The 57,671-nt window shown below is 62.9% G+C and carries 36 protein-coding genes and 1 pseudogene (1 of these 37 cut by a window edge); 26 read left to right on the top strand and 11 right to left on the bottom strand.

Annotation, left to right across the window (positions count from 1 at the left end; all coding sequences use genetic code 11):
• A protein-coding gene (locus KA354_05820; GenBank protein ID MBP7934150.1) for a VWA domain-containing protein crosses the window boundary here: on the top strand, positions 1–3,108 show its 3' portion. The gene continues 5,523 nt to the left of window position 1, outside the view; the window shows 3,108 of its 8,631 coding nt (coding positions 5,524–8,631); the start codon falls outside the window, past its left edge; its stop codon occupies positions 3,106–3,108.
• A gap of 193 nt (positions 3,109–3,301) precedes the next feature.
• Here the strand turns inward: KA354_05820 and KA354_05815 are convergent, their stop codons facing one another.
• On the bottom strand, positions 3,302–4,348 hold the full coding sequence (locus KA354_05815) for a PEP-CTERM sorting domain-containing protein (protein MBP7934149.1): 1,047 nt from the start codon (positions 4,346–4,348) through the stop codon (positions 3,302–3,304).
• A 455-nt stretch (positions 4,349–4,803) separates the two neighbouring features.
• On the opposite strand from KA354_05815, the gene KA354_05810 reads away from it, so the two are divergent.
• The 6 genes from KA354_05810 to KA354_05785 all read left to right on the top strand — a co-directional run bounded on the left by KA354_05810 (position 4,804) and on the right by KA354_05785 (position 12,112).
• Positions 4,804–5,721 (top strand): hypothetical protein, encoded by a 918-nt coding sequence (locus tag KA354_05810; GenBank protein MBP7934148.1) that lies wholly within the window; start codon positions 4,804–4,806, stop codon positions 5,719–5,721.
• Between the two features lie 106 nt (positions 5,722–5,827).
• Positions 5,828–7,036, top strand: coding sequence for a 4Fe-4S binding protein (locus tag KA354_05805; GenBank protein MBP7934147.1), 1,209 nt, complete (start codon positions 5,828–5,830; stop codon positions 7,034–7,036).
• A gap of 240 nt (positions 7,037–7,276) precedes the next feature.
• Positions 7,277–9,181: a hypothetical protein gene (locus KA354_05800; protein MBP7934146.1), complete on the top strand. Its 1,905-nt coding sequence runs from the start codon at positions 7,277–7,279 to the stop codon at positions 9,179–9,181.
• A gap of 88 nt (positions 9,182–9,269) precedes the next feature.
• Positions 9,270–10,058 (top strand): prepilin-type N-terminal cleavage/methylation domain-containing protein, encoded by a 789-nt coding sequence (locus KA354_05795; protein ID MBP7934145.1) that lies wholly within the window; start codon positions 9,270–9,272, stop codon positions 10,056–10,058.
• 463 nt (positions 10,059–10,521) lie between these two features.
• On the top strand, positions 10,522–10,752 hold the full coding sequence (locus KA354_05790; GenBank protein ID MBP7934144.1) for a hypothetical protein: 231 nt from the start codon (positions 10,522–10,524) through the stop codon (positions 10,750–10,752).
• 271 nt (positions 10,753–11,023) lie between these two features.
• Entirely contained in the window at positions 11,024–12,112 is a 1,089-nt protein-coding gene (locus KA354_05785; GenBank protein ID MBP7934143.1) for a GNAT family N-acetyltransferase, read from the top strand.
• A gap of 16 nt (positions 12,113–12,128) precedes the next feature.
• Here KA354_05785 and KA354_05780 read toward each other — a convergent pair whose 3' ends face one another.
• Positions 12,129–13,025: a GNAT family N-acetyltransferase gene (locus tag KA354_05780; protein ID MBP7934142.1), complete on the bottom strand. Its 897-nt coding sequence runs from the start codon at positions 13,023–13,025 to the stop codon at positions 12,129–12,131.
• Positions 13,026–13,230: 205 nt separating this feature from the next.
• Between KA354_05780 and KA354_05775 the strand changes: the two genes are divergently transcribed.
• From KA354_05775 to KA354_05760, 4 genes are read left to right on the top strand one after another with little or no spacing between them, the layout of a single operon-like run.
• Positions 13,231–14,064, top strand: a complete 834-nt coding sequence (locus KA354_05775) for a class I SAM-dependent methyltransferase (GenBank protein ID MBP7934141.1) — start codon at positions 13,231–13,233, stop codon at positions 14,062–14,064.
• 8 nt (positions 14,065–14,072) lie between these two features.
• Positions 14,073–16,328 carry a GreA/GreB family elongation factor gene (locus tag KA354_05770; GenBank protein ID MBP7934140.1) on the top strand — a complete coding sequence of 752 codons (2,256 nt, stop codon included), beginning with the start codon at positions 14,073–14,075 and terminating at the stop codon, positions 16,326–16,328.
• 6 nt (positions 16,329–16,334) lie between these two features.
• Positions 16,335–17,870: a hypothetical protein gene (locus KA354_05765; protein ID MBP7934139.1), complete on the top strand. Its 1,536-nt coding sequence runs from the start codon at positions 16,335–16,337 to the stop codon at positions 17,868–17,870.
• 2 nt (positions 17,871–17,872) lie between these two features.
• Complete coding sequence (locus KA354_05760) at positions 17,873–18,706, top strand: biotin--[acetyl-CoA-carboxylase] ligase (GenBank protein ID MBP7934138.1); 834 nt, start codon at positions 17,873–17,875, stop codon at positions 18,704–18,706.
• Here the strand turns inward: KA354_05760 and KA354_05755 are convergent.
• The 4 genes from KA354_05755 to KA354_05740 are packed head-to-tail and all read right to left on the bottom strand — an operon-like array spanning position 18,690 to position 27,485.
• Positions 18,690–24,137 carry a hypothetical protein gene (locus KA354_05755; GenBank protein ID MBP7934137.1) on the bottom strand — a complete coding sequence of 1,816 codons (5,448 nt, stop codon included), beginning with the start codon at positions 24,135–24,137 and terminating at the stop codon, positions 18,690–18,692. The two genes, KA354_05760 and KA354_05755, sit on opposite strands and share 17 nt — an antisense overlap.
• 22 nt (positions 24,138–24,159) lie before the next feature.
• Positions 24,160–24,978: a prepilin-type N-terminal cleavage/methylation domain-containing protein gene (locus tag KA354_05750; protein MBP7934136.1), complete on the bottom strand. Its 819-nt coding sequence runs from the start codon at positions 24,976–24,978 to the stop codon at positions 24,160–24,162.
• Positions 24,975–26,798 (bottom strand): serine/threonine protein kinase, encoded by a 1,824-nt coding sequence (locus tag KA354_05745; GenBank protein MBP7934135.1) that lies wholly within the window; start codon positions 26,796–26,798, stop codon positions 24,975–24,977. Before KA354_05745 ends, KA354_05750 begins: the two co-directional genes overlap by 4 nt.
• Before the next feature lie 42 nt (positions 26,799–26,840).
• A complete protein-coding gene (locus tag KA354_05740; protein MBP7934134.1) occupies positions 26,841–27,485 on the bottom strand; it encodes a sigma-70 family RNA polymerase sigma factor in 645 nt (214 codons plus the stop codon).
• 632 nt (positions 27,486–28,117) lie between these two features.
• On the opposite strand from KA354_05740, the gene KA354_05735 reads away from it, so the two are divergent.
• The gene (locus tag KA354_05735) at positions 28,118–28,318 is read left to right on the top strand and encodes a hypothetical protein (GenBank protein MBP7934133.1); all 201 of its coding nucleotides are present in this window, start codon (positions 28,118–28,120) and stop codon (positions 28,316–28,318) included.
• 53 nt (positions 28,319–28,371) lie between these two features.
• On the opposite strand, the gene KA354_05730 is transcribed toward KA354_05735, so the two are convergent.
• Positions 28,372–29,700, bottom strand: a complete 1,329-nt coding sequence (locus KA354_05730) for a DegT/DnrJ/EryC1/StrS family aminotransferase (GenBank protein ID MBP7934132.1) — start codon at positions 29,698–29,700, stop codon at positions 28,372–28,374.
• A 646-nt stretch (positions 29,701–30,346) separates the two neighbouring features.
• Here KA354_05730 and KA354_05725 point away from each other — a divergent pair.
• A complete protein-coding gene (locus KA354_05725) occupies positions 30,347–31,573 on the top strand; it encodes a DegT/DnrJ/EryC1/StrS family aminotransferase (protein MBP7934131.1) in 1,227 nt (408 codons plus the stop codon).
• 89 nt (positions 31,574–31,662) lie between these two features.
• A complete protein-coding gene (locus tag KA354_05720) occupies positions 31,663–32,604 on the top strand; it encodes a DUF1501 domain-containing protein (GenBank protein MBP7934130.1) in 942 nt (313 codons plus the stop codon).
• A 204-nt stretch (positions 32,605–32,808) separates the two neighbouring features.
• Here KA354_05720 and KA354_05715 read toward each other — a convergent pair whose 3' ends face one another.
• From KA354_05715 to KA354_05705, 3 genes are all read right to left on the bottom strand, one after another.
• Complete coding sequence (locus tag KA354_05715) at positions 32,809–32,949, bottom strand: hypothetical protein (protein ID MBP7934129.1); 141 nt, start codon at positions 32,947–32,949, stop codon at positions 32,809–32,811.
• A gap of 113 nt (positions 32,950–33,062) precedes the next feature.
• Positions 33,063–34,448 carry a hypothetical protein gene (locus KA354_05710; protein ID MBP7934128.1) on the bottom strand — a complete coding sequence of 462 codons (1,386 nt, stop codon included), beginning with the start codon at positions 34,446–34,448 and terminating at the stop codon, positions 33,063–33,065.
• Between the two features lie 79 nt (positions 34,449–34,527).
• Positions 34,528–34,995: a hypothetical protein gene (locus KA354_05705; GenBank protein MBP7934127.1), complete on the bottom strand. Its 468-nt coding sequence runs from the start codon at positions 34,993–34,995 to the stop codon at positions 34,528–34,530.
• Between KA354_05705 and KA354_05700 the strand changes: the two genes are divergently transcribed.
• The 7 genes and pseudogenes from KA354_05700 (at position 34,988) to KA354_05670 (ending at position 45,969) form a co-directional block, all read left to right on the top strand.
• A complete protein-coding gene (locus KA354_05700; protein ID MBP7934126.1) occupies positions 34,988–37,123 on the top strand; it encodes a M24 family metallopeptidase in 2,136 nt (711 codons plus the stop codon). The genes KA354_05705 and KA354_05700 overlap by 8 nt on opposite strands.
• Before the next feature lie 50 nt (positions 37,124–37,173).
• Positions 37,174–38,106: a polysaccharide deacetylase family protein gene (locus KA354_05695; GenBank protein ID MBP7934125.1), complete on the top strand. Its 933-nt coding sequence runs from the start codon at positions 37,174–37,176 to the stop codon at positions 38,104–38,106.
• A 155-nt stretch (positions 38,107–38,261) separates the two neighbouring features.
• Positions 38,262–39,341 (top strand): L-rhamnose/proton symporter RhaT, encoded by a 1,080-nt coding sequence (locus KA354_05690; protein ID MBP7934124.1) that lies wholly within the window; start codon positions 38,262–38,264, stop codon positions 39,339–39,341.
• Positions 39,342–39,641: 300 nt separating this feature from the next.
• Positions 39,642–41,657, top strand: a complete 2,016-nt coding sequence (locus tag KA354_05685) for a hypothetical protein (GenBank protein MBP7934123.1) — start codon at positions 39,642–39,644, stop codon at positions 41,655–41,657.
• A gap of 13 nt (positions 41,658–41,670) precedes the next feature.
• A complete protein-coding gene (locus KA354_05680; protein ID MBP7934122.1) occupies positions 41,671–44,487 on the top strand; it encodes a hypothetical protein in 2,817 nt (938 codons plus the stop codon).
• Positions 44,488–44,612: 125 nt separating this feature from the next.
• Positions 44,613–44,852 carry a hypothetical protein gene (locus tag KA354_05675; protein ID MBP7934121.1) on the top strand — a complete coding sequence of 80 codons (240 nt, stop codon included), beginning with the start codon at positions 44,613–44,615 and terminating at the stop codon, positions 44,850–44,852.
• A 211-nt stretch (positions 44,853–45,063) separates the two neighbouring features.
• Positions 45,064–45,969, top strand: a pseudogene (locus KA354_05670) (sulfatase-like hydrolase/transferase).
• A gap of 255 nt (positions 45,970–46,224) precedes the next feature.
• Here KA354_05670 and KA354_05665 read toward each other — a convergent pair.
• On the bottom strand, positions 46,225–46,848 hold the full coding sequence (locus KA354_05665) for a sigma-70 family RNA polymerase sigma factor (GenBank protein ID MBP7934120.1): 624 nt from the start codon (positions 46,846–46,848) through the stop codon (positions 46,225–46,227).
• A 327-nt stretch (positions 46,849–47,175) separates the two neighbouring features.
• Between KA354_05665 and KA354_05660 the strand changes: the two genes are divergently transcribed.
• From KA354_05660 to KA354_05640, 5 genes are all read left to right on the top strand, one after another.
• On the top strand, positions 47,176–47,412 hold the full coding sequence (locus KA354_05660; GenBank protein ID MBP7934119.1) for a hypothetical protein: 237 nt from the start codon (positions 47,176–47,178) through the stop codon (positions 47,410–47,412).
• Positions 47,409–51,332 carry a protein kinase gene (locus KA354_05655; protein ID MBP7934118.1) on the top strand — a complete coding sequence of 1,308 codons (3,924 nt, stop codon included), beginning with the start codon at positions 47,409–47,411 and terminating at the stop codon, positions 51,330–51,332. Before KA354_05660 ends, KA354_05655 begins: the two co-directional genes overlap by 4 nt.
• Positions 51,333–52,014: 682 nt before the next feature.
• On the top strand, positions 52,015–53,418 hold the full coding sequence (locus KA354_05650; GenBank protein MBP7934117.1) for a pentapeptide repeat-containing protein: 1,404 nt from the start codon (positions 52,015–52,017) through the stop codon (positions 53,416–53,418).
• Between the two features lie 26 nt (positions 53,419–53,444).
• On the top strand, positions 53,445–55,853 hold the full coding sequence (locus KA354_05645; GenBank protein ID MBP7934116.1) for a hypothetical protein: 2,409 nt from the start codon (positions 53,445–53,447) through the stop codon (positions 55,851–55,853).
• A gap of 49 nt (positions 55,854–55,902) precedes the next feature.
• A partial coding sequence (locus KA354_05640) for a M4 family metallopeptidase (GenBank protein MBP7934115.1) occupies positions 55,903–57,671 on the top strand: 1,769 nt, incomplete at its 3' end.

Raw genomic sequence — 57,671 nt, 5'->3', positions numbered from 1 at the left:
CTTACCCGGTTTCTGCGTCAGGTTGCCTTCTCGATCCATCGGCCGGAGTTGGCCGACGAGATCGATAGCCGCCTTTTGGAACGTTATCCCCAGGACGCCAACTTGCGGATGGCCATGATTCGGACTCGGCTTGATTGGGGTCTCTATTCCCGAGCGGCGGCGATGGCTATGCCTGGAACCGTGGCCGGCCGGCCTCCCGACGAACTGGCTTTGATGACCTATTTGACCGAACCCGGGTGTCTGGACGACGCAGTCGCCAGGGGTGAGGTTACTGCGGCCCTCGGCGTGCGGCTTGTGCCGGTGCTGATCATGCTCGGTCGCGATGATCAGGCTCGACTCTTGCTCGGTGAAGTGAGGCCGGCAGTGGCGGTCGAATCCGACAAGGAGAAGGTCGTCCCGATGATGGTGGCGGCCGCGATGGCCCTCGATGATGCGGTTCTGGTGCAACGCTGGCTGGCCATCTGGCTGGACGGATGCCGCAGGATCAAGAAAGGCAACACGCTCGCCCAAAGCCTGGAGGAATGCGTTCGGCTGGTCTGGAATCGCCTGACGGAGCAGGATCGCACCCGGTTGCTGGACGAGGTTGCCCAGATCGGTGCTGCGCTGGATGATAAGGAACGGGTCTACGTTGACCAGCTTCGCATGAAGATCGCCGAAGGACTGGGACAGCCCTTCCCGGAAATCGACGCCCTGGTGCAAAACGCGGCCCAGCAGGCATCGCTCGGCGCCGATGCGCTGGCTCAGCTGCTGGAGAAGGCCACCCCTGCCAAGCGGCCTGAACTGGTTCGGGCCATGGTTGCCGCAGCGAAGCCTGCGGAGCAGCGTATGCTGATCCTCGGTCTGGCGGGACGGTTGGCCTTTCAACCAGAGAAGGAACTCGCCGACACCCTAGTCGGCCTGTTTCGGTCGGCGCCGAAGGTGCGGGTTTCAGGCGAACGGGGCACGGCGACGTTGGCGCAGACTCGGTGGAACCACAATCCCGCCTGTCCCGATGTCGGTTTCCGGCTGGGCGAGATTCTGTTGAGTGAGAATCCCAACGAGACCGCTGTGCTCGCTTCTGTCGCCGTGGCCCGAGAGACAGCCGGCAAGCACGACGAGGCAGTCCCGCTGATCAAGGAGGCGCTGGAGAACTTGCTCGGCGGCAAGCAGATGGAGTACGACCAGAAGCGGACGCTCGATTCGCTGATCGGGATCATGCGGCCAGCGGACCTTGACGAGGCGATCACGGATCTGGCCGATCGCCAGGAAATCGAACCGCCCACGGCGACGGTGAAGTTCACGCACGGCTTGTTGCTGGAAGCCGCGGATCGTCACACCGAGGCTCTGGCCGCGTTCCGCGGGGCGTTCGAGCTGGCGCCGGGCAATCGAATCTTCAGCCGAAAAGTGATCACCTCGATGAAGGAGAGCCAGCGTTGTGCGGAGCTGGCGGCGCTTCTGTCCTCTCGGCTGACCAAGAGTACGATCATGGAATCCTACGAGTGGCGCACGCTCACCGAGCTCTACTATGACCTGTTCTGCCCGCTGGCCGCACTGGCTACGGTCCATCGTGACGAGACTCCGTTGGCACCCGTCGAACTGATGCGGATTCTGCGCCGGCTGGGACGCCCCGACGATGTCCGAACGACCTTCCGGCGATTCATGACCCACAACCGTGACGACGGCCGCTTCTACACTCCCTTCTGGCCGCCGGATTCCGCGGGCGGGGGCATGGTTGAGTTCTTCGACAGGCAGCGGACACCGATGTGGAAGCGGGCGCGTTTGTTCGAGGCCTTGGCCGACATGCCGTTCGCGGAAGAGGAATACGCGGGCATGCTGGTGGGTGCTCGCCCCGAACGCCGGGACGTGCCCGGTCTTATTGACGGCCTCTTGAAGGCGACAAGGATCAACGGCACTCGAGACCGACTGATCGGGGTTCTGCTCGACGCCCAGAAACGCGATGCCCTGACGGTCAAGGATCGACTCATGCTCCTGGCATTAGCCGTGGAAGGCCCTGCCGCTTTGCCGGCGCCACTGGCCGACGCCCTCGCGGGGATGGTCCCGTATCTCGAGCCGACCGACACGGTGAACCTGACCACGCTGGCCCGGGTATGCCTGTCCAAGGGGCAGGCCGAGCAGGCCCGGCACATCCTCCGATGGCTGCTCGCGGCCGATTCGCTCAAGGGACGGACCCTGTCGCGTACCGATGATCGATTCAGCCGAATCGATCAGTACTTGGCGACCTGGCCGGAGCGGCAACGGCCGGAGCAGAAGGCTCGCCTTGCGGCTCTGTTCAGCCCGACGCCGGTGGACGGTCTGTCCGAGGAGTTCGATTCGGCCTGGCTCGACCGCCTGACCGCCGAGGGCGACAGGGCCGAAGTCGATCGCCAAGTGGAGCGGCTGCGGAGACACCTGGGAGCAGGCACGGCCGCTGTCCGTCATCGCGAGCTTCGAGCCGCGATCGCTCGTCGCGATGCCGCCGCAGGCCGGTTCGACGCGTTTCGGGGCGAGGTGAAGCAACTGCTGGACATGATCGCCCAGGGTGACGAGATACTCGCCCAGCCATATGACTCGCGCGACCTATTGCCGCCGGCCGTTGAGATGGCCGATCCCGCACGGTTCCTGGGTGCGATCGTGTCTGACATTCAAGCGCGTCGCACGGCAGGTTCGCTTGGTGCCTCAGTGGCCACGCGACATCTCTGCCTGATGGCTTCGTGGGCTGCGGAGAACGGTCTGAGGAAGGAAGCCTCGGCCATCGTGCAGGCGTGCATGAAGGAACTGGGCAAGGAAGCCGACGACGATTGGCTCTGGATCGCGGACGCCACCCGGCTGTGTGGCGATCAAGCTTTTGCCATCGACCTGGAGACGCGGCTGGTTGGTGCCGACATGCTTCCTGTGGCGCGGGTGCCGGGTCTTCTGGACGCGGTCGAGAGGGCCCGTGGCCAGGCGATCGCGGATGAACTGGCCACCCGCGTGGCCGGCTACAGCGATCATCCCGTAGTGTTAGAGCGGGCGATTCGTCGCGCTCGGAAGGACGGTGATGCAGGCGCCGTGAAGCGATACCAGGCCCGCTTGGATGCCATCTCGCCGCCGAGACCTCCGACGAAGGTATCATCTCAACCGGTCAAGTAGCCACGCCGGCTGGGCAAGTTTGCCTTGACTCGACGTGGTCGTATTGGAGCGGCTGGAGAAAGGACCCCGAGAAGCACAGGTCGGGCCGCGCGGACCAGCCGGTGTCAGCCGCGATCGCGTGGCCCGACCTGCAGGGTGGTCAGGCTATCCTCCAGTCGCCAGGGCGACGCGATTTGGCCGCCCCGGCTTCTGGTCAGCGCGTTCGCCGACGCAAGAGGGCCAGACCGCCGAAGCCTAGCAGGGCAAGCGTGGCGGGCTCGGGAATCGCGTAGAAGCCTTTCCCTGCCGTACTGCTGTGGATATTGAACGCCAGCTTGCCTTCATACCAGGTCAGCTGGTAGACGTTGTTGGCCGTCGCGGGACCGGCCAGCAGGTCCGCGTCGGTCAGCACGTTCTTGAGCGTGCCTGCCGGGTTGGCCGGATCGAACTTCAGGATGTTCTTGGATGAGCTGTCCTGGAAGTACACCCAGCCGTCCGGGGCGCCGTAGATGTCCTTGAATCCGAGGCTGGTACCACCGGTGATCGCCGTGACATCGGCCAGACCGAGCACCTGGCTGATCGCGCCGTCGGTTGCCCGCTTGTACATGGCCTTGTTTCCGTTGTTGCCCCAGTAGAAGCTGCCGGCCAGGTCAAAGGTGAGCGAGCCGCTGACATCCGAGTTGCCGGTGGCCGTGGTCAGGTCAGAGGCGCTGAGGTAGGTACTGAGCCCGCCGGCGCCGGTGGTCATCAGGATGCTGTCCGACGCTCCGTCGTAGAACACGAATTCTCCTGTGGGTGCTGTTTCGGACGGGGTCAGCAGCTGGGCCTCACTCTGGCCGGTGTAGGCCATGATCTGGGCGGCGGTGACGTACTGGCTGACCTCGCCGGTGTTCTTGTTTACCCGCCAGATGGCGTCCGTCGACGAGTCGTTGAACTGGAGGTAGTCGCCGGAAATGCTGAATCCATAGAACGGTGTGAAGCCAGTGCCCTTGCCCCCGGCCGCGACCCAGGCTGGCGTCGACATCAGTTCGGTGACGGTTTGGGCACCATTGAGGTCGGTCACCTTGGTGATACGTGGCGAGCTACTGAGCGACAACGCGCTGTACAACGTCTCTCCTTCCGCCACAGCGGAGTAGTAGCCCGTCGACGTGCCACCGCCGTTGACCTTGGCCCAGGTGGCGACCACGCTGTACTTCTCAGCCGCCACGACTGGCGTTGCGACGAGGGCCACGATTCCGACTACCGCCATCAGTCTTGACATCTCTCTCCTCGCTTTCCTATGAGCGCGAACAGGCGAACCTGCGACACACAGATTCAGCGCATCGGGTGGGAGCGCCCAGGGGGATGACGCGAGAGTCTTGCGGGGGCCCGTGCGCACGATTGGACATGCTGCCCGTTGACGCACGTGGCTCTTCTTCTCCCCGTTCGATCCGCCCCTGCCAGCGGATACCCACACCAATTCAGTCGTCTATTGTCGCATATTGAGCGAGGAAGTCAAGAGCGTGGTCGACGATTCCGCCAGCTCGCGAGGGTGCTTTTACGGGACCCAAAGTGCATGGCTATTCCCGAACGGCCGATGTTCTGGTAGACTTAGCAGGCGGCAAACCCGGTTCCCGCTGTTTGCGGGTCGCCTGCCGGGTCCACGGGGTGAACTGGAAAGTGAGTTGAGGGCGTGGATCGGTTCGGTGCCGGCCAGCCGTGATCGAGGAGAATGGTATGCGTATCCGTCAAACCGTCCTGGCTCTTGTGGCCGTGTGTGTGCTGATCGCCTCCGGGCACGTGTGGGCCGTTGCCAGCGATGCCGCCGCGAGCTCTGCGGAGGGTCAAGCCTTGCTGCAGAAGGGGGACTTCGCCGGGGCGCTGCAGGCGTACGCCAAGGCCGCGAAGGCAGATTCCGAGAATCAGGGGTACCGCACCCAGTACATGGTTCTCAAGCGCGTGATCACACTTCGTGACGGTCTGGCCAAGGAGAAGAACCCCGAGAAGTGGGAGCTGACCGCCAGGAGCCTGCGCAACTTCTACCACATGCACAAGCTGTACGGCGAGGCTCTGCCCCTTGACCGTGAGATGCACGCCAAGGCCGATACCGCCGACTCTGCGATCGGCTTGGCCGAGACGTTGCTGGCCATGGACAAGAGTGCCGATGCCGAGAAGCTGCTCGGTGGACTTGGGGCCAAGCTGATCACCAACCACACTCGAATCCTGCAGGGTGTCGCCCTGGCCCGCCAGGAGAAGATGGACCAGGCCAAGGAGTTGCTCAAGGGCGTCAGGCTTGCCAAGGAAGAGGAGACGAATCCGAACGTCCTGTTTGACCTGGCCACCCTGAAGTCGATGACCGGCGACACTGCGGGCGGGCTTGCCGCGATCGCCGCATGCTTCGAGAACGTGCCCCCGAGCCAGTCGGATGCGGTCAAGAAGTACGCCAAGGACTGCAAGGATCTCAGTGCCGTGACCGCTAGCGCCGATTTTGCCAGCGCCCTCAAGGTCGAGTCCAAGGTCAAGGAATCCAAGTGCAGCGGCGGCGGCAACTGTGGCTCGTGCAAGAGCGCAGGGAGTTGCAGCATCGGGGCCAAGGGTGGTACTGCCTGCAAAGAGGAAGCCAAGACCGGAGACGCCGCCAAGGACAAGAAGTAGTCGCGCGCCTCAGACATCCAATAGGGTTGTCTCTGTTGGACGAGTCGCGGGCTCTATTGCCTGCGACTCGTTTTGTTCAGCAACCGTGTAGCGAGCCCAAGACAGTATGAGAACGCGGCGGCGCATTGTTCAGGTCGGGTTCCTGGTTCTGACCTTGGTGGCCGTGTTCGTCGTGAAGGGTAACGCGGAGAAGTGGTGCCCCTTCGGCGGCGTCGAGGCCCTGTACAACTACGCCACCGAAGGCAACCTGATCTGCTCGCTGGGGATCTCCAACTTCTACATCCTCGCGGGCGTGCTGGTCTGCACGCTGCTCATGCGACGGGTGTTCTGTGGCTACATGTGCCCGATCGGCACGATTTCCGAGGTGCTCGGTCGTCTGGCCACCCGGCTCGGCCTCCAGCCCAGACGGGTGCCCGGGCCGGTGGACAGTAGTCTGGCCCTGCTTAAGTATGTGGTTGTGGCCGTCGTGATCCTGATCACTTGGCGGGCCAGCGAGTTGGAGTTCAGGGCATTCGATCCCTGCTACGCCCTGATTGGTCGGCATGGCGAGGACATCACCTTCTGGGCCTACGTGGTTGCGGGGGCCATCGTGATTGGCTCGCTGCTGGCCACCATGCCGTTCTGCCGCTGGCTGTGCCCGCTGGCCGCGGTACTCAACCCGTTCTCCCGGTTCGGCCTTGCCCGCGTGAAGCGGAGCGAAGAGACCTGCACGCAGTGCGGCCAGTGCTCGCGCGTGTGCCCGATGGCCATTCCGGTGGCCAGTGTGAGGCAAGTCACCCACGCCCGGTGCCTGTCGTGCCTCAACTGTGTGGATGCATGCCCGGCAGTCGAAAAGGGGGCCATCAGTTGGGGACCGCCCGGACCGCCCCGCCGAGCGTGGCCGCAAGCCGTCCTGCTCGCCGTCCTGCTCGCCTGCATCGGAAGCGCGGTGGCGGCTGTTTACGCCTTCCCCATGCCGTCCTTCCAGCTAACCCGCGGCGTTATCCCGGCCCAAACGGCCACACTCGATTTGAGGGTCACCGAACTGACCTGCCGAGGCCGGGCGACCCTGTTCACCGAGCGATTTCTGTGGCGCGACGACATGCTGGCCGTCCCCGGCTATCTGAAGGTTGAGGCCTGGCCCGGCCCAGGGAAAGCTTATGTCCGGGTGATCTACGATCCCGAGGAGACGGACGCGGAGTCGATCAGGCAAGCGATTGTCGAGCCTTACTTTGATTCCGAAAGTAAAGTTTGGCAGGGGTCGCCGTTTACGATTGACGGCTACGATTCCCTTGGTCTGGATGACGTGGTTGGGGAGAGCCAACCGACCCGGTGAGCGGCCAAGTTCCGAAAAGCGCGAAGATTATATTGCCGCTCGACTTGCGGCGCGGTATGATGGTCGGCACGGCAGGGATGCCCTAGAATAGCGACTGATCTGGTAGTCGAAAGGTGGCAAGCTGCGGCCCGGGCTCTAGAGGTTCACACTTCGGGCCATGTCGGAGTCGGGGGTAGCCGGAGTCGGGTGTGAGGGAAGGGAGAGGGCAGAGCTATGCGCACTGGGTGGAGAACATCTCGGGTGTTGTTGGTATGTGGCACATTGCTTGGGATGCTGGCAAGCGCCGCCTGGGCTCAGGCCCCAGACAATATGACGGTGGTTGTCAACAAGGCCGGGGCAACCGGGGCGACCAGCGGCATCACGCTTGGAGCTTTTGTGTACGACCCGGGCCGTGACTGCTTCTGGATCGGCACATTTGGCACGGTCACCGGTTTCCGCCACTACGATTTGGCGACTTCCACGGGACGCCAGTGCACGTATGACAGTGATCTGAACCGGTTTGCCCGCGCGTCGGATGTGGCTGGCGGCGTGACCAGTGCCGACGACACCGGCAAGCAGAACCCGTCGGGTTTGCTCCTGAATCCCACGTCGCTGACGATCACCGTGCCGGCCCCAGGTGGCGGCACGCAAACGCTGGAGTATCCTCCCGGCAGCCTGGTCATTTCGAACGACAACAGCAGCGAGGTTTATGTCGGCGGTTCGAGCGTGCGATACGCCTGGTCCAAGAAGATGTACCGCTGGGATCTGAGGACGGTGGGTGATCCGACAACCGTTCAGCCTGATTACGACACGGCCGAGGACGGCCTGGGCCATATTTGGGGGGCGTTCGGGACGGTCGACTGGAACGATGCCTTCACCGTGTTGGTGACGTCGCAGGATCTCATCGACGTCGCCCACCCGGCCAAGGTCTCATTTAACCAGGGGCGTCAGCCGACTTGGTCCTCGGATGGAAAGTCGATCTACTTCGTCGATTCCGCTCCGTCTTTCGGTGGGGTGTGGAAAGTGAATGCCGAAACGGGAGCGGTGGCTTGGCTCTACGCGAACACGCTGGACTTGGAGGCGCCGGCGACGGAGCGCCGGGTTTGGACGGAGCCGGTGGCGGTATCTACCGGCGTGCGCGATTTCGACGCCGCGAACCCAACCACGGGCGACCAGATCTTCTTTGAAGGAAGCACGCTATCGGGCAACACCGGCGGACTCGACTACCTGCTGGATAGCGGTTCGGCCGTGGCCGGGCCGTTTGCCGCTCTACGCAGAACCGATTTCCTGAAATGGATGGAGTGGAACGGCAAATCCGTGTCGAGATCGCAGCTCGAGGACGGCTCGGATCCGGGCGTGAACACCTATCCAACGGCGGAGGGTAGCATCGTTCCCCATATCTGGACCATGACCGCCGATGCCCACGGAACGCTGTACTTCTGTGACAGCAGCGAGCAGGCCGGAGTCTGGCGATACGATCCGCAGGGACGGCTTGTCGGCGTTCGATCGAAACGCCAACACCTCAAGTTTATCGCGGGCCAAGGTTCGGCGAGTACCAGCGTTACGTTGCTGCGTATGCAGTTGCGGCAAGCCCAGTACGTCGGCGCCGCGGGGACCTTCGTTGTGCCGCAGATCCTCTTCAGGGATAACGGACTCGGTGGCATCAGCGGGATCTACGCTTTCAAGCCGGGCGATTTCAACCGCGACAATGTGGTCGATGCGGCCGATGTGGCCTTGTTCGAGGCGGCTTTGGCCACGCCGATTCGCACCTTCTCGACCGGCACGACCACCCTGGCATACTTCGAAGCCCCGTCGGATGGGGCCGAGGGCGAACTGGAGTCATCTGCCCCGGTCGCTTATGTCGACTACCTCAAGTACGATCTCAACTGCAACGCTCTCGTGACCGTCAAGGATAGACAGATCCTGGGCCGCTTCCTGGGCAAGTCGATCGTGGACTACGACTGGGACGGCGATGTGGATCAGGCCGACTTTGGTCACTTTCAGGCGTGCTACACGGGCGCCGCACAACAGGGGGCGCTGGCCCAGATTCAGTGTGGCGACGCCGACCTGAACGGTGATGGCGTGGTGAACGGCGGCGACCTGGATGTGTTCAAGGGTTGCTTCTCGGGGCCAGAGGTACCGGTGGACCCCACTTGCGGAACGTAGTCGGTTTCGGGCAGAGGCAAGCCGCTTCCGGCCCGACACCGTGTCCTGTAGCTGGCGTGACACGTTGAAAACGACTGGATCGAACGATATGAATGCGAGCCCGCACGGATTCACAGGCAGGACCACGCACCATCGTGGATTCACCTTGATTGAAGTCCTTGTGGTGGTTGCCATCATCGCCTTGCTGCTCTCGATTCTGTTGCCGTCGCTCGGCAATGCGCGTGGCCAAGCCAAGCGAGTCGTGTGCATGGCCAACCTGCACAACATCTACAACGCGATCCTGATGTATAAGGACAGCAACTCCGACCGGATACCCGAATGGACCGCGGTGGGTAACTGGTACTTCAGACGGCCGCCCGGCATGAAGGACCCCGATGATCCCCGCTCGTTACCCGAGACATACGGCCTGAATGCTCTGCTGGCCGGCGTCCGGCCGGCGGAGAGAGGAGAAATCAGAGACAGACGGCTCTACCTGAGTGCCTACTCGGACATTTGGCGGTGCCCGGGCGCGCATCCGCAGATGTGGGAGCGGTACAGGAACACCTACGCGTGGCTCAAGGTGACCATTGCGGCAGGCGAGGAAGTCGGCAATATACCCACCAACATCTACACCCAGCTGCTGTTGAAGGGCAAGCGGTATGCCAGTGGCAAGGTTTGGAACGCATCAAAAATGCCTATCGTCCAGGACAACACATCCTTCGGGCCAGGGGCGTGCGGTTTCCGCGGGGCCGCAAGTTGGAGCAACTCCTACAGATTGCCGGAAGCCATCGCCAAAGCCTACCCCCACGCTTACGGCGGCAGGAAAGGGAGCGACGCGACGGTCATCCTCTGGCTCGACGGGAATGCCGGCCGTCCGGGTGGCAAGGCGGGCCTGTAAGCCACGCGACGAGGGTGGACTCGCCATGCTGCCTCGCCCGAGCTGGCTGCCGAAGCACGGGGGGTGCGACTGCATCGTGATGCCTTGTGATGGCAGATGCCGGCCCGCACAAGATGTTCAGGGCGATTCAACCTCGTTCGATTCCTGATCTCGCGTTCTCCAGGCTACCCGCGGCCACCCTGCCGTTCAAGAGGAGCTCTATAGAGGTTTCTTGCTCAGTGTTCAAGTAACCTGGATGCCGCCACGAGGGACCGTCGCTTGAGCGGCCTCGACCGTATTCTCACATCCGCGCCGTCCGCTTCCCAGCGGGCACACCTTCGCAGCGACCCAACCGTGGCCTTGTGTAGCCGAGGTGGCCGTTGGAGATGGTGTGCTACTCACCTGGAACGTCCACCATGCAGACGAGCCGAAGTACCCTCAGTCTCCGAATCGGTTTGTCCGAACATCGGGTTGTACAGGCGACATGAACGAGCAGGAGCATCACGACTACTGCGTTGCCGCCGGACAGATTGCGGCCCAGATCGTTGCTCGGCAGCGGTGGAAGCTGGACAAGCCAACCGAGGCCGATATTGAACGGCTCGAAGATGCCTTGGCCGCGGGGCGAGAGCGAGCCAGGAGCCACACCCTTCCCAGAGCCCTGGCTCGGCATGGCCAGAAATCCGGTCCTGATGCGCGCCTTCCGCGCTTCTCGTGAAAAGCGCCCCAATGTGCCACATTGATGTTGCATATCAACGGGAGTTGATGTATATGTGAATATCGCCAGAAAACCGAAGAAAACGCAATGGTCTTCGGGTCGTCATCGGCTTCGGGGGAAGCCCTGCGGGCGGCTTGGTACGCTCCGTGCATCTGTAGACGATCGGCGCCGAAACGAATCCGTGGAAGAGCATCGAGCGATCATCGGGCCAGGCTTCGGGGGACGGTCGGTGCGACGGGTGTCGTTTTCTCCGAGGATTGATGGAGGATTGATGGGCTCGGAGCCGGCTTCCGGAATCACCCAGGCGGCGACCGTTCTGTCGTTCGCCGGCGAGGACGCGGACTACGCGGCGTGGGATGACTTCGTCGTCCACCATCCTCGTGGGCACTACTTCCAGCTTCATGGCTGGCTTTCGTCGTATCGGCCGATGGGTCTGGATTGTGAGGTTCTGACCCTCAAGCGGGGGGGGCAGATCGTCGCCGGGGCTGCATTCACCCACTTCAAGTTGCCGCTCGTGGACCGACGGGTTGCCATTCTCCCGCATGGACCAGTCTGCGATGAGCCGGGTAACGGCGAATGGCGCGAGGTGATGGCCGGTCTGGAACGACGGTTTGTCAGCGACAAGGTTGCCTACGTGCAGGCGTGGCCGCCGGTTCGGCTGGGCGACGAACAGGGGCTGGGTTTGTACCGGCGGGCTGGTTATGTCGGCGGGCGGCTGTTCCATGCTCACGAGTTCAGTTCCACACTACTCTCAGTTGACTTGACTCGGTCGGAGGACCGAGTGCTGGCGGAGTCGCGGCGGAACACACGCTACTACGGGCGCAAGAGCAGGACGACCGGGCTGGGCCTCCATTTGGGTACGACGGCCGAGGACTTGGTCCGATCCTACGAGGTCTGGCTCGAGAACGGGGCCTACCACGGTTATGAGGTTCGTCCCCTGTCGAGCTTCCAGATTGTTCTGAATCGCCTCATCGTGAAGGATCGGGCGCATCTCATCCAGGCGTGGAGGGGTGATCGCATCGCCGGTTCGATCCTCGTCCTTTTCGCCGGTCGTGTGGCGGTCTACGCCCAAGGAGGGATGCGGCGGGAGTTCGAGTCGTGCTATCCGGGCGAGTTCATGCATCTGGAGGCGATGCGGCTGGGCAGAGAGCGTGGCTGCCTGGCCTACGATTTCAACAACTGGGGCACCGAGGGGACCACGCTGTTCAAGGCCGGCTTCCGGCCGATGGAGCATCGCTGGTCGGAGCCTGTGACCCGAGTATACCGGCCGCTCACGGCGAGGTTCGTTTCGTGGGGTGAGGTGTATTGTCGGCCGCTGCTGCGCGCCATAGCCCGGCGGCGTGCGAATCGGCAGGCATGAAGGGTATCTGGCCCGGTCAGTGAGACTCCGGCGCGGTGTCCCACCATCTGCTCCCCAGCCGTTTCTCCTCGAGCATGCGGGCGTAGTGCCCCCCTAGTGTTCTCCGAAGCAGGGGTAGTCGTTTCAGCACTCCGCCCACGGCGCTGTTGATCATGGGACTGACCGAACGGGCGAAGAGGGTGATTCGCGGGCGCGGAATTGGTTCGAAACCCATGGCCATCTTGAAACGGTCGAGGGATTCGATATTCCACATCGAACCGAAGCCGTAGGAGACGGGCAACGGTCCCCGTTTCTGGCGGGCGTCATTGATGGCGTGGAAGAGGAGCCCGTTCATGGGGTACTGCTTGGATGCGGCGGCATTCATGAAGGGGTGTATGATCACGAATCGTTCGCCGACCACCACCAGGAGCAGGTAGGCGACCAGGGCATCATTGACGTAGGCGGCGTAGGGGTGGACGTCCGCCATGGCCAGGATGGCCGCCATGTAGCGGCGCCATTTCTCTGGTTCGACCAGGAAGTCGTTCTTGGTGCGGTGCCTCGCGGCGGTTTGGAGGTTGATCTCGAGACCCTGTTCGATCAGTTCGGCCTCGCGGGGAGATCGGAACGCACAGCGGGACATGCTGGCGCGGACCTGGTTACGAGCCTTCTGCTTGCAGACCGAGAGATCGTACGGAACGGCCTTGAGCACGAACTCCTGCGAGAGCGGTTCCCAAGGGCCTGTCGTGCAGAAGCGGACGGCCCAAGCGCCTCTCTTGAAGACCTGTCGGATGTCCTCTCGTGTCGGGTAGATGTCATCGAGGGGCGGGAGGTTCACCGCCCGGGAGTCGTCCATCAGCATCCAGTGGCCCGCGGGCGTCTCGAAGCAGTCGTAGCCGCGGGCGCGATAGAACTCCAACAGCTGGGGTACATCCATTCCGGTGATTCCTGATCCGGCCCATCGAGGCGTCTCTCGCGACAACCGACGCCCTATCCTGCTTGTCCGGGTTGCCGGGTTCAGTAGCAGTGTATCGCGCCAGGAAATTCCGTCAATTGCCGCCCATCCCGTTGAAAAGCAGGTGTCAGCGGTTATGTTCGGATGGTCCGGCAGCGGCCGTGGCTTGGCCGTAGGAGGTTGCACCGTGGCGACGAATGTGGCATTGAGAGATGGGAGATCGCGGGGGCGGTTGACCGCCCGGACGGCCGACAGGCATCTGCTCTACAGCGAGGCGGTTCAGTGCGCGGCCAGCGAGATCAAGTTTGTCAGGCGGGTGTACCGGAAGGCGAACGGTCGCCTCCCGCTGTGGCTTCGGGAGGACTTCTGTGGGACGGGTCTGATCTGTGCTCATTGGGTCAGGGCCGGACCGGCCAATCGAGCGATTGGTGTGGACCTGGACCCCGAACCTCTGCGCTGGAGCCGGAGCCATCTTCTTTCGCGGTTGACCCGCGCGCAACGTGCCCGCGTTCGTCTTCGTCGAGCCAATGTACTTACCGTGCAGGCACCGCCCGTGGATGTCATCGTCGCGCTGAATTTCTCCTTCTGTGTTTTCAAACGGCGACCTCTCCTGCTGGAGTACTTCCGCAAGTGTCGTGGCGCACTCAAAGCCGACGGGCTCCTGGTGCTGGATCTTTACGGAGGTCCGGAGTCTCACCGGCCGAACGAGGAGAAGATTCGCTATCAGGGCTTCACGTACGTTTGGGAACAGGTCCAGTACAATCCGATCACCAGTGAGGCGTTGAATTGCATACACTTCGCGTTTCCTGACGGCAGCCGAATGATGAGGGCGTTCACCTACGACTGGCGGCTGTGGACGCTGGCCGAGCTTCAGGAAGCGCTCCTGGAGGTCGGTTTTCGCCAGGCGCGGGTGTACTGGGAGGGGGCGACATCGGAAGGCACCGGGAACGGCATATTCCGATGCCGGCGACAGGCGGAAGTGGAGGATGCCTGGGTCGCCTACGTGGTCGGCTTTCGATGAGGGACGGCATGGCTATGGACAGCGATCCGCACAGCCGTCATGATATCCCCATGGCTAACCAAGGATCGACACTGACCGAACTGGCCCAGCGGGGGGATCTGCGAACACTTGACGATCGCTGGCTCATGGCAATCGACCATCCGAATGGCGACCAGGCGGACATGCTTGAGGCCCTCGCGACCCTGGCTCAGTCGGGCCGAGCTGATCGAGCGGCCACCCTGGGCTGGAGCTGGCTGACCGTCCGGAAGGAAGAATGCAGCGTTGCTGAATCGCTGGCCCTGGGGCGAGAGTTGCTGCTTTGCTGTGGTGACAGTGAGGAGATGCGTCAGGAGGTCGTGGGGCTGTACAAGGAGGCCTTTGCCGACCGGTCGGGCTTTGAGGCTTTACTGGCGGCGTCGGGGCTGGCGGGCGGCAAATCCCCTCGGCGTGCTCTGCGGACGCTGGAGATCGGCCTCGGGCTCACGGTTGGCGATTATCTGGTGAGTCGCTCGGATGAGGAAGTGGCCCGGGTGGAGGCGATCAGCGAGACGACGTGGGACTTCACCATCAAGGGCAAATCCGGCAGGCAGACGCTTGACGCAGATGCCCTGGCGCTGGCCTGGGACACGGCGAGCGCGAACGATTTTCGCGTTCTGTTGCAGGCTCGCCCGGAAGAACTGGCCGCGATGATCGAATCGGACCCGGTGTCGTTGATCATCGGCATCCTCCAGAGTCGTCACGGTGGCAAGGTCGATTCGGATCACCTGGAACAGATGCTTGTTCCACGTTTCGTTCCCCAGAGCAAGTGGAGTGCCTGGTGGTCGAAAGCGAAAACCGGCCTGCGGCGATGCCCGAACGTCATTGTTGAGGGGCGCAATCCGGTCGTATTGACCTACCATGCCCAGGGGCAGACGCTGGAGGAGGAGGTCGAGCCGACCTGGCTTAAGGCTGCTTCGCCCGCTCAGCGACTGGCGGTGATTGAGACATACCTGAGGGAAGCCAAGGCCCGGCGGCTCGTGCCCAAGGCCGCCTTCGTGCGTCGACTGCACCGTGAGCTGATGCAGCGTGTCGACGTTTCCCGGAAGGGTGCGCCGGCGGAGGCCCTCACCGAGGCCCTGCTGATCGATCGGCTGGCGCAAGGAGCGCAGCTTCCCGAGGACGCGGAACGGCCGGGGCGAGCGATTGTGGCGGCCAGTGCCGACCCAGCCGCGCTGGTCAGCAGCATCGACGATGACCGCTTCTTCGTTCCGGCAGTTGAACTGGTTCGCGAGGCGCTGCCCGAAAAGTGGATCGACCTTTACATGTCTCTTCTGCCGGTGGCTCCTGTTGATGGATGTGACGCCATCGCCACGGCGCTCGACAAAGCAGGACGGACCGCGGACGTGGTTCGTATCGTTGGCGGCCTGCTGGCGGATTTCGGGCGGCATCTGGATGCGATCTGCTGGTTGTGGCGAGGACCAAGCGTCCAGGCTCTCGAGCCGGTGCCCCGGCGCGAGTTGCTGCCCAGGCTCCTGGATCATCTGGCCGAGGCCACGCGCAGCGATCGGATTCCCGCGAGGACCCTGCGGCACACCCGGGAGATCATTCGAGCAGCCCTGAGTGCCCAGGATTACAGACACTATCGCGAGATTATCAGCGGCATGGAAGCCGGTATGGCCTCGACCATCTACCGGACTGTCGACCGGATGGAGGGGCTGGGACAGGTTGTCCGCTCGACCCTGATGAAGATCGTTCACGAGACCCATCCGCTGCTGTTCGTCAAGACGCGGATTGACCCCTGGCTGGATGACGGCCTCATCTTCTGCACCCAGGCCGGAATGCAGAAGCGGGAGGGGGAGATCAGCCACCTGGTCCACGTCAAGATTCCCGAGAACGCGAAGGCGATCGGCGAGGCGGCGGCCCATGGCGATCTGAGCGAGAACTCCGAGTACAAGTTCGCCCTCGAGGAACGCGACCTGCTCCAGGCTCGGCTGCTGGCCATGCAGAACGAATTGAGCCAGGCTCGGCTGTTGACCGCCAACGACATCCGTACCGATGAGATCAGTGTCGGCACTCGGGTGGCGCTCGCGGCGGTTGACGGCAGCGGCCGCCGCACCATCCAGATCCTGGGTCCATGGGAGTCGGATACCGAGAAAGGAATCTACAACTATCGTGCTCCCATGTGCATGCGGCTCAGGGGGCTCAAGGTGGGTGACGTGGTGACCCTGGAGCTGGACGGGCCTGAGACGGGCTGGCGGATCGAGGCCATCGAGAACGCCCTGGACCAGGTGCCCCGACCCCAGTAAACAGTCATGCTCCCAGTAGCCTCCGCATTGGTGTGGATTCTGGCGGCCTCGGGCTGGGCGGCGACCGAAGAGTCGGGGCCGTCTCCGGGTGAGATTGAAGCCGTCTCGCCGCGGTGCGCCACCCTTCTCGAGACGGGTCTCTGGTACCCTCCGACTTTGCCCGCCGGGTCACCGAGGATCTCCGATTGGCCCGGGGATCTGCGGCGGCTCTGTTCGGCCGATCGCGCGAGCGAAGAACAGCGGCTCCGGGCTGTCTACGGCGTCGGCGATTACGCGGGGCACCTTTTCGAGAGCATCCGGCGGGCGGCGGCCGTCGTCCCCCGGTTCGCCGATCTGGTATACGAGCCTTCCGGCCGCTACATGCCGCAGATGGGTCTGCTCCTGGTCGATTACGTGGAGTTGCCGACGCGTTCGGCGTTTGAGGAACAGCGGTGGTCGCCCGCGAGCACGACGACCTCGCCCGCCACCCAGACAGCACCGGCCGAGATTCCACAAGGCCCCCGGACGCGGGTGGTCGGCATTCGCGACTATGTCCACGGCCGGCCGGCTCCCGGGGCGACGACGCCCGAGATCATCGCCGCCGAACTGCGCCAGCACGCGGACGCCTGCAGGTCCAGACTGCCTGCCCTCAGGCACCTGAATCCGACGGATCCGGTTCAGAGTCAGCAACTCAGCGCACTACTGGACCGGATCGAGCTCGCCGCGAATCTGGCCGAACACATGCTGCACAAGATTCAGGCAGCGGTGGCGTGGGAACGGTTTCGGAAGGGTGAGGGGAACGAAGTCGAGTGCACGCGCCGGCTGCAGCAGTCGCTGGAGGACTGGGCCCGGCTGGTGACCGTTGCCAATCATGTGTTTCCGGAGCCTCTTCCGTGGTGGCAGGCCCAGATGATCTCCGGGCCGCCCTGGTCGATCCGGCAGTATCAGGCGAGTTACGTGCCAGTCCGTGCCCATTGGAGCCAGCAGAAGTGGCGGTTCGAACACGAACTGCGGTTGCTCTCCGAAGCGATCCGCGTGAGAAAGGGTTCCGCCACCTTGCCGCTTTGGGATCGTGTGGACGCGGTGCCCGCCCAGCGGCTGGATCTGGTGCTGGCATTCGGCTTCAACCTGAATCCGGATCGCCGCTACGCACTCAAGGATGGAGCCACACCCACACAGGACTTGCGGCTGGCGCTCACCGGGGGCAGATCGGTTCTGATTGATACCCGGACGCTGGGGCCCGGCGAGCATGTCACGTTCGTGACCGACCCTGCTCATGCGACCATGCTGGCGTATCGGGCCTACCAGATTTCGGTTCTCTACCGCGTTGTCGACCGTGGTGGCCAGGACAACGATCCCTTCGAGATCGGGATGTTGAGTCCGGAGGGGCAGTCGATCCTGGGCGAGCGTCGCCGATGGGGCGCGCCCGAGAATACGATCGACACGCGGGTGATCAAGACCCCGCGACTTGACCGGGACAACTACTCGTTCTTCGTCAAGGTCCACGGTCCGGCCGCAATGGTCATCGACGATCTGCGCATTTCCGCCTTGAGGGACGACTGACCATGCCCTCTGAACCGGCAACGTGGATCACCGTGGGCCAACTCCATCAAGGCTGGGTTCCTAGGAGAGTTGGCCGCCAGATTTTGATTCTCGATGAGGCGGATAGCACCAATAACCTTGCCCTGAAGGCTTGTGAAGGGGCGGATGCCGACGGCCTGGTCGTCCTGGCCAATATTCAGCTCGAGGGCCGGGGGCGGATGGGGCGTACCTGGTTGTCGCCGCGCGGGGCAAGTGTGCTGGCCAGCCTGGTTCTGGTTCCTCCCGCGGCCGAGATCGGCAAGGTCGAGGCCGGTTCTCCGGCCGGTATCTCGGCCTGGCTGACTCAAGTGTCCGCCGTGGCCGCCTGCGAGGCGATCCGTCGGGCAACCGAGATCACGCCGGCTATCAAGTGGCCCAACGACCTGCGTTACAGCGGTCGTAAGCTGGGGGGCATTCTGATCGAATCCAGGATTCTGACCGAGGAGCGACGAGCGTGGGTGGTTGGCATCGGAATCAACTGCCTGCAGCAGGCCGGGCATTTCCCACCTGACTTGCGCGGAGTCGCGACCTCGCTGGAGTTGGCCGGCTCACATCCGATCGACCGCGTCGAGGTGATCCGCTGCCTGCTGCAATCCCTTGACGAGTGGCTGGATCCCGCCGGATGGGGGCAGACCGGGCGAGTGCACGCCGCGTGGCTCAACTACGCCGAAGCCGTGGGCCAGAAAATCCGTCTCCGCCGTGAGGGACGCGACTACACCGGCTGGACGGTGGAAGTGGACCCGGTCGGCGGCCTTATCGTGCAACTCGAATCCGGTCGGCAGGAGTGGTTCGACCCGATGATTACGACCCTCCTGTGATCGGCTGCGTCGGTCCTGCCGAACCGCAGCATTGCGGATCGGCTGGCTGATTGGCTCCGCGGTAGCACCGCTGGAAGATGCCGAAGTCGGACTGGTCTACGTCGCCGTCGCCATCGAGATCGGCGTGGGCACAGTCGCCGGCGCTGAAGGGCACCGCTGGGCCGGAAGCGCATGACTGCAGATGGCTGAGGTCGTCCCCATCCACATCCCAGTCCGCATCGAAGTCGGTTGCCAGCGACCGTACGACAACGGCTGAGATGGGCAGAGCGAGGTTGTAGGCATTGCATGAAACCGTCCGGGCTGAGACGGATCCGGAAGCTGTGAAGTCTTCCGGCGATGCGGCGGCGATGCCTGCGTAGGTGAACAGTGGCGCGGTGGCGCCGAAGACCGGATCGGCGGCCGAATGATTGGCCGCAAAAGCTGCGGAGGAGTAGCCGGCGATCCACAGCTTGCCATCGGTTGGGTCCTCGGCGATCGACGTGATCGCCGCCACGGGGCCGCTGCTCTCCAGAGGCTGGCTGTCGCCCAGTCGGGCCGCGGCGTAGATGCCACCGGTGATCGTGCCGTCGTCGTAGAGCGCATAGATACGATAGAAGAAATCTTCGCCCCCGATGGGCTTGTCTGAAAGGGACACATCTTGACTGCCCTGGTAGATACACTGCGTCCCGGCGTTCGCGCCGCAGATCTCGCTGCCGGGCATGGTCGGCCAGGAGTCGGTGGTCACGCGGTGGATGCGGACACCCGCGAAGCCCGGCTCTTCGGGGAACTCCCAGGCCAGATCAATGGTGTCAGGCCGGGCGGGGTCTCCGGTCGCCCTGAACCACGGCACCTCGCGGCCGGCGAATGATACCTGGAGTTGGCCGAGGTACGACAGCTTCACATCGGGTGAGCCGGGTGTATACTCCACGCCGAACCGGTAGGCCGTCGGGCAGCCCCTCGTGGTCGTCGTCTCGGTCACGGAGGACGACAGGTACAAGTGGTCGTCGATTGCGGAAAGCGCCAGCGCGGTGGGGCTGTGGATGACCGGACTTCCCAGAGACAGAGTTGCACCGCCTACCGTCTGGGATGCTGTATCCAGTCGTACCTCGTTCACCAGTACGGCGGGCTGGCCGGTATCATCGGGATCATCCGGCTCCCGATAGATGAACAGATACTCGTCGTACGTTCCCAGGTCGACCGAGGTGGTGACTGCGGCGCTGGTGACAAACACGTACATTCCGTGCCGGTCCACCTCGATTTCTCGCGGCATCTTCTTGCCGGGTTCCGTCTCGGAGTCGGGAGCTGTGTAGTAGATGCGCTGCACGTCGAAGCCGCCGTCCGCCAGCTTGAGCCTGGCGGCTGCACGATAGGGCGTGCCGGTGAGTGGCTCGACGAGCACGGGAACAACGTAAACCACAGAGGGATCGGAAGGATGGAATGCCACGTCGAAGGGTGGCACCTCGCCGACGGCAGTGGCTCCGACCCTCACCGAGCTTCCATCGGCCAACTGCTGACATGCCGGGGTGAGCACCTGTTCGGCTGTACCGCCGACTCCGGCAAGCGTCAGTCGGCTGAGCCCCATGTTCAGTGGCATGGCTCCTCCGAAGCCATTGATCTGGTACACCTGACCGAGTCGATCAGTCATCAACCGGCCGTTGGAGCCACTGCCCTCGCCGCCTGCCGGCAAGATCGCGTCGCCGCAGAGCGTCGCCGGGTCAAGCAGATGGAGCCGTTCCGGGAACCAATACTGTTCCGGATCGCGGCTTCGGCCAAGCCCGGCGACGAGCAGCCGGGTGCTCCCGGACGATGCCCGGGCGCTCGCGGACGGACGAGACCTGGTTCCCGTCGCGGCGGGTGTCGAGAGACAGAGGCACTGCTCGAGGTTCCAGAGCAACAGGTCGTACAAATCGGAGAAGCCATCTTCGTTCATGTCAAGGCAACTCCTGTTTTGGTAGTCCAGGACGGCTTTGCCGGACTCGGCTACCAGCAGGAGAAAATCCTCGATAGTCACGTCCGGGTTCTCATCGAGCGAACCGCAGACGGTGCACCAGACGGTCGGATCCCAGTTGTCAATCCAAATGCGGGAGGCCTCACCACGCAGTTCGAGCTGGACGTAAGTGCCGCGGGTGAAATCGAGGGAACCGCGGGGATGGAGGATGGAGAAGACGCCGAAGGTGCTGCTACCGATCGCGCCAGGTCGGCCGGTGGCCGGCGGCCGCAGTGTGGTCACCTGGACGGCATCGGCGGTGTTCGGCTCCGGACTGTCGGTCAGTGACACGATGAGTTCCGCGTCTGGGCCTTCGCGGAAGAGATACTCGAAAGTGATTTGGATGTACTCCTCGGCAGTGCGGGCGAAGGAGCCGTGGGCTACGACCGAGCTGGCCGACTTCCTCTGGGGCGCCTGCGTCCACATCTCCATGACCCCGCCGGTGGTCAGCCCGGGGATCTCCTCTTGCACGGCCGTCTCGGCCAGACGCATGATGCGGCCTTCCCGGCAGGACGAACGGTCCTGCGGCGTGCCATCGGTACAGACGCCTTCGCACTCGCACTGCTGAGTGTCCGCCGGGTTGGTAGGCTGGGTCTGGACGCGGATCTCAAACTCGGTGTCGTCGTTCATCGCGATGAGGATGAGCGAGAAGCCCAGCAGGGGCACGCTCATGATCTGGCTTCCCATGGATGCGAGCTTCTCTTGCCCGATGGGCTGGTCGTCGCCGTCCACGAGCTTGTCGTAGTAGAGTCGCTGCAGCCCGAGGTTGAGCACGGAGCGTGGGTGCATCTTCAGCGTGCGGACAAACAGCGTCTCGGGGATGCCGTTATCCTCGAAGACGAGCCCCTGCTGATTGGTCAGATTGACCTTGCCGCCCCGCAGGATCTCCAGCTTCTCGAGTGCCCAGCTGCCGGAGTAAGCGTCGCCCGGCAGCGCCGCCCGTCTGATCGCGCCGGCCGGGCAATCGCCGGTACAATCGTCGGCCATCCTCAATTCGAGCAGTGTGCCAGTGCTGCCGCGCGGGCTGGGCTGGATGGTGACGTCATACCGGTTATCCGAGACGTTCATGCGCGGCCGGGCAGGATCGGGATCCAGGTTCAGGTATCGGTCGCCCTCGGAGGTGATCACGTTACAGCTCACCGTGGCCAGCGGATCTATCAGCAGCTCTCCTCCAAAGCCTCTCGAAGACTCGATCAGGCGGATCGTGCAATGAGAGACTGTGCTGGTCTCCAGGACCCGGAGGCTCTTGACGTCCAACTGGCAGTGATGAAGCCGAGCATTGTCGCAAAGGATGAGCGTGCCGGTCGCCGTGAGTGTCCCGGCGGTACCCGTCGGACCGGGGGACGCGCACGGACCAGCCGGGTCCTCGGTGTCGCCGAGATTGAGCACCGTGTCGCCGGCAAGAACAAGTTGCGTCTCGGGAGGCACGAACACGCTGCCGGCGCCTCTGATCGTGGCTCGAACCTCCGTCGGCAGGCTACCGGCGCTCATGGCCAGGGTCGTGCCCGCCCGGAGGCGCAGAAGACCGGGGCCGTCGAAACTGCAGAAACCGACCTCCATGATCGTGGGCTGCGGCCCCGGCAGATCGATCAGCGAGGTTGAATCGGCCAGAATCACGTTCGTGCCGGAGAGGCATGCGGCCGGTTGGCCGTTGCCCGCCCCGATCTCCACCTGGCCTGCGACAACGAGAGAGGCCTCGAGACCGTAGAGGGCGGTTCGTTCAGCCCCGACGGTGGAACTGCCGCAGTCTCTGAACTCACACCCTTTGAGCCGCAACCGGGCGTGCTGGAGGTAGAGGGCCCCTCCGGGATTGCCGCCCCCGTTGATGATATTGAAACCCTCCAGAACCACGAAGTCGGCCCGGATCGAGTCCGTGCTGATCACCCGGTGGTTCCCGCCACAGTCGATGGTGATGGCTCCGGGGCCGCCGTTGCGTACGATCAGCGATCGGCCGCCGAAGTCGAGATTCACGTCGCCGGCGTCGGAGTAAATGGCAGTGGGAACGGGTCGAACAAGGACGGTGTTGCCCTCCTGGGCGGCACCGATACCGGCCTGAATGGTCTTGAACGGCCGGGCGGCCGAGCCGTCCGGGGCGACGGAGGGGCAGCCCTTGCACACGTGGATGGGGACAGCAGCCGGATCGCTCGAGCAGCCCTCGTATTCTTCCAGGTTCAAGAGACCGTCGCCGTCCGGATCGACACGTGGACCAGTGTCCAAAGTGAAATAGAGCCTCTCCCACCAGTCGGGAAGCCCATCCCCATCGGTGTCCAGGAACTGGTCGGCGCCAATGTCAGTCGGGGGCGGGTCGCCTGCATCGATGCACGGCGAGTCGGCCCGGAGGTGGCCGTCCGGCGTGAGCCGCGGATCGTCGTTCAAGATGCCATCTGCCCCGATGACCGGGTCGAATGCTGGCGTCATGGCGGCGGGGATAATGCCTTGTCTGCCGCGCGCGATGAGGCTGGTACGCACATCGAGCAGTCCGCCGATCAGTACGATCTCCGGACCGTCAGAGGCCATGTTGCCCCAACAAATGCAATTCCACAGGGATGTTTTAGCATCCTGAGGGATCTGGTTGATGAAAATGGCCCCGCCACCGGGTGTGCCGCCGGCGCTGTTTCCGGTGAAGGTGCAGTTCACCAGGGTGGGACTGGAATCGAGATTGGACATTCCGCCGCCGCTCGCCCCGGCCTCGTTGTCCACAAACCAGCAACCGGTAATGCGAGGATTGCTGCCTGCGAAGTTGCAGAGCCCGCCACCGTGGGCGAGTTCGTCAATGGCGACGTTCCCTCGAAAGACGCAGCCCTTGAGCTCGGGACTGCTTCCGCGGATGAACAGGCCTCCGCCCTGGCAGCCCGCGCGGTTGCGCAGAAACACGCATCCCAGCAGTGTGGGCTTACTCCCGGCCGACGGAAGCAGCATGCCGCCGCCCCGGTCGGTATGTGGGTCATTGCCGGAGGACGGTAGGTCGGCGTTGCCTGCGGTGATGATGACACCGTCGAGCACGGCCGTGGCATCCACCCCGTCAGCGACCACCACGTGCAGGCTGTTCTCGCGCGGGTCGCCACCGGCATGGTCGTCACCGTTCAGATCTCCGCTCAGGAAGGTGCGGTTCTTGAGAGGGTTCCGGGTGCTCCGAACGCTCTCCGTGCCATCGAAGCCGCCGTAGACACCCACGCCAACCTTGAGGCGAAAGCTGAGGCTGCGGTCGCCGGTGTGGCCGCCGGTCGCCGGGTGAACGTCGGGGCGGTAAACCCCGGCGGCCACCCAGATCTCATCGCCCGGCTGAGCGGCGGCCAGAGCGCTCTGAAGCTCAGTGAATGCATCGTGCCAGGTAGCGCCATTGCCGGCTCCGGTGGCGTCAGCCTTGACCCGGCGCACGACCGCCTGCGAGGCGCTGGCGCTCCCCAGAACAACAGCCAGAGCGAGCAGGCCGGCGGGCCCAGCCACTTGTGTCCAGGATCGCATCGCTCCTCCTCCGCAGGGCGGGTCATTTGTCCTGAATGACCTGCGCAGCCTCCTGAAGCCTTCGCGTCGGCAAGACCGTGTAATCGCCAGTGCTGTATCGGCCTTTGCGAACGTCGAGAGGCGCAACATGTCCGTCCATGAAAGCCAGGTTGTGCGAGCGCGGACCGCGGTGCCACTCTGGGAGTGTGTTCATGGGTGCCGGCAACCACGTGCGCCACCAGGTGTCGTCTCCCAGAAACGCCACCCGGGCTGGCTGGCATGTCTTCGAGGCCTGAAACGCCTGGATATCGCTCTTGAGCAGTGCGAGGAAAGCAGAATCGGCGGTGACCGGGTCGTCGGTCATGGGCACCAGGTTTTCCACCGGCACGCCGACGAGGAACTCGTTGGTGCGGTAGCTTGTGCCGTAGTAGCAGAAATGGGTGGGCAGGCGCGTAGACGAACCGGAGTCTGAGGCGCAATGGAACTCCTCCGCACCGACTCTGACCACCGGCTTGAGCACCAGATAGCGGTTCAGAGGCTTGGGGAGTCCCGCCTTTGAGCCGAAAGAAGGAGGCATGCCTTGACGTCCGCCATAGTTGTACGCCGCGTTCTGGTAACGGGGGAAGCGATCCTTCGAATCGCGCAGGTACAGGTCCCAGGCCGTCCGGAGCTGCGTGAGATTGGCCAGGCAGGCAGCTCGGCGCGCGGACTCACGAGCGCTGTTCAGAGCGGGTAGTAACACCGCCACCAGCAGCGACACCACTGCCACCACCACAAGCACTTCCAGCAGAGTGAAGGCAAGGCGCGTGTCGCGTCGTCGCCGGTGGCAGGTGAGCCGGACGGTGGAGGCGACGGGTCTCATGGCGATTCTCGTTCTTCTTCGCCGAGCTGGCCGAGCTCGGCGGTGCCTGACGCGCGAAGCTGCTCCACGCGGGCTTTGGCCGACGCCGTTAGCCAGACTCCACCCCCCAGTGAAACACACCTCTCGAAGTACTCGTACGCCTCCCGCTCGCGGCCCTGCTTGAGGGCCCGCTCACCGCAGGCAAACTCCAGCAAGGCCTCGGATCCCGCTCCCAGACGAGAGCGGAGCTCTTCGGGAGTCACAGCCTCGTCCAGCAGGAAATCCATCACCGCACCGTAATCCGGAGCAGCTTGAGCTGTGGTCACCTGAATCTCCCGGGCGCGGTGCGAGCGTCCGGCGTACCACTCGGCCAGGAACCACCCAAACGAATTCCGTGCGTTCGTCGCGTACGCCGCGGTGCCGGCGGCCTGCCACGTTGCGTTCGCCTGCATCAGCGCGCTCTGGGTGTCCACCTGCCTGCTCACCGCCTCGCGAGCCTGAAACAGAGCGTGCAACGCAATGCTCCCAAATCCGATCAGCGCGGCGATGACCGTACCCACTAGCAGCGACTCGAAGCTGTGACGCACCACGATCTTACGCAGGAGATACAGCGAGCTGGCGGACCGGGCGCTGATGGGCCGGGCGTCGAGCCAAGCCAGTAGGTCCTGCCGGAATTCGCTGACCGACTGATAGCGCCGGTCCGGCTCCTTCTCCAGAGCTTTCAGCACGATCGCGTCGATCTCGGAATTGACCCCCCGGGCACGGGCCGAGGCGGTGACCGCAGAAGGCCGTGGCGGGTCCGCCTCGCGAATGCTCCGGACAGCATGGGTGATGTCGCCGTCGGTCGGGTACGGGAGCGAACCGGTGAGCAGCTGATAGAGAATGACTCCCAGGGAGTAGACGTCGGTTCGGGCATCAATGCCCTCCGATTTGCCGTAGGTCTGTTCCGGTGACATGTAGGGCAGCGTTCCGAGCAGATTGCCCGGCCTGGTCAGAGGTTGTTCCGGAAGCAGTGCATCCTCCTCCGGTATCTTGGCCAGTCCGAAGTCAACGACGTAGGGTGTTCCGCCTTCGCCGACGAGAACGTTGGACGGCTTCAGGTCTCGGTGAATCACGCCCCGGCGGTGCGCATACGCCACGGCATCACAGGTCCGGCCGAACAGCTCCACGATATCGCGGGTCCGCAGGCTTCGGAGGCGAACGTAGGTGTCCAGACAGCATCCATCGATATAGTCCATCGCAAAGTAGTACCCCCCACGGGTGATTCCGCTGTCATGGACCACGACGATGTTGGGATGCTTGAAGCCGGCGACGAGCTTGATCTCCCGCTCAAAGCGGAGCCTGGACATCTGGCTGGCGAAAGGACCCTCCAGCATCACTTTGATGGCCACAATCCGCTGGGTGGATTCTTGAAGGGCTTGGTAAACGACTCCCTGCCCCCCGCGGTGCAGCTCGCGGAGAATCTGGTAGCCCGGGAAGGTCGCAGCGGCGGGGCCGGAAAACGCCTCAAGACCAGCACCCGCCGATTGCGGCTGCAACTCCCTCGTCTCAGCGGCAACGTCGCGACGGGCCTGCTCGATGAGGTCCAAGGCTCGCAGTTCGCGGCCCAATTCGGGCATCAAGTCGGGGTGCCGGTCGATGATCCGCTCGTCCGGCAGGTCCTCACCGGCAGCTCGGCGCCGAATGCAGTCCCGAAGGACCCGCCGGACGGTCTCCGAACGGCCATCCGGACCTTCCGCATCGTGGGGTGGCGTTTGCGGCATCAAGACACCGGCGGCCCGCGTTGAAGGCAACGATTCCCCAGACGACTGCGTCACCGAGACGTCTTCGGGGTCCGGCATGGGACCGCCTCCTGACTTGATACCGACGGCAGGGGCGGACGCTCACGCTTTGCGTGACAGGTACTCGCTCGATCGGCCGAGAATGGCCCGCAGTTCCTTGAGCCCGCGGTTGCAGAGCATGTGGACCGAGCCTTCCGTCCGCCCCATCCGCTCAGCGATCTGGGCCACCGGCAGGCCTTCGATGTAACGCAATCGCAGCGCCTGACGCTGATCGTCGCCCAGGGTGTCGAGCGCGGCCTGGACCGCCGCCACCGCCTCGTGCCGGGCGGCCGAGCGGCTGGGCGTGCGGCTGTGGGCCGCCAATACCCCTAAGAGGTCCGCCATCGAGCTGACCTCCGGATCGACCGCCAGATCGACAGGTTCCCGGCCACCACCTCGTTTGGCCGCACATTGGGCCTTGATCGCATCCACCAGGCGATGATCAGCAATACCCGCCACCCAATGGAAAAACGCGTCAACCCCCTGGGGATGGAACCGGCCCATGTGGCGGAACACTTCAGCGAAGGTCTCCTGCAGGATGTCTTCAGGGCTGATCTGGCTCTTCATCGCCGCCGGAAGCTTGTGGGTGATGCAAGCAGCCAGACGCGGATAGCAGCTCAGCAGGAGTGACTCCAGCGCAGTGTGATCCCCTGCGGCGGCCTGGTCCAACAACTGGTCGTCGGCATCGCTGTACGGGAAGTCCTGCATGGCCCACGCCTCCTTGGTGACTGAGGCACGACTTGGGGGACCGGTTAGCGATGCGGTTTCTCGATGCCCTTCCTATTGTGAAGACTGCCCGGACCTATGTCAATACCGCCGGGACCGCCAAAATGAAGGGGAACGCGGTCAAACCGTGGGAGGTCGCCATTACAGCGAGCCTGCCAGCAGCCGGGCCCTTGGGCCTATGGCGGCATCCTGCCTCCTGGCAAGCGATGACCCCGGCTCGCCGCTGGTGAACCGGGGTCATGTTTCGCGTGGCAGGTTGTCGGATGAGCCGCCCGTTCTCAGAAGCCGAGGCTCTGGAGCGGCACACCGATCTTTACTACCAGCCCTATGAGAATTCCAATAATCCCGCACATACGTCGTCTCCCTGTGTTCGTCACCTTCAGTCCTGGCCGCCCGTTGCGGCCTTCAAATAGGCCGACCGAGAACCGGGAACCGCGCTCACGGTGAATCACGGATTCACTCTTCCGCCTTCCGGAACAGGACCGCCGGGCGGCTCTCCGCAGGAAGACTCGAGTGGAAAGGCGAAATCTCAGAAAGTACACTGGCAGAATCTCGGTTGTACCTCCGGAGCCTCGAGCGGCAGGGTGAATCCGAGGCCGGAAAGGAAGCTTGCCATGGGCCGGACTTGTGACCCGATTAGCATCGCCAATCAGATCATTCACGGCGTGTCACGCCTGGTCAGCGGACGAGCGGAGTCGCCAGCCTGGCAGGAGGCCGCACGGCGGGAGTTCGAGCGTTACACGCTGGGCCTGTACGATTTCGAGCGGCGAGAGGTGTGGTTCGCAGTGACCGTGAGGACAGGCCGGCATATATGAGCCACTCGATCGTCGGCTCCGTGAAGGATGATCGCCCCAAAGAACTGAAGCTCTCAGCCGACGCCATACAGCCGGCCGTCGAAGCTCGGCCGGATATCGTCATCCGCATGGTCCATCACCTCACCAAGGTTTTCAAAAACCTTCTGGAATGCCAGAACGACTTTCCTGTTGAGCTCCCTGCCGTTGGGAGGATGAATGGAGTGCACGATGGTGTAACTGTCGCAGAACATCTGAGCCACAGGGTAGGCATTGGGGTCGTATCTGTAGGTAATACCCTTAGCCTCGTTGATCGCCCACGGATAACGGTTGCCGATGCCGATCATGCTCTGAAAGATGTCTTGGGCGGGAACGGGCATGGCCTGCCATTGCCCAACCAACACCCCTTCCTTGAACAGGCTCTTCTCCACGGCCACGCGGAACCGGCGGGGCGACGCCTCGATGCCTGCCGCATGCGGGTCAAAGCGAAGCCCATAAAGCCAGTAAACGTGCCGACAGTCGGGTGGACAACGAGGAGGAATAACGCCCGGAATCCTGCCCAATTCACTGTTGAGGTACTCGGCATTGCGGATACGCGTTTCATTGTGTTCCTCGAGGTGTCTGAGTTGCCCGCGGGCCAGCGCAGCAGGCAACTCCTGGTTCCGATACATGTAGCCCAGGATCGATGAGTTGTACTTCTGCCGCAGCGTCGCCTCGTCGCACTCGTCACCGAAATACCGGACCAGATCACCTCTCTTGAGAATGTCCTCATCATCGGTGACGAAAAGGCCGCCCTCGCCTCCGCACAGATTCTTCAGGTTGTTCAGGCTGAAAGCCCCGGCGATACCCATCGTGCCGCACCTTCGGCCCTTGTACAAGGCCCCGTGTGCCTGGCACGCATCCTCAATGACCCGCAAATCGTGCTTTCTGGCCGTGTTGAGGATCGGATTCATATCCGCGGGACATCCCTGAATGTGAACCGGGATGATCGCCTTGGTTCGCTCGGTGATCACCGCCTCGATCTTGGCAGGGTCGATTGTGCAGGTGTTCGGTTCAATGTCGACGAATACCGGAATTGCCATCTGGTGCATGATGCACGATGCACTGGCCAGAAACGTGTAGGCCGGGACAATGACCTCGTCGCCCGGCCCCACGCCTACCGCCGCCAAAGCCATGTGCAATGCCGCGGTTCCGCTGGCGGTGGTCAGGCAATACCTGGCTCCCACGAACTTGGCCCATTCGGTTTGCAGGGCGATGGCCTGGGGAGCCGTGGCACCCGCCACGATGCCGCTGTCCAGCACCTCGTTGACGTACCTGCGGTCGTCATCCGTAATCACCGGCCAATTCTTGAAGTCCCTCCGGGTCAGTACCGGAGTTCCGCCGGCGATCGCTAGTTTCTCAGCCATTGTCGCGCCTCGACTCAGCACACAAGACCATACACTTCGGGCTGTACTCCCGCCCCAGGCCGCAGTCCCCGTCGCCCGCCTTCTCCAGAAGAGGCATTATCCTCAACTCGGGCGGCTTCGCATCCCCAGCCCCCGGCCACCCTGGGACATCGCTCAGGCCCCAGATTCCGAGAATACCGTTGATCGGGCCGATTGTCGCTCGAGTCCGGCCGGTCGACGGGATAGGCCGCAGTCAACAGGTACGAACAAAACATGAACTGAGGAAAGGTGTGCATCACGGCCGAGGATCCCGTCTGCCCCGCTCCCTCGACACGCCGGGAGCGGTTGTCTCACATCCGTATGGGGGGCTGCGAGACCTGCACTTCAATGATATACTACGATCGTCCCACCCGATTTGCGCCCCAGACCGAGGATCTCATCCTCTCGGCCGCGCGCCGGCGGTCGTTGGATGGGATCGCGACCAAGGGGCCGAGACCCGGAGGTGGGCTGAAGGACCCGCCCTGAATGTGCACCCGCCCATGCGGCCGCCGCTGCGTGAACGCACGCGCGTCGTGGGGGGGGGCGAGTCGGGCCTTGACAAGGTCCGGCCGGCGGCGAGACTGAACGCACGTCAGGTCCGCCATGTAGCCTAGCGCGAGGAACGCCCATGAGCAAACTGGCCATCGAAGGCGGCACTCCCGTACACGACGGCCGAGTTCGTCCATGGCCGAGCTGGCCGCCGTCCACACTCGAAAGCTGGAAAGGTCAGGAACCGGCCGTACGTGAGGTCTACCTCAGCAAAACAGAGGGCTTGCCGCAACCTCATGGCCGGCGGTTCGCCAGAGCTTACTGCGAATACCTCGGCGCCAAGCGCGGTCTGCTGACCACTTCCGGAACCAGTGCACTCAAGCTCGCCCTGTGTGCGGTGACAGACACCGATGGGCTGGGCTACAACGGCGAGTGCATCGTGCCCAACTATACGTTCATCGCCTCCGCCCATGCGGCCTGGGAGATGGGCTTCTCGGTCCGGTTCGTGGACGTGGACTCGGAGACCGCTTGCCTGGATCCGGCCGCGCTGGAGAGCGCGATCAAACCAGAGACGCGAGCCGTCATGCCCGTGGACATCCTGGGTCACCCGGCCGATATGGATGCCATCATCTCCGTTGCCCGCAGGCACAACCTCCCCGTGGTCGAGGATGCCTGCCAGGCCCACGGAGCCACCTACAAAGGACGCAAGTGCGGCGGGCTCGCCAACGCGGGGGCGTTCTCGTTCCAATCGACCAAGAACCTCTGCTGCGGCGAAGGCGGATTCTTGGCTACTGACTCGGACGAAGTCTATGCCCGGGCCCACGCTACCCATCACGTGGGACAGCCGCCGCAGGGAACGACCTTCAGTCAGCCACGGGCCGGGTACAGCTACCGCCCGTCAGAGTACATCGCCGCACTGCTGGAGGAGCGACTCAAGGCCCTGGACGCACAGAGTGCACGCCGAAACCGGGCGGTTCGCTACCTCAACCAGGAACTGAAAGGGATCACGGGCGTTCGCCCGGCTCGGCTACCGGATTACGTGACCAACCACGCGTGGCACCTGTGCATGATGCGATACATCCCGTCCGCATTCGGCGGCCGGCCTCGCGGAGAGTTCGTCCGGGCCATGCAAGCCGAGGGCATCCCGCTTGCGGCCGGTTACGATGACTTGGTCTCCAATCACGGTGTGGCCCAGGCAGTCCGGAGACGCCACCCTGACTTGGTCGCGGTCGAGCCCTGCCCCAATGCCGAGCGAATCTGCAGGGAGAGTCTCTGGCTGGGGCAGACCATCTTGCTCGCCGACGAGAAAGACTTGGCCGATATCCCCGAGGCCATCCGCAAGATCCAAAAGGCTTGGCACGCGTGACCTCGGACGGCGCGAACCGGGCAAACGCGAAGATCGGAGGAGTTGCACACAAGGGAGCCCTGACTGTGGATCAAAGGCGTGGAGAATCGGTGAGGCCTACGCGGCGGCAAATCCTTCAGACCGGTCTTGCCTGGACAGCGGGATCGACGCTCGCGAGCCCCGTCAAAGCGATGGGCACACGGCGGAACGCCGAACGGACGCTCATCTTGCTGCACCTGTCCGGCGGAAACGACGGACTCAACACCGTCATACCCTACGCCGATCCGCTCTACCACGAGTTGCGGCCGTGCCTCAGCCGCGTGGCCAGCGAATGCGTGCCCATCGATCAGCAGGTCGCGCTGCATCCATCGCTACGGGCCCTGGCGCAGATTTACGAGCGCGGGCAGCTTGCCATCGTTCAGGGCGTAGGCTGCTCGGCCCCAGACTACTCACACCTCGGCTCGTGCCGGATCTGGCTGGATGGGCTGATGGATCGTAATCCCGAGACTGACCCGTGGGACGGAACGGTCCAAGAGGCAAGCCCTCAGCCCAACGGTCTCTCCGACACTTTGAGAGGCGTCGGGTACCCTCCGAACCCCAACCCGCTTCCCTACTCCGCCGGGCGGATCGAGGAGGTGCTGACCGCCGTCACTCGGCTGGCCGAGACTCATCCTGCTCCCAGACTGGCATTCGCCAGCGTCGGCGGGTTCGATACGCACGAGGATCAGCTCCCGCAGCATGCCCACGTCCTTCGAGAACTGGCCGGCGGACTGGCGAAGCTCCAGCGTAATCTGGAGCGGCAAGGCACGGCCGATCACGTGCTGGTCATGGTCTGGTCGGAGTTCGGCCGGCGGCCCGCAGAGAACGCGGACGCCGGATCGGATCATGGCGCCGCTGGGCCGGTGCTCATCATGGGCCGTGGCATCGAGGGCGGGCTGTATGGGCGAACGCCATCGCTGGCGGAGACGGATGCCGGGAACCTCGTCGCCACCGTCGATTTCAGAAGCGTTTATGCGGAACTGGCCAAGCGGTGGTTGGGCCGCCTGGTGTGACCCCATCGCGACATCTGCAGCCAGATCAGGAAAGCGGGGCTCTCCAGGCCCGCCGGCACGGGCCGGCTTGGGGCTGCGAAGCCGGCCCAAGAGCACGCAATGGCTTCAGGAGGAGAGACCCCGGTGCGAACCTCTGCGTCATCATAACATCTTTGTTTTCAAGGGTCTGTAAGGGAGCCGACGAGATTCACACTTACGAACTCGTCAGTTGTCCGCTCCTGGCTCAATCTTCCTGGCGGGGGGCAGGGCGAGAGCGACCCGGCGGATGGCCGCGGAGCAGGATCGGTTCTGGCCCCGCTGGTGATGGATGATCGACTGGGACAGACCCCGCTGGACCGTCTCCATCGCCTCGATCTTCGTCTTCTGAGCCGAGAACCGTCATAGTGACTGATATCTTGGTGCGCGCACGTTCTGTGATCGACATGAGCCCCGATCGCGACAATCGATCACTGACCAGGTCAGAATTGCAGCCGCGAGGGCCCGCGAGGCAGGTCAAAGCAGAGCACCAGGCGATTGCCCGTGCGCAGGCACGTTCCCGCCTTCAGATCCGTGCCACGGCTCACTTCACGGAGTTCGATGCGAGTCTCGCCGGCGCGCAATTGCGGTGCTGCGTTGCTGGGTGCGGGCACCTGGACTGTAAAGTCCGCAGCGGAAAAAGGGGCTCGCAGCGAGAGTCCGGTCTCATCCCTGTCGATGCGGGTCAAATGACGGGCCGCCCAATAGCGAGCGATCTGGCTCAGCTTCATCCAGACCAGGTGGTCGTAGCGTTGGTGCAGACGCCGCACGACCTCCTGGAGAATCTTGAACCCGACTTCCCGGCCGTTGAAGTAGAGCCCCGTCCAATGGCAAACCAGGACGGCCGGTTGGCCGCGCTCGATCACTTCCACCAGCCGTCCGGATTGCAGGTTGGGCGTGATGAAGCGGTCAAGATCGCCCTGGCTGGAGCAATCCCATCCCCCGGTCCAGTCGCCGGTGCAGCCAATGATCGAGACCACACAGCGCGGATCGGCGCCGTCCAGGCCAGATGCGTACTCGACGCGCGGGGCCACGCTCTCCGGCCCATTCTCATACACGTGGCGAAAGTAATGCGGTACCTCGGCGGCAAATACGTCACGGCAGGATTGCAGCGCCGCCTGGGCCAGTTCCGGTAGCGCGCGCGAGCCAAACCCACCGGGCGTGGTGATCCCCTCGCAGGGCAAGCCGACGTTTTTGAGAATTCGCAAGGCGTAGGCCATGTAGCCGGCCAACTCGTCAACCGACCGCCCGACCGACCAATCCCAGTTCTCCTGGTAGCGCAGGCTGCGCTCCGGGTAAGGATGCCCGGTCCTCGTGTCGATCACCCAGGTGTGGGTGACCATCTCCGGATGGACGTTCCAATTGGGCAGCAGGCGCGTGCGGACCAGTTGGAGGCTGTCGTCGAGCGCCTGTGCCGTCCAACCGGGCAGAACCCGGTCCAGTCGCCCTACGCAGGCTGGGAAGGGTACGACGCTGTACTTACCCTTGATGCCGTGCTGGTCGGAGAAATCCGCGAACCGCCGGACGAAATCATCCGGGATCTCGACGGGCCAGTCCTGCCAGGGTTGCCGAAATTCCTGCTTGTTCCCCCAAGCGCTGGCGAACTGCGGCACGGCGAAACGGTTCACGTTCACGAGGCACGTCGAATCGTCAATGATCAGCGACACCGGCACGCGGTTGCGCGGGTTGAGCACCTGGACGTCGGCCGCTTGCGCGGGGCGACTGCCCGCGGTTTGCCCAAGACTTGCCGCGGAACGGAGAGCCAGGCCAGCACCAGTGGCCTGAAGAGCGGTTCGCTGGAGAAACTGGCGGCGGGAAAGCCGAATCATGCTGATATTCTATTGCGCGACCAGTGATGAGGGAATGGGGAAAGTCATGGCGGTGGCCAGACACCCCAGAACCTGTCCGTCAGGGCTGCGGCAGTGGCGCCACGTGCTCCAGGCGGATAACGATGGAACGGGTGAAATCCGGCAGCAGAATCCGCCCGTCAGCAACGTGGCCATCAGCCCACCGATCCATCCAAGGGTCGTAGAATCGCACTCGCGTCGCCGACAGGCCCATGCCGACTTGTCGTGCCAGGTCAACCGTTTGGCCTTGGATCAGCACCGGCCTGCGGCCGTCGACGAGCTCTGTCTGCCAGGTGTTGTCGATGTCTCGACACCAAGCCAGAAACGTTCTCTCGCCCTGCAGGGCATAGATATGCAGTCGGGCGTTTGGGATTTGCACCGGCTTGAACCGCTCGCCGGCCGGATCAAGCTCTTCAATCGCTTTGGCGAAACGGGCGAAATGATACCAGTGGTCGGGTCGGTCAATGCACTGCTGCCAGAACCAGACGTGGCCCGGGCCGGCTGCTCCGCTGTAGAAGGGCATGGGCATCTCGGCGAGTTCCGTCCTTAGCGGGGACTCGTTCAGCATCGATTTGCTTGCCCATGAGATAGGCCACCAACTCGGCGCCACCCATACCTTCAACGGCATCAATGGAAGTTGTGGCTCAGCCGGCCAGTACACCCCCGCCACAGCCTACGAACCCGGCTCCGGGACCACCATCATGTCCTATGGTGGAACCTGCGGGACGGACAACATCCTGACCGGTACGGGCACCATTGGTGTGAAGTACCCCATGTTCAACTCCTCCAGCATCAGCCAAATTGCCGCCAAGCTTGCGGCGGGATGCGGGGCGACGGAAACGACATCGAACCATCTTCCTGTCGTGGTGCCGTTTGCAGCCAGTTCCTGGATTGTCCCCACGAGCACGCCGTTCCGATTGCTGGGAGTGTGGGATGATGAGGATTTTGGCGACTTTGATGGAATGACCGGCTCCTGGGAACAGGCCGACTTGGGCCCTGCGGTGGCACTGGGACCGGACACCGGGGCAAACGAACCGCTGTTTGGCGTATTCATGCACAACGGTTCCGGCGAGCGGTTCTTTCCGCAATTGTCCGACATACTAACCAACACCACGACAGCCGGCGAGTACCTTCCGCAGTTCGGCCGAAGCGCCTCCAGGTTTGAATTCGTTGTGCGCGATAATGTGGCCGGCGCCGGCGGGACGGCAGTAGGGGAGGTGACGGTCCAGTTCGTCTCCGCAGGTTCTGGATTTGAGGTGACTCAGCCCGTGGGCGGCGAGGTCTTCTGCGGCGGATCGTCAGTTTTGGTCGCCTGGAACCCCGCTGGCACCGCTGGCCGCACCCTCCGAGCCTCCGGGTTAGAAGCTCCAACCGGAAGGCACCGAGAAGAAGACCGACACCAAGGCCACTCTCGGGCTCGACGGACCAACATATCAGGTGGTACCATGCTTGGGAGCAAGTCAAAATCGATAGGAGAGAACAACATGGACCAACGTGTGTGCATTCCCGAGGCGGAATACCAGCAACGCGTTCAGAAAGCGGCCGCGCTCGTTCAGCAGCGCGGTCTCGACGTCCTCGTGGCCAATTCGAACGAAGCGGACTACGCGAATGTGCGCTACTTCTCCAACTTCTGGCCATTGTTCGAGACGGCGGGCGTGGCCATCAGTCCTCTGGGCAGAGCGGCGCTGATGGTGGGCCCGGAGAGTCTGAAATACTCCTCTGATCGGAGCATGATTCAGAATATCTTTCAGTTGATGGAGTACCGCGAATCCGCGGACCCCGCCTACCCGGAACTGCAGGCGTCGACGTTCACCGACGCGTTCAAGTCGATCGGCGTCCAGGGCAAGCGGCTGAAGATCGGCATCGGCGGATACCTGGTTAGCAATCCTATTCAACTGGCCGGCTTGAAGGAGTGCTACCCCGAAGCGGAGATCGTACGCGCCGACGACGTGATGGTCGCGCTGCGCAGCATCAAGTCGGAAAACGAGATCGCCTGCATTCGCGAGGGCCTGCGGATTACCGAAATCGCCACGCGGGAAGTCATTCATCACATTCAGCCCGGCATGACGGAATTGCAGTTGGTCGGAATCGCCCAGAAGACCATCTATGAAAACGGGGCGGAGTACGAGGGGCTTCCCATGTACGTATTCAGCGAGAAGTCCACTCGCCACGCGATTTCACGATCCACGTATCGAGAGATCCAGAAGGGCGATATCGTTCAGTTGAATCTGTCGGCCAAAGTGGACGGCTATTCACCCAGCATCGGCATGCCCGTCAGCATGGGCCGCCTGACCGGCCGCAAGAAGGAAATCGTCGATTTCGGCCTGGAGGCCCATCGCTGGACTTATGACCAGTTGAAGGCGGGCGTCGTAGCGGCCGACGTCGCCAAAGAATACATCGAGCTCTTCAAGAAACGCGGGTACTATGACAACTACTTGTACGGTCCCTGCCACGGGACGGGACTGATCGAGGTCGAATCGCCGTGGATGGAGAGCATCTCGAACTACCATCTCGCGGAAAACATGACGTTCCAGGTCGACACCTTCGTCTCGGCCCAGGAATTCGGCATTCGTTGGGAGACGGGCATTGCGATCCGCAAAGACCGTGCTGAGCTGTTGTCACAGCCGATCGGCAAGATCTTTGAGATCGGTGTGTAGTGCGAAGAACCAAGTTGAGCCAACGGAATCCCTCTTGAGGATCAATCAACATGAAGAAGATGAAGCCACGCAGGCCATCGCCGGGCGTTGTGGACCACGCGTTCGACGTCGTCTTCGGGTTCGATATGGAGACCGACATCGGTTCCTTCACGCCCTTTTACGAAGGGGTTAAACGCGGCACTCCGCGCCTGCTGGAACTGCTCAGGAAGCACGACATCCAGGCCACGTTCTTCTGGACGGGCCATGCGGCGGAGAACAACCCCGACGTGGTCCACCGTGTTCGCGATGCTGGCCACGAAACGGGTTGTCACGGACTCTATCACGAGACTCTGGGCGATCCGATCTTCCCTCTGCCCAACAACTGGCCCATCTTGCCCTCGGAGGTGGAAGGCCGGTTGCGCGAGGCCACGCGGATCGTGCGTGAAGTGAGCGGCCTCCGCCCCACGAGCTTCCGGTGCCCTCGCCTCTGGGGCAGCACCAAGGTGCTCAACGTGCTGGAGAAGTTGGGCTATCGGGCCGATGCCTCCTTCCCGTTGTACTTCTACCAGAAGCCGTTCGTTCCCTATCACCCATCTGCAAAGGACTGGACAAGGCCGGGCCGGATGCGGATCGTGGAAATTCCCAATTTCTGCGATCTCAGCATGGTGAGCAACGATCCGTATCAGCGCGATCGCGACCAATGGCCCGTCTTCCGAACCGAGTCCGCCGAGTTTCTGATGCAAAAGGCCGACCGCTTCATTGAGTATGTTCAGGCCCGGGGGAAGCGGCCGGTCGTTTGTCTCTACCTCCACCCGTGGGAGTTCCATCCGATGCCGCAGGGCGCGCTCGACTTCGGGGAAAGCAGCGTGAGGCCGTTGCCGTTCATTGTCAAGAATTGCGGCCCGAAGGCCCTCAAGCAACTCGACCGCATGTGTGCCATGTTCAGAGAGCGAGGCGGCCGGTTCGTCACGGCCAAGGAGCTGGCGGCGGAGTACTTACTGTGATACGGCCAGGTTCATGGAGATCGAAGCCGTGGGGGGATGCCCCGCGATCATCCGGCCCAATACAGAAATGAGCGTCACCGTGAGCACGCGATTTATTCGAATCTAGTCTGCGCGACTCGACCGGCCAAAGATGAACGACACGGAAAGGTAACCACATGGAACAGATCGTCGGGACCATCCTGCTTTCGCTCGGCGGCCTTTCTGCGGCCAGCTTCTATGTCCCCTCGCACAAGATCAAGAAATGGTCCTGGGAAACCTACTGGATCACACTCGGATTCGTTGCCTGGGTGATCATGCCCACGGTTGGGGGGGGACTGACCACGTCGAATCTGGCCGGCATCCTCCGCGCCAGCAGCGCGAGCAGCCTGGTTGGGGCGTATGTGTTTGGCGCTCTGTGGGGCTTCGGTGGGCTGATGTGTGGACTGGCCCTGCGTCACCTTGGTCTCTCGCTCGGGCAATCCATTTCGCTCGGCGTCTGCGCGATTGTCGGCACATTGGTGCCTGCAATGCTCGACCAGAAACTCGCCCTCCTGATCTCCACGGTTCCGGGTGCCGTTGTGCTGCTCGGGTTCCTGGTATGCCTGGCTGGCATTGCCCTGTGCGGCTATGCGGGAGTACTCAAGGAGCAGCGCCTCACCGACGAGCAGAAGAAGGAGTCGATCAAGGATTTCGCCCTGGTCAAGGGCCTCACGTTCGCCGTGTTCGGCGGCATCATGAGCGCCAGCATGGCGCTGGCCTTCACGGCCGGAAAACCGATCGCCGCTGAGGCCGTCCGCTCTGGCACGCAGGAGGTCTTCAAGAACATGCCCATCCTGGTTCTGGCGTTGGCGGGCGGATTCACGACGAACTTCATCTCCACCATGATCGTGACGGCGAAGAACAAACGTTTCGGCGACTATGTCGCGCAGCCTCGAAGCACGCTCTTTCTCAACTACTTCCTCGCCCTCATCAGCGGATTGATGTGGTACGGGCAGTACTTCGGCTATGGCACCGGCGCCACGAAGATGGGCCAGTACAGCTTCGCCAGTTGGAGCATATTCATGGCCGCGATCATCATCTTCGGCAATCTGTGGGGCCTATTGCTCAAGGAGTGGAAGCTGGTCGATTCCCGGACTCGTTTGTGCCTGTGGCTGGGAATCGTGATGCTAGTCATCTCCGTCATGATGATCGGCGTTGGTGACGGGCTTGCTCAGCGCCATGCCGCCGCCTCGGCGGCTGTCTCGATTTCTCAATAGCTCGTTCGACCGCTTTGCCGGGGATTAACCATGAAGACGGCTTTCAACGGTTGGGTTTGCTGCACGATCCTCTTGACCAGCCTGGTCATCACCGGGATTGCCCGCGGACAGGTCTTCGCGAAGCAGTTCGAAGCCACCGTACTTCCGGTGCTCGAGGTGGAGGAGTCTTACGAGTTTCTCCGCCAGTATACCGAGGGCTTGCCTCCCCGCCCTCGAGATCCCCAGACGCGTCCTCGCGCGGATGAGATCGAAATTGGCGCCGGCTGGAGCATCGAGATTCCAGCCGATGCCTCGGCCCCATTGGTCACCGCGAGCGAGGAGCTTCAGCGTTATCTGAAGGACGCGATGCACACGCAGGTCGCGGTGAATCGCCCGGCGCAACTCGGTGATTGGCGTAACCGCCGGCAGGTCGTCGTTGCGGCGGCCCGCGACAAGATGCTCGGTTGCGGCGACCAACTGAACGCCGCCAGAGACTACCAGATCAGGGTCTCCGGTAACGCGATCGCCGTGTGCGGCTTTGATGAGCGCGGGGCGATGTACGGCCTCTACAACTTGATGATGCGGTTCAGCTTGCGGGAAGGGCCTTATCTGCCCAGGAATCTGAACACGGTCCGGCACGGCTTGTACCAGGCCCGCATGACCCTTTCGGGGCTCGGCTGGATGGAGTGGCCCGACCGGTATCTGGCCGCGTTGCCGCTGTACGGCTTCGATGCGATCCATTGCTCGATCTATCGCAACCCAAACAACACGCCCGGCCCGGAACCCTATTGGAGCGATGCCGACATGCGCCGACACAAACCGGGCGCGATGAAGGACCTTCTCCGTCGCACGGCTCGTTTCGGTCTCGACTGCTACGCGCCGATTCTGTACCAGTACACGGGTACGCCGGAAAGCGCTGAGGGTTTGCGCAGGCTGGTCCGCGAGATTGTCACCGAGTTTCCCGAGATTCGCGGGTACGTGCTGTTGACCGAGGGGTTCTTCTACAAGAACTGGTTCGGCGCGGGCGGACAGGGCGATGAGGACTTGCGCGCCTGGGTGCGCGAGTGGGCGACGGCCGTGCGCATTGCCGCCGATGAGGCACACAAAGTCAACCCCAAGGTGGAGATCTTACCGTGGGAGTACAACGTCGCCTTCAGCCCGGACCAGGCGGCCACCAAGGCCTATGTCATGACGCAGTTGCCGGAATCGACGATTCCGCTGCTGACCTTCGAAAATGGAAAGAGCTTCGAACTCGACGGCCAGAAGGGCTATCTGCGCGACTATGCCATCAATCAGGTTGGGCCGGCCGAGGTTACACAGGCCCAACTTCTGGAGGCCCGCAAGCGTAACTTCCGCGCCATCTACTCCAAGGCGGACACCTTCGCCAGTTGGCAGTTCGGCACGTTTCCCTACTTGCCCTTCCCGTACCAGTGGTATGCGCGCTACCAGGCGATGGAGGAGTGGAAGATCGCCGGCGCGCTGGAGACCTGGAGTTATGGTTTCAAGCCGAACTGGGTGGCAGAAATGCGCGCCTGGTATGCCTGGAGCGATGCGCCTCCCTTGGACGACCTGCTGAGGCAAATCGCGCGGCGCGAATTCGGCGCGGGCAGCGAAGACGCCGTGCTTGCGGCGTGGAAACACTTCAGCGAGGCCATCCAGGTATACCCCGACACAGGGCCGAACTGGGGTAGCTGCAACGCGCTGGCCGCGCCCCTGTTTTTCTCCAAACCCAAGCCGCGGGCCATGACGCTCGACCACTCCTGGTCGGATCAGCAGCAGTGGAGCAGTCGGTCCCAACTGAATCCCTGCTGGCCGTATGTGCCCAGCCGCCTGATCTTCTGGCCCGACTTCAGTAACCGCCGCAACGCGGCTGAGGACTATGTCGGTTTCTTCAGCGTTGACGTCTTTCAGAAATACCTCCAGTTGTCTGCGGATCGCATGGAGCAAGGGCTGCAAAGCTATCGTCAGGCCGCGCTGCACGCCCCGGCGGCCAAGCAGAAGGTGGCGTTTCGCGAGGTGCTCCTGGCCGAACAGTTGCAGCGGATGATGCGCAGCGAGCATGCCGTTATCCAGTTCGAAGGTCTGCGGCTAACCTTGGCAAAGGCTTCAGTTGCGGCGGAGAAGCGAGATCTGTTGCAGGCGATGACCGCGTTGTTGCATGAAGAACGCGAGCGCACTGCGTCGTCCCGCGAGGCCGCTCGCCGCGACTCGCGGCTCGGCTACGAGTGGGAACAGGACTACATCTACACGCCGGATACGATCGAAGAAAAACTCAAACTGATCGACGACACGCTGGATCGCCAGATTCCCGCGTATCGGCAGCAGCATGGTTTATGAGGGAGGACCCGCGATGTCGAAACAGCTGTTTCCCTTGCTGAGGATGTGCGTGGTTGGGGCCCATTGGACAAGCCTATTCGCATTGACGGCCGTCGTACTGCTCGCGGCGGGCGGTTCCGCTGCCGAGGACGTGAAGCAGCCCGCTTCCATGCGTACAATCGACTCGACATGGCCGGCGCCTCCGGGCGAGGAGAGTTGGGGGTTTGTCGAGGATCTGAAGAAGCCGCTTCCGTTCATACTGTTCTGGAAGGATGGAAGTTCACCCCAGCCAGGCCAGATCAACCTGCGCGCCGGCGTGACCGTGAACCGGGGCTTTCCCGACGAGAAGGGCATCCTGAAAACGGCGTATGCCGACCTCGAGAGCTTCATGGCCTTCGCGAAACTCGCCGGAGAGGGCGGGCTTCCCGTCACGACCGAGAAGGTGGCGATGAACGTCCCGGAGTCCTACTCCATTGAGGTCTCGCCCTCGGGCATCCGGCTGCTGGCCGGGGATACCGAGGGCATCCGGCGCGCGATCTTCCACCTCGAGGAGATGATCGCCACCGCGGACGGCCCCTTCCTCAACCCCGGGGTCATCCTGAAAAAGCCCTGGCTGAGGCACCGCATCACACGGTGCTTCTTCGGTCCGATTAAGCGTCCCCCGCTGAATCGTGACGAACTGATGGACGACGTCGACTACTACCCGGATGCCTATCTCAACCGCCTGGCGCACGAGGGTGTGAACGGACTCTGGTTGAGCATCGAGTGGAAGGACATCACAGAGACCTCCTTCCGTAAGGCGGATCCCAACATGGAGCGGCGGCTCGCAAAACTGCGCAAGACCGTCGACAAGTGTGCCGGCTATGGAATCAAGGTCTGGCTCTACACGAACGAGCCGGTGGGATTCTACTCGGCGGACGATCCCATGCTCGAGGCGCATCCCGAGTTGGCTGGCGCGGGCTGGCCCTACCGTCGTTACGTTTGCCCGAATTCCGAAGCCAGCCAGAAGTTCATCTATGAATCGACCCACTCGATCTTCTCCCGCGTGCGGGGGCTGGGCGGCGTGATCAACATATCGCTCGGCGAGCACGGCACCTCCTGTCTCGATTCGATGGGAGCCGAGGTGGATCGGCGACCGGATTGTCCGCGCTGCTCCCGAGTGCCGAACTGGCAGACCCTGGCGGCAGGCCAGGGCGCGATGGCAAGGGGAATCAAGGAGGGGGATCCCAACGCGGAGTACATCTGCTGGCTCTACATGCCGGCGTGGAGACCGCTCGCCCCATGGGTGTATGAGCTGGGCGCCCACATGCCCAAGGATGTGACGCTGCAGGTGAACTTCGAGTCCGGAGCGGTCAAGTACCAATTGGACCGCCCGCGTGTGGGCGGCGACTACTGGTTGTCGTTTGTCGGCCCCTCGGAGCGGTTCGCTCGGATTGCCTGGCAGGCGGCGGCCCATAAGACGCCCATGTCTGCGAAGCTCCAGGTGGCGTGTTCGCACGAATCGGCCACCATCCCGTTCATGCCCGTGCCCTCGATCCTGTACCGCAAGTACAAGGAAATGCCCGCCCTGAACATCACTTCCGTGATGCAGTGCTGGTACTTTGGGAACTATCCCGGCGTGATGAACCGCGCTGCCGGGCGGCTGGCATTCGAGGACTTCTCGGGAACGGAAGACGACTTCCTGCGGACGCTGGCCCGCGCAGAATGGGGCCTCAACGCGGAAAAGGTCGTGCGAGCATGGAAACACTTCGCAGAAGGGTTTCAGCATTTCCCGCTCTCGACACGATTTCAATGGTGGGGGCCGATGCATGCGACGCCTGTCTGGCCGCTGCACCTGAAGCCGGCGCTCAAGCCTCTGCAGCCCACCTGGCTGGTCGGTGGTCCCAGCGGCGACGCCATCGGTGAGGCGCTGGACAACCACAGCCTCCCCGAAGCCGTCATTCTGTCACGGAAGATGTCGGGAGAATGGGACAAGGGTGTCGCCATTCTGAAATCGCTCGAACCTGGTATCCGGGGAAACCGCGAGCGCATGCTCGACATCGGGCTGACGGAGGCGATTGGCATCCAATTCGCAAGCGCACACAATATGCTGAACTTCTACCTGATGCGTGGCCGTCTGTTCGATCTGCTCCCGGCGGATGCGCTGCGGCACCTGGCGGCGATGGAAGCTATCGTCCGCCAGGAGATCCAGAACAGTCAACGGTTGGATGTGCTCTGTACCGCGGATTCTCGCCTGGGATTCCATTCCGAGGCTGAGCGGCACCAGTATTGCGGCACGCGGTTGAAGTGGCGTGTCGCAGTGCTGAACGACCTGCTGGCGACAGAGTTTCCCGAATACCGGGCCGCATTCGCAGCCGGGAAGCAGGTGTCGCGGTTCGCCGAAGGACGCGCGGTGTACGCCTGCGGGTCAGGGTGGACCGATTGCAGGACGTACCGGTGGCAGGCCGAGTCCGACAACGGTAGCCTCGTGCTTCGCGTCGAAATGAAGGCCTCGAAGGCGCCGGGGTCCTTTACTGTGTACCTCTGCGATCCGTTCATGACCGCCCACTATTGGGAGATCAACTTCTCGACGCAAGGGACCGTATCAGATTCCCGCGAGATCGGCCTGGGGGTCGAATCCTACACCACGCCTGATGGCGCGCATGGTATAACTATGCGTATTCCGTCGGAGGGCCTGTTGCTCCTCGATCCGTCGGGCCGCGCGTATGCCTTCAACATCTTCAATAGCCGCCTTGTTGCGGACAACTGGCCCACGGGCATGGACGAATCGGACCTTGGCAAGTATCGCCTGGCCCTGAGCGGCTTCAACCCGCGGAAGATGGGATACCTGCGTATGAAGTCGGCCGAGTGAAGGCGAAACGCACACACCTCCCCGGCCAGAGGCCGGGGCCAAGGGAACTACGTCGAAAGTGGCCGCACTCGACCCGAGTGAACGTTGGTAGGACATATCAATCGAAAGGATCGCACGATGAAGCCGTGAGAGACTCGCTGCGCGAACTGTTCGATCTGAAGCGGAGACTCTTGCCTCGCTTGGGCGATATCCCCTTTGTGGAGGAGGACAAGGCCGTGGTGTGCGCATGGTATCCAGCGGTGCGAGCCGTGTTGCTGTGGAACCTGGCGGAGCAGCGGGAGACTGTGACCCTCAAGTTCAGAGAGAGCCGGCGGCCTGTGACGATGGACAGCCCGGACGTCGAGCTAGTGAGCGGCGTCGGCTAGCTTCGGCCCTCCGCAGCCTCATCACGGCCCTGGGAAATACGCCCGTTCTTATCCAGCTTCGAGCGTTTCTTCTGCCGCATCGCGCCGGGTGAAAGCCGGAGGAATAGCCCCGCATCGGATGACCAGGGTGTCGTCTCGCCACCGTCCTGGATACAATATGCTCCAAGCAGCCGGCAAAGGAGCGCGTTCGCCCAATTGGGAAAAGTGCCGGATGATGACACCCAAACTTGCTACGGTTCTTGGACTACTGTGGGCAGGGCTGAGCGGGCCTCCGATACTGGCCGTTGACGTGAAACCCAACGTCATTTTCATCCTGGCCGACGACCTCGGTTACGGCGACCTGGGGTGTTTTGGCCAGAAACTGATCAAGACTCCCAACATCGACCGCCTCGCTTCCGAGGGCATGCGCTTCACCCAGGCCTATGCGGGCAGCACGGTGTGTGCTCCGTCGCGATGTTGTCTGATGACCGGTCTGCACACCGGACACGCGGCCATTCGCGGAAACAAGGAGGTCAAACCCGAGGGCCAGACGCCGATGCCGGCCGACGCGTTTACCGTCGCGCACCTGATGAAACGAGCGGGTTACACCACCGGGCTCATCGGTAAGTGGGGTCTGGGCCATCCCGGCTCAAGTAGCACGCCGGACAAGATGGGGTTCGATTACTTCTTCGGCTACAACTGCCAGGCCAAGGCCCATGAGTACTACCCGGAGTATCTCTGGCGTAATAACGAGAAAGTGATGCTCAGCGGTAAGTCCTATTCACACGACCTGCTGGCTGCGGATGTGCTCGCGTTCGTGGAACGCAACCATGACCGACCATTCCTTCTTTGTCTGGCGTTCACCATCCCACACGCGAAGTTACAGGTGCCCGACCTCGGTCCTTACGCGAGCCAACCGTGAAAGCCGGACTTGCAGAAGCTCGCGGCCATGATTACACGTATGGACAGCGACATCGGCCGGCTCATGGCCCTGCTCAAAAAGTTGCAGATCGACGAGCGGACGAGTGCCAAGGACTACTATGCCTCTTTGCACCGAGTGGCCTACTACGGGGACCACACCCGGCATATCCGCCACTTGGCTCAGCTGATGGGGCTGAAGGTGGTGCAAGAAGCCTGACGATGGACATGTTGGCGACGCCTGAGAACCAAGCGAGGCCTGGAATCACAGGCCTGAGTGAATCCCCGGTCATCTGACGTGACCGGCCCTTCTCTGTCCGCTGAGGAGGCTGGTACGGTGACGCCTACCGGGACGAACTCGGCGTGTTCTGGCAGGCTACCGCGGCACCGCCGTGCAAGCCGACCCGAACTGCGCGGACTGAATTGGCCGCCTTCGCTTTGACCGCAAAGGCGGACGACCTTAGCGGAGGTGACCTCAGCGTTCCTTCGGTCGTCGGCTTGCGACTTCCCGCGCCAGCCACGCCTGCGCGAATCGCCAGTCACGCTCAATCGTCGCGTGACCGACGTCCAGGGAGACGGCCGTCTCCGCGATAGTCATTCCCCACAGTACGCGCATCCGTACCACGTCCGCCTTACGCGTATTCAGCGCGGCCAGACGGTCCAAGCAGGTGAAGAAAGTCTCCAGATCCAGGGCTCCCTCGGAATGCTCATGGACGGGACCATGAATGTTGGGGTCGAACTCGACTTTGATGGCCCCGCCGCCGCGTTTCTGCGCACCACGCTGGCGGGCGTAATCGAGCAGAATACGCTTCATGACTCGCGTGGCGATGGCGAAGAAGTGGCCTTCGGAATCGTATCGCTTCCGCTGTTTGATGATCTGCAGGAACGTCTCGTTAACCAGCGCGGTGGGCTGCCAGGTCAGGCTGCCAGCCTCGCCGCCAAACTGACGACGGAGGTAGTGTTCCGCCACCGCCCGGAGCCGACGATAGACAACGTCAGTCAACTGCCCGCATGCCGACGTGTGGCCGGCGTTGACATCGGCCAACAGGCGCTCGATCTGTCGAAACTCATCGTGCTTCATGAAAACACGCTTGGGCACCCCGGCGATTCTGGCCCCTACATGAGGGGGCGCCAGGGTGTTTTTACGCGGAGATGATTAGAAGAGCAAACGGCCAAGCGCAGCAAAATGGAGCCAGCCGGCCACTGACAGACCGCGAGTTGTACGCAGGGCCTCGCAATCGCAAGTCCCTGCCTTAAAAGCGATTACGGATGGAGGCGGCCGTATCCCCAGGGTTGTGTCGGGTCTTGCTGGAAGGGAAATATGGCGATCTGTAGGGGCAAACGGTCCGAGCCTTACGCTCCTCCGTGGGAAAGGTGAGCCGCTGAAGTCCTCTGTGAAGCTTCGCTTGCCGGGAGGAATGAGTCAATGCCTGCCATCAGGCCCCTAGAACCGCGAAGTGCCGATGAGGCTTTCCGCGAGGCGATGGAGACACTGGGTTCTCTTGACGCCCAGAAGGCCCGCATTGCCCGAATGCGTCTTGCCGCTAAACTGTCGGTCGAACAGGTCGCGTTTCTCCTGGGGCTTACGAAGACCATGGTTGAGCACGAATGGCGTTTCACCCGTGCGTGGTTGATGAAGCAGTTGTGTGATGTCATGCGATGAACCCCGACCCGGACCGATTCCAGCGATTGGAGGAGATCTTTCACCGGATCGTCGACCTGCCGCGGTCGCAGTGGCCGGCCGCCTTGGAGGAGGCCTGCGGCGCCGATGTGGAACTGCGCCGAGAGGCCGAATCGCTGCTCGCTCATGCCCACCCAGGTCAGACAGGCCTCCACCTGACGGGAGACCTCCGAGCCCTTTTCTCTGAGCCGGTCTTCGACCCCAACATCGGCCGGCGGATCGGCCCCTACGAGGTCCTGAAACGCCTGGGCGCTGGGGGCATGGGTAACGTCTACCTGGCACGCCAGGCCGAGCCAGTAACCCGCCTCGTTGCCATGAAACTGATCAAGCACGGCATGGACACGGAGGAAACCATTCGCCGCTTTCACCACGAACGCCGGGTCCTGGCGGCCCTGACCCACCCCAACATCGCCCAGTTGCTTGACGGTGGGACAACCGATGACCGCTTACCCTATTTCGTCATGGAGTATGTCGAAGGCACGCCCATCACCACGTACTGCGACCTTCATGGTCTGGGCACGGTGCAGCGGCTGCGGCTTTTTCAGCAGGTATGTGCTGCCGTCCACTTTGCGCATCAGCACACGGTCATTCATCGGGATCTCAAGCCCGCCCACATCCTGGTGACCGTGGAGGCCGTGTTGAAGCTGGTGGATTTCGGGATCGCCAAGCTGACGAAGCCGGAGCCCGGGATCCAAGGCTTCGATCAGACAGGCACCGCCCACCGCCCGATGACGCCCGATTACGCCAGTCCCGAGCAGCTGCGTGGCGACACCATGACCACGGCCAGCGACGTGTACTCACTGGGCATGATCTTGTACGAGTTGCTCACCGGGTGCCGGGCGTACGAACTAACCGGACGGGCAAGGCGCGACGTCGAACACACGGTTTGGGACGACCAGGAGTTCCCCAAACCCAGCGAAACGTGCAGACGTCGCCGTGTTTGCCACCGAGACGACCGGGCACACTCAGGGGAGACGACAGTTGTTGACCGGAGACGGGACCAGTCGCCCGAACGGTTGGGCAAGCAACTCAAGGGTGACCTGGACAATATCGTGCTGAAAGCACTTCGGAAGGAGCCTGGCCGCCGATATGCGTCAGCCGACCAGTTGTCCGCCGATATCGAGCGGCATCTCAACCATGAACCCGTCCTTGCCGCTCCGCCCAGCCCCATCTACCGACTGCGCAAGTTTGCCCGACGCAACAAGGCAGCCTGCACCCTGGTCGCGGCGCTGGTGGTCGGTTTGCTCGGCTCCACGCTGGGCGTAATGTGGGCAGTACGCGCACGTAACGAGGCTCGTATAGCTCAGAAAGCGCTCGCTCAGCATGCGGAAGAACTCCGGCGGGCGGCCTATGTCAGAGAGATCGCGATGGCAGCCCTCGACGCCCGGTCCCGATCGGCCGCCACCATGAAGCGGCGTCTTCAGGCGGTTCCCGAGGATCTCCGCGATTGGGAATGGCGTTACCTGGATTCGCTGAGCGATGACAGCCTTCAGACTTGGCGCGGCCACGACGACGAGGTTCGCTGTGTGGCCGTCAGCCCGGACGGGCGCTGGGTTGCCTCCGGTGCCGGGGACAAGACAACGAGGATCTGGGACGCTCAAACAGGAAAGCCCCTTCATGTCTTGCGGGGGCACGAGGATGGAGTCAACTCCGTGGCGTTTAGCCACGATAGCCAACAAATCATGTCCGGCGGTGCAGACGGTACCGTGCGGGCATGGAATGCACACACCGGGGCCGATCTCGCCGTGATCCGCCCCGGCGGGGGTGCCGTGCTGTCCGTGAGGTTCAGTCCCGACGGCCGGTGGATGATGGCGGGGAGCCAGGACAATCGAATCCGGGCCTGGAATGCAGCGACCCGCGCGGAGGCTTGGACGCTCGACGATTACGACGGCCAGTTCGATTCGCTGGCGGTCAGCCCTGACAGCCGCATGATCGCGGCAGGCGGTTTGAAGACTGCGATGAACCTGTGGGATGCCCAGACCGGCAACAAGCTGCAGTCTTTCGAACGCCTGTCTGGTCCCGTCTGCTCCATCGCCTTCAGCCGGGACGGGCAACGCATGGTCACGGCGGTGCAGGACCTGGGGGTTTATGTGTACGACACCAAAACATGGTCGGGAAGGCGCATCGTTTCCGCGCACCTGCCCTCCAGATGTTGCGTAGCCTTCTGTCCAGACAACCGCTTGGTCGTACATGCTGGCGAGGACGCAACGGTTCTCAGGGTCCGGGGCGTGACGGGGCCTGCCGCACCACGAGAGTATCACGGGCACCAGACAGAGATACTGGCTGTGGGCTGCAGCCCGGATGCCCGGTACATCATCACCGCAAGCCGCGACTGCACTCTGAAAGTCTGGGACGCCCAGTCTGTTCCCGCGAGCCGCGCGATCCGCACTCAGCAAGGCCGAGTGTTGTGCCTGGCCTTCCATCCCGACAGCAACATGTTCGTTTCCGGCGGGGAGGATAGGACACTCCGATTCTGGCACACTGAGCTTCGCGTTGAGATTCGGCGGGAGGTTGCCCACGATGGCTTGGTCAACTGCGTATCATTCAGTCCTGATGGATGGGTGCTTGCCTCGGGCGGCGGGGGCGGAATCGTCCAGCTCTGGAATGCCCGCACCGCCGCGCGGCTGCGGGCAATCCCGGCCCACGAGAAACTCGTGTCCTCCATCGCCTTCAGCTCTGATGGCCGCCGGATGGTCACTGCCGGCGGCGATGCGGCGGTTAGGATCTGGGATACCGGTACCGCAAAGGAGATCCTCACTCTTCAGGGGCATCAGGGTCAGGTGAACTTCGCCGTTTTCAGTCCGGACGGCCGGTGGGTCGCTTCCGGCGGCGCGGATGGGACCGTGCGAACGTGGGACGCAGCGACCGGCGCTTGCGGCCTCACGCTGGCCGGTCATCGGGGCGCGGTGCATGCGGTGGCCTTCAGCCCCGACAGCCGGACGATTGTCTCCACGGGGGCTGATGGGACCATTAGGCTATGGCAGGCCGCGACCGGTGCAGGCATCCGTGTGCTGAAGGAGCTGGGTGCGCCGGTTCTGGCTGTCACCTTCGCACCTGGTGGTCGCCGGATCGCGACGGCCTGCGCCGATGCCACGGTGAGCATCTGGGACATCGAGACTGGCACTGAGACTCTCACCTTTCGCGAACATGATCTCTCCGCCAACTGCGTTGCCTTCAGCCCCGACGGCCGCATGCTCGTGTCCGGAGGCAGCGACCAGACGCTGCGAATCCGGGATACGGTCTCAAACAGAGAAAATGCGGAGAGGCAGCGGGATCTGTTCGATCGCATTACCCAGGCCGGTGCGGTGGTGGATGATGTGTATGGCCGGGTCGGAGACTGGCGCACTGCGGCCGAGCTGATTCGCGACAGCCGGGTCTTGCCGGATGCCGTCCGGAGCCTGGCCCTCAACCAGGTGTTGGCTCAGGCAGCCGAATGCACTTCGCCAGCGGCTGACTGGGATGTCGCCTTCTTCAGATGGCAGGCGACCCGTGATCTTGGGCAGCTAAGCGAAAGATGGGAGATGGCCAGGAGTGGACCCAACGTGGTGCGTGTCCGGCGGCGATTCATCGACTTCTTGTGGGACCGGCGGAGCCCGGTTCCGCAGGTCCTGGCCGAGCACTTCGGCGTGGTCGCCAGCGGCTCCATCAAGACCCCCGCGGGCGTTCACTGCGTGGAGACCCTCTCCGACGACGGCGTTCGGGTATGGATCGACGACCGAAAGGTCATCGACAACTGGACGCCGCATGAGGCCACGAGGGACGCCGCTCAAGTCGATTTGGCCGAAGGCGAACATGCGGTCCGGGTCGAGTATTTCCAAATGCTGGGCCCCGCTCGCCTTCGGCTCTGCATCGAGCCGCTCCCTGCGGCAAGCTCCTCCCCCACCTCCCTCACGGACCAGTAATTCGTGCGAACCGATGGCCTGCCGGTTCCCCGCAACGGCTTGATGCTGTCTGCGTTTTGTTTGACGCGGAACGACCCTCGCGAACCGACGGGGCGACTTCGGCGATAGCCCACTGCATGCCAGCCGCGGCTGATCGGTCCTTATCCACAACCTATTTATGCGCCAAGACTTATGCGCCGGAACCCGCGCCGGAGGACGCTACCGCCGTAAGCGGGTGGGTGGCCGGAACCGCTGGTATGGCTGAGCTGTCGTTCGCCGGGTCGCGCGCTGATGACCAGGGCGGGTCGAGGGGTTCGCGGGTGCCACGCCGCGGTGAAAAACCGGCCTATTACCCTGTGGCTCAACTTTTAGTTGAGGGAACAGAGCAACCTGTTTCCGCGGATGAGATAGAGGGGCAGAGGGCCTCTCCCCTTGCTGATAGCTCGACGCCGGCGACACCAGATGTCCACGTTGAACGAGCCCATCACGCCTCCAGATGCTCTCACATCCCGCCCAGCATTCAGGGCCCTTTGGGCTGGGCGGTCGCGAGTACCCGTGAGACGTGCAGGCAGGACACAGGCGGAGGGGCTCCGAGGTATCAGTTTGATGTGCAGGCGCGAGTCGCCGACGCAGAGCCTCAGGTGCACGTTTTCTGGAGCCAGCGCGCTGTAGCGCGTTGGACTGGCTATCGGAGCTGCAAAAGATGAGAAACCACTCACTGACACGACGGGCGATGTGCGCTCTGGCCGTGACGCTTGCGTCCTGTGCGGGCGCTCGGGCGGACATCAAGAACTGGCAGACCGGGCAGACCATCCCCGGCACGGAAGGGATCAGCCCCGGGCCATATGTGGACCTGAGCTACTGGAACAGCGACCCTCACAACCTCCGGTATGCCAATCTTTCAGGCGGCTTGGATCTGAATCATGGGTACTTCGATGGCTCCTGGCTGGACTACGCTCGGTTCACTCAGGCAGACCTTTCTTCGGCGATGTTCGAGTTCGCCACACTGACGAGTGCTGACCTGAGCGGAGCCAATCTGACCGATGCCGATCTTGTCGAATCGACATTGGTCAATTGCGATCTTAGCCGGGCAAACCTGACCCGCGCGTATATTGGCTTTGCGGATCTTGGCCTCTTCGCGAAGCTGACCGGCGCCGACCTCACCGACGCGGTGGTTAAGGGCACCTTTTTCAGCGGTTCAACCCTGTTCGGTTTGACAAAGGAGCAGCTCTACTCAACAGCAAGCTACAAGGATAGGGACTTGAAGGGGATTGACCTGAGTGTCAATGACCTGAGCGGCTGGGACTTCGCTGGTCAGAATCTGGCCAACTCGAATTTCGAAAAGGCCAATCTGGACCATGCCGACCTCAGCCGGGCGAACCTGACGGGGGCGCAGTTCTACGATGCCTATCTGCGCTTTGCGGATCTGCGCGAGGCAAACCTAACCCACGTACACTTTGGGTCCCTCGTCAGTAATGAACGGATGACGCACGCGGATCTGAGTCGAGCGGACATGCGTGGCTCTTGGTACTTCACGCCGTCGCCGGATCAGGACGTCACGATGAGTAACACGATCCTGAACTGGGGGGGGGTTGAAGGAATGTCGCTGGGCGACGGTGAGACCATGCCTATTCGGGACTACGATGGGGGCATCCCGATCAAGATCGACAATGGCATGACTCTGGGCAGTGGTTCGATGCTGGAGGTCCTCTTCTCCGACGCCACCTGGGGCTCCACGATAACGCTGCGCGGTGGTTTCACGCCCGACCTCGGGGGGACGTTGAAACTCAGCTTTGCCGCCGACGCCGATCTGCCCGCCCTGGTCGGCACGACGTTCGACCTGTTCAACTGGAACGGCCAACTCCTGCCGGGTGACTACTTTGACCGGATCGAGAGCCTGCCCGGCTTCATGTGGGACACGTCGAATCTGTATTCCACGGGTGAAGTCACCCTGATGGCTGTTCCCGAGCCTGCAACGCTGATGTTACTGCTCGGAGCGGTGGGCACGGTGGGGCTGCGCCGCGGACGTGGACCAGGAGGACCTCGGCCTCCTCAGCGCTGTTACAGCAGCGAGAACCGCCCGGCGGTCCCCTCGTGCTCCGCTTAGAGGACTGAGTGTGAAGGAGGAGTAAAATGCGTCAGACACACTGCTTCGTCGCGCTTCGCGGCCAGTCATGCGCGCTGGAGTGTTCAGTCTTTGTCTTCTCAGTTCTGGTCGCGCTCTCTATCCTGTCAAGAGCTGCATCGCCGGTGGAAGCGCAGTGCACGTTTGACTGGCTGCCGGGCGACGGCATCCCCGGTGTCGATAATACAGTCGGTGCTACGCTGGTCTGGGACGACGGGACTGGCCCGGCTCTGTACGCCGCCGGTGGCTTCACGGTTGCTGGCAACGTGATGGCCAACCACATCGCCAAGTGGAACGGCACGTCGTGGTCGCCGGTCGGCGGCGGCCTGGATGGCGATGTGTATGCTCTGACAGCTTACAGCGGTGAACTTATCGCCGGAGGCAAGTTTGCCACCGCCGGCGGTGCAACCGTCAACTACATTGCCCGCTGGGACGGGTCCGCCTGGCAGCCTGTCGGCGGCGGAATGGACAACTTCGTCTACACCCTCGCCGTTTACAACGGCGTTCTCATCGCCGGTGGTGACTTCAATAGCGCCGGCGGCATGAGCGCCAACAAAATCGCCCGCTGGGACGGCTCCGCGTGGCAGTCCCTGAGCGGCGGAATGGATCTGTTTGTATACACACTAACCACATACAACGGCCGACTGATCGCAGGCGGCAAGTTCACGACCGCTGACGGCCAGAGCGCAAACAGGGTCGCGGCGTGGGATGGCTCCGCCTGGCAGCCGCTGGGGAGCGGGATGGATGCTCACGTCCGGGCCCTCACGGTGTACGAGGGCGACCTTGTGGCCGGTGGCGAGTTCACGACCGCCGGAGGTGCGGCGGCCAATTGCATCGCCCGCTGGGATGGTTCAATGTGGTCACCACTGGGGGATGGAGTGAACGGAGAGTACCGAAACGTCTCCAGCCTCGCCGTCTACAACGGTGACCTCATCGCGGGAGGCAGCTTCAGTATCGCGGGCGGTGTGACCGCCAACGGCGTGGCGCGCTGGGATGGGACGCAGTGGCACGAGCTCGGCGGCCTGACGGGCTTGTACTCGGCTTCCCCACACGCATCCTCGCTGACGGTGTGGGGCACCGACCTCATCATCGGAGGGGTCTTCGGTTGGGCCGGCACGACGCCCGCGCTGCGCATTGCCCGGTGGGATGGCTCGTCGTGGTGGCCGCTGGGCAGCGGGACAGATTCGAGCGTAGGTGCCCTGACCGTCCACAACGGCGAGCTGATCGCCGGAGGCGACTTCAACCGCGTCGCCGGCGTAAGGGCCAACAAGATCGCCCGCTGGAACGGTTCGAGCTGGCAACGGTTGGGCGGTGGCATGAATGGGTACGTGAACGCTCTGACCGTCCACAACGGCCAGTTGGTCGCGGGTGGCCAGTTCAGTGCTGCCGATGGCGTAAACGTCAACTACATCGCCCTATGGGACGGCTCCGGGTGGCAGCCCCTGGGGGGTGGCGTGAGTGGGGGATCCGCCCCGCCGGCCGTGTTCGCCTTGACAGTCTACAACGGCGAACTGATCGCGGGTGGCAGGTTTACCACGGCCGGCGGCACGCCCGCCAATCACATTGCTCGGTGGGACGGAACGGTCTGGCAACCGCTGGGAAGCGGGATGAATAACTCGGTGTACGCCCTGACCGTCCACAACGGCCAGTTGATCGCGGGCGGCATGAACTTCACAACCGCGGGCGGCGTGAGCGCGAACAGGATCGCCTGTTGGGACGGAGCGACTTGGCAACCGCTGGGAAGTGGAATGAATGGTTGGGTGCTGGCCACAACCGTCTACAACGGCTGCTTGATCGCGGGCGGCAATTTCACAACCGCGGGCGGAGTGAGTGTCAAATACATCGCCCTCTGGGACGGGACGTCGTGGTGGCCCCTGGGCAGTGGAATGAGCGCACGGGTGAACGACTTGACCGTCTACAACGGCCAGTTGATCGCGGGCGGCTCGTTCACAGCCGCTGGCGGAATGAGCGCGAACGGGATCGCCCGCTGGAACGGCACGTCGTGGTCGCCGCTGGGCAGCGGCCTGCACAACGGCGGAGTGTGGGGCTTGGGCGTCTACAACGGCGAGCTGATCGTGGGAGGGACCTTCACTGTGGCCGGTGGCCAGGTCTCAGCTCATTTGGCCCGCTGGGGATTGACCGGCACCAGCGACAGCACGGCTGATCTCGATCACGACTGTGACGTCGATCTCGAGGACTTGGCGTTGTTTGAGGCCTGCGCCACCGGCCCGGCGATTCCGTACAACTGGGCTGCTCTGCCCGAGCCTTCGCCCGGCTGTACGCTGGAGCCAGATGATAACCATCACATCGCCCCCGACTTCGACGGCGACAACGACGTGGACCAGGATGACTTCGGCATCTTCCAGCGCTGCTGGAGCGGCCCGAGTGACCGGCCGGATCCGGCGTGTGCGAATTGAGCCTCGCGTTCAAGGGATAGCCATGACGGCGAGAAGGCGACAACTCGGAATGCTCATCGCGGCGGGACTGCTGGCCGGTCCCGGCGGCGGAAGCTTGCGGGCCGAGCATGTCTTGTACGACGCCGACAGCCGGGGCCGGATCATCTTCCTGAGCGTCGCGGACGGATCCATCAGCCGACCGGCCGGCCGGCTTGCGGACAGAGACGCTGTCGCCCGATCCGGCGTGACCATCGCGGCCGCGCCGGCGGCGGAGCCGCAAGCCCGTGGGGCGTGGTACGAGGACCACCGCTCCTCTCTTGAGCTCCATCGCCCTGACGTTCAGGCCGCAGAGGCCTTTCTCAAGGAGCATGCCTGGGCCCTCGGTCGAGGCGAGCGGGAGGTCGGTCGGCCGGCGGGTGGAGGCACGAAGCCGCGCATCAGTCTGGGCCTCATGCCTTTGCGCGCCGAGCGGGATGCGCTGGGCATGACGCACGTGCGCTACCAGCAGCAGGTGGGCGGGGTTCCGGTGTTCGGCAGCGAGGTGATCGTGCACCTCGGGCCGGACGGCCGGGTGCGGACGGCCGGCGGGCGGATCGCCCCCGACGTGGCCGTGGACACCACCCCCGTGATCACGCGTGACGCGGCCGTGAGCGTCGCCCTGGCCGAGTGGCAGGGGCGCTTCGGCCCGGCGGTCGCGCCCGACGAGGTGCGGGCGGGCTTGAGCGTTTTCGTGCCGGGACTCGTCGAGCATTCGGACGCCCCGTCGGCGTGGCTGGTCTGGCAGGTGCGGCTCACGTGCGACTGCCCGGTCCTGGCGGACGAGACCACGCTGGTCGATGCCCGCACGGGCGAGGTCCGCCAGCGGCTCACCGGGGTTAGAGAGCTGGATAGATGGGTTTGGGATTGCTCGCTAAACCCATCTAGTGGCAAGTGCTATGTGAACTGGTTCACCACTGAATTTGGTGGTATTTATTATTTTGGTCGGAGCGAAGCGGAGCCTGTTCGTGGCCCAAACCCCATATACGGTGAGTCTGATGTAGATAATCTGTACGATTTTTTAGCAACTGTATACGATTATGTATTTCTTAAATTTGGAAGAGATGGTGCAAATGATAGAGGTGGCACCGGAAACGGGCAAAATGTCCCATGGACTCAAAGTAAGTCTTTTACCTATCTAGATCCTTTGCCATCTTATCTTGGTTATTGTCCTAATGCTTGGTCGACAAACGGTAACATTCGTTTTTGCATGGGAACTGTTCATAACGGTTTGGTTGGACATGAATATTGCCATGGATTTACAACCTACAGTCACTTTGATGGATTAGGGGTCCCAATTGGAATGGTTTATCAAGGGGAATCTGGAGCTCTAGATGAAAATCAAGCGGATATTTTTGGGGAGATGTTTGAGTACTATTTAACAAGTTCTAATGACTGGATCATGTGGATAAAAGGTCCCGGAGATCCCGCAGGCGCCTGGCGAAACTTAGCTGACCCGCCTGCAGTAGCTCACCCTGTAAGAGGACCACATCCAGACCGCTTTCATTCTGATTATGTCTACTGCGGAAGTGCTGATAATTATGGGGTTCACCATAACTCAACTGTTCCCTCAAAAGCTGCTTATCTTTTAGCTGAAGGGGGAAGTTTTAACGGATGTACTATAGATTTGATTGGGAGGGATAAAATTGAGCAGATTTGGTATAGAGCGGTGACTGAGTACTACGCGACGACGGAGACGTTCAACGGGGCGTACCTGGACCTCATCGCCTCGTGCGGCGACCTGTACGGGGCGGGGAGCGAGGAATGCCGGCAGCTCACGCGGGCGCTGCAGGCGGTGGAGCT

This window comes from Phycisphaerae bacterium, assembly GCA_018003015.1.
GTDB lineage: Bacteria > Planctomycetota > Phycisphaerae > UBA1845 > PWPN01 > JAGNEZ01.
Note: the sequence above shows the minus strand (reverse complement) of the source record. Positions and strands in the feature narration are given on the sequence as shown.

Coding starts and splice junctions, on each gene's coding strand:
- KA354_05745 (MBP7934135.1), bottom strand. CDS start 26,798: ATGCCGGACCCCGAAGACGTCTCGGTGACGCAGTCGTCTGGGGAATCG.
- KA354_05780 (MBP7934142.1), bottom strand. CDS start 13,025: ATGGATGTACCCCAGCTGTTGGAGTTCTATCGCGCCCGCGGCTACGAC.
- KA354_05805 (MBP7934147.1), top strand. CDS start 5,828: ATGAGAACGCGGCGGCGCATTGTTCAGGTCGGGTTCCTGGTTCTGACC.
- KA354_05690 (MBP7934124.1), top strand. CDS start 38,262: ATGGAACAGATCGTCGGGACCATCCTGCTTTCGCTCGGCGGCCTTTCT.
- KA354_05785 (MBP7934143.1), top strand. CDS start 11,024: ATGGGCTCGGAGCCGGCTTCCGGAATCACCCAGGCGGCGACCGTTCTG.
- KA354_05770 (MBP7934140.1), top strand. CDS start 14,073: ATGGCTATGGACAGCGATCCGCACAGCCGTCATGATATCCCCATGGCT.
- KA354_05725 (MBP7934131.1), top strand. CDS start 30,347: ATGAGCAAACTGGCCATCGAAGGCGGCACTCCCGTACACGACGGCCGA.
- KA354_05695 (MBP7934125.1), top strand. CDS start 37,174: ATGAAGAAGATGAAGCCACGCAGGCCATCGCCGGGCGTTGTGGACCAC.
- KA354_05760 (MBP7934138.1), top strand. CDS start 17,873: ATGCCCTCTGAACCGGCAACGTGGATCACCGTGGGCCAACTCCATCAA.
- KA354_05655 (MBP7934118.1), top strand. CDS start 47,409: ATGAACCCCGACCCGGACCGATTCCAGCGATTGGAGGAGATCTTTCAC.
- KA354_05645 (MBP7934116.1), top strand. CDS start 53,445: ATGCGTCAGACACACTGCTTCGTCGCGCTTCGCGGCCAGTCATGCGCG.
- KA354_05735 (MBP7934133.1), top strand. CDS start 28,118: ATGGGCCGGACTTGTGACCCGATTAGCATCGCCAATCAGATCATTCAC.
- KA354_05810 (MBP7934148.1), top strand. CDS start 4,804: ATGCGTATCCGTCAAACCGTCCTGGCTCTTGTGGCCGTGTGTGTGCTG.
- KA354_05750 (MBP7934136.1), bottom strand. CDS start 24,978: ATGAGACCCGTCGCCTCCACCGTCCGGCTCACCTGCCACCGGCGACGA.
- KA354_05650 (MBP7934117.1), top strand. CDS start 52,015: ATGAGAAACCACTCACTGACACGACGGGCGATGTGCGCTCTGGCCGTG.
- KA354_05700 (MBP7934126.1), top strand. CDS start 34,988: ATGGGCATCTCGGCGAGTTCCGTCCTTAGCGGGGACTCGTTCAGCATC.
- KA354_05765 (MBP7934139.1), top strand. CDS start 16,335: ATGCTCCCAGTAGCCTCCGCATTGGTGTGGATTCTGGCGGCCTCGGGC.
- KA354_05790 (MBP7934144.1), top strand. CDS start 10,522: ATGAACGAGCAGGAGCATCACGACTACTGCGTTGCCGCCGGACAGATT.
- KA354_05680 (MBP7934122.1), top strand. CDS start 41,671: ATGTCGAAACAGCTGTTTCCCTTGCTGAGGATGTGCGTGGTTGGGGCC.
- KA354_05730 (MBP7934132.1), bottom strand. CDS start 29,700: ATGGCTGAGAAACTAGCGATCGCCGGCGGAACTCCGGTACTGACCCGG.
- KA354_05715 (MBP7934129.1), bottom strand. CDS start 32,949: ATGGAGACGGTCCAGCGGGGTCTGTCCCAGTCGATCATCCATCACCAG.
- KA354_05740 (MBP7934134.1), bottom strand. CDS start 27,485: ATGCAGGACTTCCCGTACAGCGATGCCGACGACCAGTTGTTGGACCAG.
- KA354_05795 (MBP7934145.1), top strand. CDS start 9,270: ATGAATGCGAGCCCGCACGGATTCACAGGCAGGACCACGCACCATCGT.
- KA354_05705 (MBP7934127.1), bottom strand. CDS start 34,995: ATGCCCATGCCCTTCTACAGCGGAGCAGCCGGCCCGGGCCACGTCTGG.
- KA354_05755 (MBP7934137.1), bottom strand. CDS start 24,137: ATGCGATCCTGGACACAAGTGGCTGGGCCCGCCGGCCTGCTCGCTCTG.
- KA354_05710 (MBP7934128.1), bottom strand. CDS start 34,448: ATGATTCGGCTTTCCCGCCGCCAGTTTCTCCAGCGAACCGCTCTTCAG.
- KA354_05660 (MBP7934119.1), top strand. CDS start 47,176: ATGCCTGCCATCAGGCCCCTAGAACCGCGAAGTGCCGATGAGGCTTTC.
- KA354_05815 (MBP7934149.1), bottom strand. CDS start 4,348: ATGTCAAGACTGATGGCGGTAGTCGGAATCGTGGCCCTCGTCGCAACG.